This window comes from Swingsia samuiensis, assembly GCF_006542355.1.
GTDB lineage: Bacteria > Pseudomonadota > Alphaproteobacteria > Acetobacterales > Acetobacteraceae > Gluconobacter > Gluconobacter samuiensis.
Map to the genome: position 1 here is coordinate 1,597,739 of NZ_CP038141.1, position 56,651 is coordinate 1,654,389.

Consider the following 56,651-nt stretch of genomic DNA (forward strand, 5'->3'; position numbering starts at 1 on the left):
AAGAGTATTTACGGTTGTCTTTAATTCGATCGCGATGTTTTCAAGTGATAGGCCCTTCTTTCGGAGGGCGTTCACAGCATCAACCCACGCTTGTGTTTCGGAGTATGTCTTTTTCATAACGGCGCTCCTAGAACGGGATTTCATCATCGAGAGGGTCAGCATTACGGCTAGGGGCGGCGTTATTCGCTCCGTAGCGACTGTCCTGATAAGACGTGTTCTGTTGCTGCCTTTGAGGGCTATCCAGCATTACGAGAACGCCGTTGAAACTCTCCAGCGTCACCTCCGTCGTGTAGCGTTCTTGCCCCGACTGATCCGTCCATTTGCGTGTGCGAAGAGCGCCCTCGATGTAAACGTTGCTGCCTTTGCGAAGGAACCGATCCGCCACGTCTGCGAGGCCTTCATTGAAGATCACCACGCGATGCCATTCGGTTTTTTCCCGCTTCTCTCCTGTTTGCTTGTCTTTCCAATTCTCACTCGTGGCGATCGTCAGATTAACAATCTGCTTCCCAGACTGCGTGTTCCGCGTCTCTGGATCACGCCCCAGTCGACCAATGAGCATCACTTTATTGACCGAACCCGCCATTATTCGCCTCCCCAACGTCGAGAGGACACAACAATCGGAGCCAGAACGAGCATTTCAAACAGCAAAATGAGCGCACTAAATGCGAGGAAAGCTTCGAAGGTAGACGATTTAAGCATTGTGATTTCCCCCTTCTTGAGAAGCGGGATTACCCTTCGTGCGAGGGTCGGCTGCAACCGAGTCCTCGCGAGTATGATCAACTGAACAAGAGGATGAAACCGATGACTGATGATTCTCCAACCATGAAAGTAAAACTTCTTTCTTTACGTCGGCAGGGTGAAGATCTTCCCCAAGGCCAAGCAGAAGCGATTTTATCTCTTCACGGACAGTTTGAAGGCGTTGAGTGGTCAGCGCAGCATGTAGTCCGCTTTCCTGAAGCAATACTTCAAGAGCAGCTTCCACACGGGATGAGTAGTCTGACCCGAAGAATTGCTCGACTACAGTTCTTAACGTATCACCGGATGTTCGAATTAAATGTAGGGATTGAGTATTCTTGATAACCCAGCCGTTCGCTAAGGCTACGCAATCAAAGCGTTCTATTAGTTCTTCAGGGCTGGAGATAAACTCAGGAGATGGGGTGTTACGCATGAGCCGCCTCCTTCCGACTGGTAGGGCGGGGGCGGAGAGTATGTGCAATCAGGCTCTCTGACGAAATCTGACGGATGAAATCAAAAACCCTATCACGAGTAGAGCTTCTTAACTCTCTCCCGTTTCTCAAATCAGATACGAGCCTTGGATCGCCAATGGATTTCATTCCGAATGCTGTGGGCGTGATGTTCTCGCGGGCTAAAATAGCCTCCACGATAGGCAACACTGGATCGTGTTTGTGCTCCATAAATAGGAATGTAATAGGAAATATCTTAATTTGCAATAGGATATTTCATATTGGATATTTCCTATTATCTCGGATAAATAGAAAATATGAATTTACTTGATAAGCCGCGTGAAATCCTTTTGAGGCTCATAAAAGAGCATAACACCGATCTAAAAACTGTTTCGGAGCAGGTCGGTAAAAATGCGGCATATCTTCAACAATATATTACGCGTGGTTCACCAAAGACCCTTCATGAGGATACGCGTGATAGGCTTTCTGAAATATTTAACGTCCATCCAGATATATTTAGGTACGGCGAGGAAGGGGAGAGCCTTCCTATTCCATCAAAGCCTTCCAACGTTGGTTCTCTAAACCTACAGATACCGGAACTCGATATTTCTCCCCAAGCAGGCAGCGGCGCTATTATCTCAGATATCGTTGAACACCAGCAGCCAGTTGATCATTGGAGTTTCCCTAAGTCGCTTGTTGGGGCTTTCGTAACTGACCCGTCGAAACTGGCGATTATCCGCGTGGCCGGGGATAGTATGGAGCCAGATTACGTTGCTGGTGACCGAATACTCGTTGATACAGGGCACGTTATTCCATCTCCAGCAGGAGTGTACGTTTTGTGGGATGGGTTAGGCGTTGTCTTAAAGCGCGTTGAAATTGTGATGGGTTCTGATCCTAAAAGAATTAGGATTATGAGCATTAACCCAGCTTACCCTGCTTATGAACTTCTTCTTGATGAAGTGAAAATTAACGGGCGCGTAGTCGGGAAGTGGAATTGGAAGTGAGAATAAACAAATGAGCGATGATAAAGTAAGAATAGGTGGACCTGTTTACGAGCGTAACGCTTATAAAAAAATAGAAATTTTTAATAAGTGGATGGAAATTAAGGGTATTAAGAATGAGTGTCCAGAATGTCGAGGAAAACAATTTAGCCTTATGGGGAAAGATGATGCAAGTACGGTGCTAACTGTAGATAATAAAGTTGAATTTTATGCGACCTATAGCCTAGCGTGTGCTAACTGTGGTTATATAAAAAGTTTTGTGGCTAGCATGATAGAAGAAGGGATTAAGCAGGAAGAGAGCGGCGAACATGAGTGATGAGGTAAAAAATCCATCAAATGTTATACATTTAAATGATTCATTAATTACTACATCTAGGTATAAGGAAAAAGAAACAATTTCAGGTGATGGAGGAGGCGGTGGAATGAGTGACTTACCACGGCGAGTTGGAGTCTTGGAGACTAAGATGGATAAAGTTCAGGAGACACTTTCATCCATCCAGGTGATACTCGCAAAAATAGAGATTAAATTAGAAAATAATGTAGCGACTAAAGATGATTTAATGTCTGTAAGACACGACCTGTCAAAAGATATTTTAGGCACGAAGGCAGATATTTCGTATTTAAAAGGGCGTGTTGAAAGGCTTCCAACTACTGGCACAGTTGTAGGGATAGTCACTATTGTTAGCGCAATATTGGGAGGGCTAATTAAGCTTTTCCATTAAAAATTAGACATGCACGGTGATAAGATAGGAAAAATACAATCAATTATAATTTTCTTATTGACTAGATAGGAATTATCCTATTATATCCTCTCATACCGCACAATGCGGCATGGGAGAAACAAGTGAACGAACTTACAATCCTTAATATAAAAGTCCGTCAAGACGCAGAAGGGCGTTATTGCCTGAATGATTGTCACCGGGCTTCTGGTGTCGAAAATTCCAAACGTCCTAGTTTATGGCTTGAGAATAAGCAGACACAAGAATTAATCGAAGAAATGGCAGGAAAATCCCAAAGCAGGAATTCCTGCTTTGACGGGAAACAGCCAGTTTCTAGGATTAGGGGCGGAAATAACTCGGGTGTGTGGGCATGCAAAGAATTGGTGTACGCCTACGCAATGTGGATCAGCCCAGCTTTCCATTTGCAAGTCATTCGGGCTTTTGATGCGCTTGTGGCCGGAAAGATCACACCACCACAATATGCCATCCCCAAGACCTACGCCGCTGCTCTTCTTGAAGCCGCTCGTCTTGCTGAGGAGAACGAGCAGCACAAAGTGGAAATCGCACTCCAAAAGGCGATGATTGACGAAGCTGCCCCGAAGGTGGTGGCACTCGGCATACTAGCGGCAGCGGAGAGCGACAAAGGCGTGCGCGATGCTGGGCGTGAATTAGAAGTCGGCCAACAATGGGTTTCTGCTTTTGTGCTGGAGCATAAATGGGCGTGCAAAGAAGGACGGAAGTTAAAAGCGGCTCATTATGGGCGGGTGAATGGCTATGTCAGAATGTGTCCTTCTACCTACACGGACAAAGTGACGGGAGAGACGCGGGTAAGAGACGACTTCAAAATCACGCGCAAGGGGATTGATCGTATCGCGCATCACATCGCCAAGCGGAAACTCATGAATGAGCGTCGCAATGAAGAGCGCAGCCTTATGGAGGCGAACTAATGGGCCTTCCCGACAACTTCTCAGACGTTGCCTTTGAGAGTGTCTGGGGGAACGAGCAGACCGATATCATCAATGACATCGAGAGGCTTGAGAAGGAACTTCTGGATCTGAAATGTAAGCTAGAGGATGAAGAGTTAGACGAAGAACCAGACGAAGCTGAAATCGAGAGATTGGAAGCTTTGATTTACAACTGCCAAGAAGAAATCGACGAACTGAAATATTCCCTTGGGTAAGTCCAAGTAAATAGAGGAAATTTTTGAAATGAGTGAAGCAGTCAACGCCCGAAGTGTGTCCAGTGTGTTCGCACAAGACAAAGAATGGCAGCGCATCAAGAATAGGGTTGAGGCGAACAAGAACGGCCTGATCTTTAGCAAGAATATAGGTAATGTTTTTGGCATCAAAACATACTCCCATAATTTGTATGAGGCACAGAACGAACTCCGCGCTCATGAAGCGAAGATTGCCCCAGTCGTAGAAGCACCACAAAGCGGGTTTTTCCATCGCGTTATGGATCGTGTCACGTCCTTTATCGGGTTTGGAGAAGTGGCATGAGCGAGGTCTTAACAAAGGATCTCCGTGATCTGGTGAACATGGAATATGGCAGGATTATTAAACCGGCCATGCAAGTGTTTAACGCAGAGATAACGGCCATTCGATCTGCGAATGATCCAATTTCTGCGGCGGTTAACCTCATCGATGCGTCGGAACGCATTGCAAAACTGATGAAGCACCTCAGCGAAGAATTAAGAACTGCCGTGGCTCAAGAAATGAAAGAGACAGGTCAATTTGAAGTGGAGGGCAAGGGTATTGTTGCATCACTACGCGCTGGGTCAACATCGTCTCAGGTTACGGACGAGAAAGCCTTAAGAGATGCTTACCCCGATCTATTTATTCCACAACCCGACAAGCTGGATAAAGCGCGTTTAACAAAAGCACTGAAAACGATTGGAGCAATACCAGGAGCAGAACTGACAACCTCAAAGGAATTTTCTCTTACTATTCGTAGGGCTTAAAACCATGAGTGCTTTAGCAAAAACCCACCAATCAACAATTCAAATAACAAGCTTTAATGAATTAATGCGTTTTGCTGATGTAGCGGCAAATAGCGGTATGGTTCCGAACAGTTATGCAGGAAAACCGAATGCTGTTTTAATTGCTGTTCAAATGGGGTCTGAATTAGGCTTGGCTCCAATGCAGTCTGTGCAAAATATCGCCGTTATTAATGGCCGTCCGAGTGTGTGGGGCGATGCAATGATTGCGCTGGTTAAAGGATCTTCCGTTTGTGATGATGTTATCGAAACATTTGAGGGAGAAGGCGATCAGTTAACAGCAATATGCGTGGCAAAGCGCAAAGGGAAAGCGCCAGTTGAAGCCCGGTTTAGCATGAAGGATGCGGAAATAGCTGGCCTTAAAAACAAACCGGGGCCATGGAAACAATATCCTAAGCGTATGCTGCAAATGAGAGCGAGAGGCTTTGCGCTAAGGGATGCTTTCCCGGATGTTCTGAAAGGGCTTATTAGTGCTGAGGAGGCTATGGATCTTCCTCAAGATGAAGGCAGAAGCACGGTTATAAATTACTCGGAACCTGCAAGAACCCCTAATAATCTAAAGATCAGTCAAAATAAAGAACAAGACCCTATCCAGTGGTTTAAGGAGAAACTTGCGACCAAGAACACATCCGATGAAGTTCTTAGTTTTGAAGCAGATTGGAAGAAAATAATCCAGAAGCGGGATGAAAAAGGCAATCCGTTCTCTGATGATATCCTAGACGCAGCAAGCGATATGATTGCCGACCGCTATATGGAGTTGAAAAGCAAGGAATCTCAGGAAGTCGAAACCTACGCCCAAGAAGAAATTGAGGAACTCCCAGCATGAGACTTGACGAGCAATTCCGAGATGAGGACGCGCTGTTCTTCCTGCTGCAACAGGTCGCCCGTGACTATGCGGGCAAGCCTTGGGCGAGGGGATTAGAGGCAGATGCAATGGCGCTCCAACGTGAAAGTGGGCGCTTGGTGATGAATAGCTGGGAGTGTGTGCGATGAATGATAGATTAATGGTAATAACTAAAGACCTTCAACCTTCATTTTTTGAAAAAAATGGCGAGGCAGAGCGTGTCGTTAATGAGATTAAAACTTTCGTTTTATCCATTCAGACAGATGCAACAACAGATAAAGGAAGAAAGGAAATTAAATCATTAGCTCATAAAATATCACGCTCCAAAACCTTCTTAGACGATTTAGGAAAAAAACAAAAAGAAGATATTTTAAAACGGTCAAAAATCATTGATTCTGGTCGGAAATATGTGCGCGATAGTTTAGACGTATTGCGTGATGATATTCGCAGGCCAGTTGATGAATACGAAGCAAGAGAAGCAAATCGTGTTGAGCAGCATAGAGACGCAATTAAAGAAATTGAAAGATTGCCAGCCTTTGACAATGAACCAGAAGAGCAACAAGTAAAAAATAGAATTACTAGATTGGGTGAATTAGCGCAGCGTGACTTTGAAGAGTTTTCTACACGCGCTTCTGAGATTTGTGATTCAGTGCGCGATATATTGTTTAAAAATTTGAAAGAGGCAGAACAAAGACGAGTAATCCGAGATGAAGAAAGAAGGGAGCAAGAAGAAAAAGAAAGGATAGAACAAGAACGATTAAAAATAGAGCAAGCAGAAAGAGAAAGGCGTATTGCACAAGAAGCTGAAGAACGTGCTGCTAGTGTTTATAAAATAGAGATAGAAAAAGAGCGCGAAAAAGCAAAACGTGAAATAGAAGAAAGGATACAAAGAGAGAATAGAATAGCAAAAGAAGAGGAGAGGAGAAGGTTAGAAAACATTGAATATAGAAAACAGGTAAACAATGGAATTTTGAATAAGTTCATAAAGTTTGGAATTGCAAATGATAAGGCAAAAGAAATTATCATTGCCATAGCCTCTGGTGAAATTCCAAATGTCAAAATTACTTACTAAGCGGGTGTGCGATGAATACGGATAAGCTGCAAGAACTAAGTTTGGAAAATATGCGTCTCAAGGATGAGGTTAAGGCTCTTAAAGAGAAGCTGCACATGAGCCTTCTCGAAAGCGCTTTGAGAAAAAGTCTTTATAAAAGCGACTTAACCGATGAGTATGAGATGCCTGATGAAGCAGAACTTCGATATTTTATAAGTGAAATGAACAAGGCTGGCTGGTCGTTCGTGCGGGATGAAGTAGCCACAAAGTAATCAAGGAAATTTTTGAAATGATTGAAGCAAACAGCACCCGAAGTGTGTCTGAAGCACGTCTGCACACCGATATTTTAGCCAGCCTGCGCGACTGCCATTTTTACAATGGAGCGCATGAGATTGATGTCGCAGACGTTCTGGAACTCGTGGAAGCGATTAATGATCGTGGGTGGTCATTTATTCGAATGGGAGAGGCGTGATGGGGGAGGTTGTTATCAGGTTAAGTCCAAAAGTATTGGATATTGAAGAAGCTTCCTCTTATTTATCTATTTCTACAGGAGTATTCAGAAAAGAAGTTCTCCCTGAAGTAACGCAAATTAAATTATCTACTCGGCGACGAGGATATCTTGTTTCTGATTTAGATAAATGGCTGGAAAAAAGAACCGGACAGCGCAAAGAAAGCAGTAATCCTTGGGATGATATAATTTGACGACTATTCGCTTACCTTACATCCAAAGGTTTGTAGATAGGCACGGAAAGGTAAGATATTACTTTAGGAAGAAAGGACAAAAACTAATTCCGTTGCCTGATTTAAGATCCCCGGAATTCATGATGGCGTATCAAAATGCGTCATCAGGACAAACCACAGAAAATAATAAAGATGAGACTTTATTACCGAAAGAAAGCCTTCGTGCTGTGATAGAGGATTGGTATAAGACAGCTCACTTTAAGTCTCTCGAAGAAAGCACTAAAGCTGTTTATCGGCGGCTTTTAGAGCGGATGCGAGCAGAGAAATATTCGGAAAATCCTATTGCTCTTATGCAAAGTAAGCATGTTCGTCAGATTATGAATAAATATAATAACTCGCCGACGACAGCAAATCGTATGTTGAGATTGCTATCAATGTTGATGGAGCATGCCATTCATATGGGCGTAGCAGAGAGTAACCCCACAATTGGAGTTCCTCGTATGAGAATAAAGTCCCAGGGTATTCACTCGTGGACAGATATAGAAATTGCTCAATATGAAAAAAAATGGCCCAGTGGGACTAAGGAACGGCTAGCTTTAGCCTTGTTATTATATACCGGCCAAAGACGTAGCGATATTGTGAAGATGGGCAGTCACTCTCTGACTCCACATGGATTATACGTAAAACAGCAGAAGACTAAGACAGAATTATATATTCCTATCCATCCTCTGCTTCAGAAAGAACTTGATTTATGGGAACCCAATAACACAGGAAAATTTTTGGTAACGGATAAAGGGAATCCGATGTCAGTGAATAATTTTTATAATTATTTTATAGAATGGTCTCGTCAGGCAGGTCTGCCACAAGGCTGCAGCCCTCATGGATTGAGAAAAGCCGCCGCCCGTAGATTGGCTGAAGCAGGATGCACAGCCCATCAAATTGCCGCCATTACTGGGCATAAAAGTTTAGCCGAGATAACTCGTTATACTAAAGCGGCAGAGCAGACGGGTTTGGCAAAATTAGCGATGTCAAGGCTTTTAAGTAGTGTCAAACCAGACTGAATAAGTGTCAAACCAAACAAAAAAACGGCGGTAAACTAACGTTTTTAAAAACCTTGGTGGACCCGACGCGATTCGAACGCGTGACCTTTGCCTTCGGAGGGCAACGCTCTATCCAGCTGAGCTACGGGTCCTGCTGCGCATTCAATAAACGGTTCATGAGGCGTTTGCCAAGTCTTTTTTTAATTTGGTTGTGCTGTGGCATTCCAAACAGCAGCCGCAATATCCCCACCAGAGGGTAAAGGTTTTTGAGGAGTGAAAATCCAAGAGATAATATCTTGTGGGATTCGACGCTTATCGCGGCTGAGTAAATGATGCGCCGTAGGAAACTCATCAATACGTGTGCTGGTGGGAAGTCGGTTGATTAAACGTTTGGTATATTGAGGTGTAACAAATTGATCTTGCCCGCCAAAAATCATCAAAACAGGGGGCTTTACATGTGGTGCTTTTTGAAAAGCATTTTTCATTAGTTCGGTTAGGCCATACAGTGGATGGATCGTAGAATTATGCTGGGTCAGTGGGTCGAAATACATGCGACGCATGGCCTTCATATTATCACTGGCGATGCGGTGTCCGGGAACAGATGATCCATCCAGTTTCCAATGAGGGGCGAGGGCATCAATCAGGCTTAAAATCATGCGCCATGGTTGGCCGATATCCAACGCTGCGGGAGCGAGAAGAATTGTGCCAGATAGGAACGGCGGAGGTTGTGTGTCTGTCATCAGTGCAACAGCGCCTCCCATGCTTTCCCCCATGAGATAGAGTGGAAGCGGGGGGTATTGGTTATGTGCCCAGATTAATTCTTCCTGTGTGTCTTTGACCATGCGGTCTGTCGTGCTCCAGTCCTGACTTTTCATGGTTGCGCCAAATCCTCGTTGGTCTGGCGAAACAACGATGATGCCGGCTTGTGAAAGCGGAGGAGCAAAAAACTCCCAAGCATCACGGCTATCTCCAAACCCATGGAGAGCGAGAATAACTGCTTTAGGGGGTACAGACGCTTGATAAATTCGCAAAGGAATAGGCACACCATCAGACATGGTTAGTAATGCATCTGGAGGGATAAGCGCTGTTTCTTCCGATGTAGGATGAAGGTCAATTTTATGCGGTGGCGTACAGGCGCTTAACCACCATAAAAGCGAGAAGAGAGAGGAAAGACGTATCAGGTGGTTTGAAAAGGTGAAGAATGTGCTTATCATAATGAGACTTGAAAAATATCTGCCCCTAGAGGGTGAGAAGGAAGATGTCTGTGCCGTCTGAAACACCGCATTTGGTTTTAGTTGATGGGTCTGGTTTTATATTCAGAGCTTTTCATGCTTTGCCTCCCATGACTAGCCCAGATGGTGTTCCAGTGAATGCCGTATATGGTTTTACGAATATGTTAATGCGTCTGTTGCGTGATCGCGTTGGGACGCATTTAGCCGTTATTTTTGATGCAGGCCGGCAGACGTTTAGGAATGATATTTATCCTCAATATAAGGCGCATCGTCCTGAACCACCAGAGGAGTTGCGCCCACAATTTAGTTTAATACGGGATGCCACGGCGGCATTTAATGTTGCCTCGATTGAAAGCCCCGGTTGGGAAGCCGATGATTTAATTGCGAGTTATGCAAAAGACGTAGTGGAAAAGGGTGGCCGCTGTACGATTGTTTCATCAGATAAGGATTTAATGCAGCTTATTCGACCGGGTGTAGAGTTGCTTGACCCAATGAAGCAAAAGCCCATTCGTGAAGCTGAAGTCGAGGCTAAGTTTGGTGTTAAGCCTGAGAAGGTTGTCGACGTTCAGGCTCTTATGGGAGATTCCACGGATAATGTTCCGGGTGTTCCGGGAATTGGCCCCAAAGGTGCAGCTCAGCTTGTGCAAGAATATGGCAGTTTAGAAGATATTCTGAGTGCAGCACCAAGCATGAAAACATCTAAAAGAAAGCAAAACCTTATCGAGTACGCAGATGCTGCGCGTATGTCTTATAAGTTGGTTTTGTTGGCAGACCATGTTCCTCTTCCTCAAACATTGGAGGACCTGTCTTATCGTGAGCCTGATAAGGATGTTTTGGGCAGTTGGTTAGAAAAGATGGGCTTTTTCTCCACCATTCAGCGTATGGGGCTAGGGGCCGTTGCGCAAGCAAAAGGCAAAACATCTTCTCCTGCTGTTTCGGTCACATCAGAAGATGCAGACCAAGGACAGGTACAACTTTCCGAAGCGCCTTATGGGCCGTATGAGACAGTTACAACTTTTGAGGCTTTGGATCAGTGGATTGCCGCAGCGTTTAAAGTTGGAATTGTTGCAGTTGATACGGAAACAGATAGCTTAAATGCCCGTCAGGCGAACATGGTCGGTCTATCTTTGTCTACCGAGGCGGGGAAGGCGTGTTATGTCCCCTTCCTTCATGAAGGAACGTTGGACCAACCAACGGGGCATCAATTGGATCGGGCAGAAGTGCTTCAGCGGCTAGAACCTCTTTTTGAGGCTGAAAGTGTGTTGAAGATCTTTCAAAATGCGAAATACGACCTTACGGTTTTTAGAAAAGCCGGGGTAAAAAGAATCACTCCTATAGATGATACAATGCTGATCTCATATGCGCAGTCAGCAGGAGAACATGGGCAAGGCCTGGATGAGCTGTCAGAGCTTCATCTTGGGCATACGCCCATTAAATATGATGAGGTGACGGGAACGGGACGTAAGCGTATTCCTTTTGCGCAAGTGCCGTTAGAGCGTGCTACGGAATATGCCGCTGAGGATGCTGATGTCACATTGCGTTTATGGCAGGTTCTGCGCCCTCAATTGCGTGTTAGAAAATCACTCGCCTTATATGAAGAGCTTGAACGGCCTTTAATTCAGGTTCTGACCGATATGGAAGATGTTGGTATTAAAGTCGATGCGACGGAGCTGCGCCGTATGTCAGCAGACTTTGCACAACGCATGGAAGAGATTGAAGGGAATATTCACGCCGAGGTTGGGAGGAGTTTTAACGTAGGGTCTCCCAAACAGCTTGGTGAAATTCTGTTTGATGAGATGCAGCTTCCCGGCGGCAAGAGAACCAAAAGTGGTTCTTGGGGAACGGATTCCTCCGTGTTGGAGCAATTGGCGGAGCAAGGCCATGAGCTACCACAGAAAATTCTGTCTTGGCGGCAGTTGGCCAAGCTGAAATCAACATATGCTGATGCGCTGGTTCAGCAGATGGACCAAGGGACGGAACGTGTTCATACGTCGTTCCAAATGGCGGTTACAACGACGGGGCGTCTATCTTCCAATGAGCCGAATTTGCAGAATATTCCGATCCGCACAGAAGAAGGCGGGCGTATTAGAAAGGCTTTTGTGGCTGCCCCAGGGTGCGTTTTAGTTTCTGCTGATTACAGCCAGATTGAATTACGCCTGTTAGCGCATGTCGCAAAAATTGAACCTCTTTTAGAAGCATTTCGATTAGGGCAAGACATTCACGCACGAACCGCATCCGAAGTGTTTGGTATTCCCTTGGAAGGGATGGATGCTTTAACCAGACGCCGGGCTAAGGCTATTAATTTTGGTATTATTTATGGCATTTCAGCCTATGGCTTAGCGCGTCAGCTTCAGATATCTCCCGGGGAGGCGCGTTCTTATATTGATGCTTATTTTGCACGTTATCCCGGTATTCGGGATTATATGGAACGGACAAAAGAAGAAGCGAAAGAGCATGGATATGTTCTAACCCCATTTGGGCGGCGTTGTTATGTCCCGGGGATTAGAGACAAAAATGGTGCGCGCAGAAGCTATGCAGAGCGCCAAGCAATTAATGCACCTCTGCAAGGAGGTGCGGCTGATATCATTAAACGTGCCATGGTGCGTCTGTCGCACTCGTTACCGAAAACAGATTTAGAAGCACAAATGCTCTTGCAAGTGCATGATGAACTTCTTTTTGAAGTGAAAGAGAAAGATGCAGAAATGCTTTCTTCCTTTGTTAAGAAAGAGATGGAAGCGGCTGCTCATTTGGATGTTGAGCTGAAAGTTGAAACCGGTATTGGTTCAAGCTGGGCAGACGCGCATTAAAATTAGAAAATGAGGTCATGAAAAGCATATGAAAACAGATAATAAGAGAAATATTAAACCGCTTATTGGCTTAATTTTTGCGATTGCTCTCATGTTGGGAGGTATTGTCTTTTATGCCACATCTCACGGTGGGCGAGGCTTATTGGTTCAGTCCAATGGGAATGAAGTAGGAGGGAGCTTTCGCATCGTTTCTTTAGGCGAAAGCGTGGTGACAGAAGGTGACTTCCGTGGCTCATGGATGCTGGTTTGGTTTTTTGATACGAATTGCCCAGATAGCCGTTGTCAGCCCGTTCTTAAGAGTATGGAGCAAGCCTATCAAGTTTTGCATCATCAAGGGGTTAAAGTATCGCCTATTGTCGTTTCGTTTAATCCTTTTGAGGAGGCAGATACGTTGAAAGATTATGTTTTAACCATTGCTCCACACGTTATGCCTTATACCGCAACACCGGATATGACAAAAGCAATGGCGGATGAATTCCATGTGCCATATAAAAAAGAAGGTGACTATTACGAGCCTGCCCCTCGGGTTATAATTATGGACCCTCAAGGACATTATGCAGGGACAGTTGATGCCACAGGAGATGCGCAAGCATTAATTGCACGGCTGCAGCAAATAACTCATAAATAAATGATGTTGAAATATGCTTTCGTATCGCTTGCAATATTATTAGGGACAACGGCTTCCGTTTATGCAGCGGACGTTACCCCGCCGGATTGGAACGGTGTTACACAGGGAAGCGTACATCGAGGTGGAACATTACGTTTGACGTCTGATGGGCCAGGAGGAACGTTGGACCCACAGATTAATTACGGCACGCAATATATGCAGGTGTTCGTTAATGTGTATGACCCTCTTTTGACCTTTCGTCAGGCAGAGGGAGTAGCAGGGCTACAAGTTGTGCCAGATCTGGCTGAGAGTATGCCTTCTGTCAGTGATGACGGTCTAACATGGACGCTGCATCTGCGGCATAATATAAAATTTTCAGATGGATCTTTAGTAACCGTTAAAGATGTTCTCGCTTCTTTTCGGCGTATCTATCTGGCGGGGAGCCCAACGGCAGATTCATTCTACGGTGGTATCGTAGGCGCGCATGACTGCTTAAAAGATGCAATGCATTGTACGTTGCCAGGCGTGCAAGTGGATGCAAAAACAAATACAATTGTTTTTCGATTGGTTCATCCCGATGGTGAGTTTTTATATAAATTAGCATTCCCACATGCAGTTATCTTGCCTGCCCACACGCCTGTTCATGATGTTGGAAATGGGATTATCGCAGGAACAGGTCCATATCGGATTACCGCATATAGCCCTGAACATGGAATGGTTCTTGAGAGGAACCCGTTTTTTCATGTTTGGAATCCACAAGCGCAAACCGATGGTTTTGTTGATAAAATTGAATATCATTTTGGCCTGTCGGATGAAGCGCAGATCTCTGCTGTTGAGCAAGGCCAGTATGATTGGATGTTCGATACAAAACCAGCAGATCGACTGGGGGAAATCGGAGGGAAATATACCTCTCAAGTGCATATAGAGCCATTGAATGGTCTTTATTATTTGGCTCTTAATGTGCATGAAAAACCGTTTTCAGATTTACGTGTGCGTCAAGCCGTCAATTTGGCGGTAAGCCGTCATGCTATGGCTATTTTATTTGGTGGAGATGCAATAGCCGAGCCGTTGTGTCAGATGGTTCCGCATGGGATTGCCGGTGCTGATTTGGGAGAGGTGTGTTCCTCCTCTTCAGATATGAAGCACGCAAAAGAGCTTATTCATGAAGCCGGAGTAGAAGGGGCAGAGGTAACGCTGATTGTCCCTAACCGTGCGGTAGAGTTAGGTATGGGAACATATTTAAGAAATATTTTGCAGCAACTAGGATTTAAAGCAAATTTACGGCCAATAACAGCGGGGTTGGTTGATTCGTACGAGCAAAATACAAACAATCATGTGCAGGCTGCTTTAGCAGCATGGTATGCTGATTATCCATCTGCATCAACATTTCTAGATGATCTGTTTGGATGTGATAATTATCATCCTCAAACATCTGTATCCCCTAATATTACAGGGTTTTGTGATGCACATATTCAACGTTTGTTTGAACAAGCCAAATCCAGCTTAGATTTAGAGAAAGCAGCTGTTTTGTGGAAAGAAGCAGGCCAAGGTATCATGAAGCAATTACCGGGCGTGCCATTAATTCAGATCAGAATGGTTGATTTTGTTTCAAAGAGATTGGGGAATTATTACTCAACAGAGTTAAATCATATGTCTTTTTCACATGTGTGGGTTCAATAAGGAAAAGCGGGATTTCTCCCGCTTTTGTTTTTAAAGACCGATATCAGAACGAAAGATTTTATCGTCCCATTCAATGATCTCAGCCCCTTGGTAGGCTAGATTGCGTGCTTCATGTAAGTTTGGCGCGATGGCGCAAACAGTTAACACTCGGCCGCCATTGGCAAGAATGTCATTATTGACTTTCTTCGTTCCTGCATGAAAAACATGAACGTTAGGAAGTGCTTCGGCTTTTTCGATGTCGCGAATAATACCACCTTTTCGAGGTTCATCAGGGTATCCTTTGGCCGCAAGAACCAAGGATATAGCAACATCATCAGAAAATTCGGCATGTGCGTTATCAAGGTTGCCTTCTGCTACTCCAGCGAGAATAGGCAGTAAGTCTGATTTTAAACGCAGCAGTAAAGCTTGTGCTTCTGGGTCTCCAAAACGCACGTTGTACTCAATGAGTTTAGGGCCTTCTTCGGTCAGCATTAACCCTGCGAAAATGACACCACGGAAAGGCGTTCCCCTGCGAGCCATTTCTGCGAGCATAGGGCGAACGGTTAGGTCTAATGCTTTTTCTTGAGCGGTTTTATCAAAGTTAGGTGGTGGAGAGATCGCCCCCATCCCGCCCGTATTGGGGCCTTTGTCGCCATCGCTTAGACGTTTATGATCACGGGCAGCACCAATGAGAACTGCTTTTTCATCAGAGCAGAAAGCAAAAAGAGAGACTTCTTCCCCGACTAAACATTCTTCAATAACGAGGGGCATCCCCAGGTGTCGAATAGCGGTTTCAGCCTCTTCAACGCTTTGAGCAACAACCACTCCTTTTCCTGCGGCCAAACCATCAGCTTTTACAACGATTGGTGCCCCACGGCGGCGCACAAATTCTAAAGCTGCGTCTTCATCTTCAAAACGTTCCCAACGAGCAGTCGGTATTTTGGCAGCATCTGCAACTTCTTTGGTAAACGCTTTGCTTCCTTCCAAAAGGGCTGCGGCTTTTGTCGGTCCTGCGCATGGAATGCCGTGGGCTATGCAGGCATCGGCTAACCCTGCCACGAGTGGAGCTTCTGGACCGGGAACGATCAGGTCAATATGATTTTCTGATGCGAAAGAAACCAGCCCCTGCACATCATCGGCCTGAAGAGGAACAAGAGTTGCGATGTTTTCAATCCCCGGATTGCCGGGAGCAACATAGAGCTTGGAAAGCTGAGGGGATTTGGCAAGGCTTGCTGCTAAAGCGTGTTCACGCCCTCCAGAGCCGACAAGTAAAACACGCATGGGGTTCATTCCTTCTTCATAAATGTGATTTCCTGCTTAAGCAGGGTTTCCTGATGAATGTGCCTAGCATACACTGAACGGATGATGGAGAGAGAAGACGTGTCAATCCGTGCAAATGTACCGCAATATTCTGTTTCTGAGATTTCTGGGGCGATTAAAAGAACGCTTGAAAGTGGTTTTGGTCGCGTTCGTGTGCGTGGAGAAATAACAGAACTTAAGAAATATCCGTCAGGGCATGTGTATCTCTCTCTGAAAGATGAAGGCGGGAAAATTTCAGGTGTTATTTGGCGAGGAAGTGTTTCCCGTCTTGGAATGGTACCGGAAAATGGAAATGAAGTAATCGCCACTGGGAAGGTATCTTCTTATGGTGAAAGATCAAGTTATCAGCTGATTATAGATCGGATGGAGTTTGCTGGTGAAGGCGCTTTGCTGGCTAAAATTGAGCAGCTTAGACGTAAATTATTGGAAGAAGGACTTTTCGCACCTGAGTTAAAGAAGCCTATTCCTTTTTTACCATCATTGGTGGGGGTCATTACATCACGTGCTGGTGCCGTTTTGCATGATATTCAAACCACAATTGCAAGACGCTTTCCAAGGAATGTGTTGCTCTGGCCTGTGGCCGTGCAGGGAGAGGGGGCGGCCGCTCAGATTGTGGCTGCAATTGAGGGCATCACACGCGTAAAGCCGCAGCCTGATGTTATTATTGTGGCGCGTGGTGGTGGCTCTTTAGAAGATTTGATGGCGTTTAATGATGAACGCGTTATTCGTGCGGTTGCGCAATGTCCCATTCCGATTATCTCTGCGGTGGGGCATGAAACGGATACAACGTTGATAGACCTTGTGTCGGATCGAAGGGCACCAACACCAACAGCTGCGGCTGAAATGGCTGTGCCTTTGCGTTCTGAACTGGTCGCTGATTTGGCGCATCGGAATGCACGCTTAGCGGGTGGGTTAAGTCGAGTAGTTCAAGTTGCAAAAGGAAGACTTGAGCAAGCTGGGGCTGGTCTGCCTGATCTCCCGTCGTTGTTGGAAACAGCGCGCATGCGTTTGGATGATCGAAGCCAACGTCTGGAGCTGGCGTTGCCAAGCTTTGTGTTGCGCATGCGCAATCAACTTGAGGCCCCTAACAAAAGGTTACCTGTATTTGACTTAATACTTTCTCGTCGGCAGCATCATTTAAATACGTTGAGTGTCGCTTTCGATACATCATGGCAGCGCTTATTTCAGAAATATTCATTAATAGTTGAACGCCAGCGCTTGTCTCCTGATGTATTAAAATCAGCCATTTATTTGCAAAAAGTACGCGTTGAAGGAGTAAGCAAACATTTAGAGGCCGTTTCGCCATTAGCTATTTTAAGCCGAGGATATGTTCTCGTGCAGGATAGTAAAGGCCAGCCGATGACGAGTTCTCATGCACAACCCGTGAATGGGCGCGTAATTTTGTCTTTTTCTGATGGTAAACGTGGTGCAAAGTTGGATAATGTTACACATCAAGAAGATCTTGGATTATAGTTTTTACTGAGAAATAAAGATCTGAAAGAAGCATGGAGTTGATATGCGTTCACGTGGCTTAGGGGTGATGATTCTTTCTCTATCGTTATTAGCAGCTTGCTCGGGAGAGCCTCCTGTGACAGCACCTGTCGTCAATCAAGGAGCCCACCCTAAAATACCAGTGCAAAACTTTGCGCCAGGTTTGGCCGATGAGGTTGCAACTACTGCTCCGCAGCAGCCTTTGAATGATCCATCCGCTCCATTAACAACACCTCTTTGTGGTACAGCTTTACATGAAGTTAATCAGGTTGGGGCGATCATTTATCCCCAAGGTTTAGCAACAACAACATCTTCTTGTGCTCAAAATGCGTGTTTTGAACCTTTGACAGGTACTTTTATAGCCGCTGATGGCAATAGAAGCGTCTGCCGATAAGTTTCTTTTAAAGAGCATATAAGAAAAAACCCGGGATTTACCCGGGTTTTTTTGTTTTATCGTTTCCACCAGCCGACGCGTCTTTTGGTCGGAGCCTGCTCGTCTATATTCACAGGTTGTAAGTTATTGTTGTCATCGACAGGCAAAGTATCACTTGCTTTTGTACGAGATGATTTTGCAGGGCGCCGTGGGCGTTTAGTCTTTGCAGGTGTGGTTTCTGCCCCTTGGTGCTCTGCGGTGGTGTCGCCGTACGATGACGAAACATGAGTGGCACCATCATCGTGATGGGATTTTTGACGTGAGTTCCGCCGGCGTGATGGGCGCTTAGGTGCGGGTTCGGCTCTTTCTAAGAAAGGCTGTTCTTGTTCAGAATCAAAGTAAGACGAGCCGTAATTTACATCATCTGAATTCGTATCGTGATGTGGTGCTTCAGAAGAGGCATTGAAGTGTTGAGAAGAAACAGGGGTTTTTGCTTGTTCTGTTTCTGCTTGTTCAATTACTTCAAAGATATCGAAGCTACCTCCAAAGGGATCCGCAGGGGTTGGCCCATTGTAGTTGCGTTGTTCAGACCGATAGTTGTCTCGATCACGAGAGAAGCGGTCGTTGCGATCACGCCTGTTAGTGTTGTTATTATTATAGCGAGCAGGTTGAGGTGCTTGTCTATTTTCCGTCGGCTCTCTGTGATCGGTAGAGGCATGTGCTTGATTATCAGGTTGGGAACGTTTGAAACGTGTCCGCCTACGACCGGGCACTAAGCCTGTTTCCTCATTATGTCGAACGTCAGAAATGGCTTCTTGCTGAGGGGCAGAACGTTCATTGTTTATCAATTTTTGCTCAAAATGTTCGTCTTGCTGATTGTCATAATCGCGACGGTTATTGGGGCGACGGCGTCTGCGTCTACGGCGATTATTATCGTAATTATCATCATCCATTTGTCGATGATCCTCATGTTGAGATGATATGTCCGCCGGGTGAGAGGTGGTTTCGTCTGTGGCGGTAGGCAAAGGTGCTGGAGGCGCAACATTTTCAATAATTTCAATGTTACGCACATGATGTGGTGCAGGGGCTTCTATTTGAGGTGCTGAATTTTGAGGTTTTAAGCGTTCAATTTTCATTTCAGATGCGGGAAGGTCTGAATCTGTTTTGAAGATAACATGCATCCGATGGCGTTGTTCTATGTCAGACAACCAACTACGCTTATAGTTGAGGATATAAAGGGCAATATTGGAGCTGATATGAACCTCAATTTCAGAGGCACGCTGACGGTTGCCCTCTTCATCAATGGCTCTAAGAACATGTAAAGCAGAACTCTCTGTGCCTCGAATGAAGCCTGTTCCCTGACAATGAGGGCAAGCACTTAGCAACGCTTCAGTGATGGAAGGGCGTAGTCTTTGACGAGACATTTCGAGCAAGCCAAAATGTGATATACGTCCAATTTGGATACGCGCACGGTCACATTTAAGCGCTTCTTTAAGGCGTTTTTCGACTTGAGAGTTATGGCGCCGGCTTTCCATGTCAATAAAGTCAATGACAATCAAACCCGCAAGGTCACGCAGACGCAATTGACGCGCTACTTCATCTGCTGCTTCTAGGTTTGTACGAAGAGCCGTTTCCTCGATATTGCGTTGAGATGTTGATTTACCTGAGTTGACATCAATCGAAACGAGCGCTTCAGTTTGATTGATAACCAAGTATCCGCCCGAACTTAACCGTGCTGTTGGAGAGAACATCGCATCCAGATGCCCTTCAACATTGTAACGGGCAAAAAGACTTTGCCCCCGGTTTTGCCAAAGCTTCACTTTACCCGTGTTGTGCGGCATTAAAAGGCGCATAAACTCACGCGCACTTTTCCAAGCATTTTCACCATCTACATAGATGTCATCAATGTCTTTGGAGAAAAGGTCCCGAATAGCACGCTTAATCAGATTGGCTTCTTCATAAACGAGTGCAGGGGCAACAGAGGATAGCGCATGTGAGCGGATATCATCCCAGAGCTGAAGCAGATATTCACAATCTCGGATAATTTCAGGGCTTGGGTGGCCAGCGCCTGCCGTGCGAACAATCATGGCCATTGTTTTGGGGAGTTCTAACTCGGCAATGAGGTCCCGTAAGCGCCGGCGATCAGCATCAGATGTAATTTTGCGAGAGACACCACCGCCGCGCAGGGCATTCGGCATCAGGACGCAATAACGCCCTGCTAGTGAAATATAGGTTGTAAGGGCTGCGCCTTTATTACCGCGTTCTTCTTTGACAACTTGAACTAAAAGAACCTGTCGACGGCGGATCACTTCCTGAATTTTGTAGTTGCGTAGAAAGCGTGCGGTCCGGCGGGACGTAAAATTGTCCTCTCCCGTATCATGCTCACCACCTACGGTTTCAGGAGGCTGATGATCGTCCTGATTTTCATCGTCAGCTTCTAGAGTGGGGGACGCCTCGTCCTCTTCCGCTGCGGCACGCTCATTGCGTCGTTCGACTGCAAGTTCTTCTTCTTCCTGCTGTAAGGCGAGCAGTTTTTCGCGATCGGCGATAGGGATCTGAAAATAGTCTGGGTGAATTTCGCTGAAAGCAAGAAACCCGTGCCTATTCCCACCATATTCAACGAAAGCCGCCTGTAAGCTCGGCTCTACACGAATTACTTTTGCAAGGTAAATATTACCTTTGAGTTGTTTGCGTGTTGATGTCTCAACATCGTAATCTTCAACACGGTCACCGTCCATGACCACAACGCGGGTTTCTTCCGCGTGTGTGGTATCGATAAGCATACGCTTGTTCATGGAAAATTGATCTCCACGATGTTCCTAAACAGCTCATTTGGCCAGAGGAATCATCTTTTTTCATTTTGTATAAGGGTGATGGGGGGAATAAAAACCAAGCTTTCGCGATAGTGGAAAAATGGGCTCCACTTATCGTTACGCGTTTGGTTGTAATCACGTGTTGTGACATTCGACCCCTGAGTAATATTCTGGCCCAATATAAATGAGGCGCCAGATAAACGCATTTCAGCCAGATGAACTGAGGCTGAATTGAAAATAGCTTCGTTGAACCACACGATCAGGACGTGGCGATATGAAAATTTAAGCTCACGTCAAACAATGATGCAGGACAACTGGATATGAACGCGATGGACTGTCAGAACGTTCCTTTTCTTCTGACAATAAGCCAACACTCATTAATCCTTACTTTAATAAAATGACTTAAAGATGACAGGATGGCAAGCAAGACTTGCACAGTTTAAAAAGATAAAGATTCAACGAGCCTTTGACAGGTTGGTGCGTTTAAGGTTCAGTCTTTGTAAAAGTAAGGGGCCGGAAGGGAAATAAATGCTGACGAGACGCAAGATAATAGGAGGGTTAGCGGGCTGTTCTGTAATTTCTCCGGTAGATGTATTGGCTCGTCCCAAGTCGCATATTTTACACGCTCCTGCCGTACATCGGAATACGCCTGCGCCCAAACCTCTGATCATGCTTGACCCCGGGCATGGTGGAAAAGATCCGGGAGCTATTGGTGTTTCTGGAACGTATGAGAAACATATTTCAGAAGCAGCAGCGACAGAATTATATCGTCAATTAATGGCGTCAGGAAAATATCGTGTTGCCATGACGCGTTCGGAAGACCGGTTTATTCCACTTGAAGGCCGAGTGGAGTTAGCGCAAAAACATCAGGCTCAGCTATTTATTTCGATGCATGCGGATGCGCTACATGACTCTGCGGTAAGGGGAGCGAGTGTTTACACGCTATCCAGTGGCGCATCCGATGCTCAAACCGCGGCTTTGGCTCAACGTGAAAATAGTGCGGATCGTTTTGAAGGTCCTGCCTTTCATGGAATGTCACCAGACGTACAACAAATTCTGGCTAGTCTTGTGTCAGAAGAAACGCGACGGGGCTCGGCGCATATGGCAGCGAGCGTTGTTGGGGCATTTAAAAATCGGATTGGCTTGTTGAATCATCCATCGCGGCATGCTGCTTTTGTTGTTTTAAAATCTGCCGAAATTCCATCTGTGTTGGTTGAAATGGGCTTTATGTCCAATCATTTGGATGAAGAGGCTTTAAGGCGGGCAGAGCATCGAGGGCATGTTGTCACTGCGATGCAATTGGCGATTGATCGTTACTTTGCAACGCAGCCAAGGGTGGTTTCTGGTTAGATTTAAAGATTGTTTGTAAGGTTTTTTCTCTTTTGGGTTGCGTTCAAGATGAAAATCAGACATTTTCCTGACATATGAATTTCTTTTCGATCCTCCTCCTCCTTCGACTTACAGGCCCCTGAACGCCATTATTAGGCGGCAGTGTTCCGTTGCGTTCAGGGGGCAGACAATAAAAATATCCCTGAATTTATGAGTGATCGAAAAATGGCGTTTCAGCATCCTTCTTTTGGTAATATTTCTGACGATCGTGTCATTATCTTTGACACAACGTTGCGTGATGGTGAGCAATCTCCTGGTTTTTCCATGAATTTGGAAGAGAAATTGCGTATGGCCCATGCCTTGAGCAATTTGGGCGTTGACGTAATTGAAGCAGGATTTCCTGTTGCATCAAAAGATGATTTTGAGAGTGTGCGTCGGATTGCGGAAGAGGTCAGAGGTTCTGTTATTTGTGGTTTGGCGCGCAGTGGTGGAAAGCGCGATATTGAATCATGTGGAGAAGCCTTGAAAGGCGCCGAAAGAGCGCGGATTCATAACTTTATTTCAACGTCTCCATTGCATATGAAATATAAGTTGCGGATGGAGCCGGAAACGGTTTTGGAGATTATCGCATCGGGAAACCAAAAGGCGCGTCAATATACAGACGATGTTGAATGGTCCGCGGAAGATGGCTCCCGCACAGAACCCGATTTTTTGTGTCGTTGCGTTGAAATTGCGATTAAAAATGGTGCAACAACCATTAATATCCCAGACACAGTTGGTTTTGCGACGCCCGAAGAAATGCGTCGTATTTTTGCGATGCTTATTGAGCGTGTGCCGGGCGCAGATCAGGTTATTTTTTCGTCACACAACCATAATGACTTAGGTTTGGCTGTTGCGAATACGCTTGCTTCTGTTGAAGGGGGCGCGCGTCAAATTGAATGCACGATCAATGGCATTGGTGAGCGTGCAGGTAATGCGGCTCTAGAAGAAATTACAATGGCGCTGCGCACCCGTCATGACCAATATGGCAAGGTAACAGGGATCGATACACCGAAGCTTTTAAGTGTTTCGAGAATGTTGGCGACCATCACAGGGTTTGATGTTCAGCCGAATAAAGCGATTGTTGGTCGGAATGCTTTTGCGCATGAAAGTGGCATTCACCAAGACGGTATTTTAAAGAATGCGGCGACGTATGAAATTATGACGCCAGAGAGTGTCGGTTGGAATAAAACCTCCCTTGTGATGGGTAAACACTCTGGCCGTGCAGCCTTTAAAGATAAATTAGCACAATTAGGTTATCCGCCACTTGAAGATGAAGCGTTAAATGCTGCTTTTGCTCGTTTCAAAGATTTGGCTGATAGTAAAAAAATCGTCTTTGATGAAGATATTCGCGCCCTTGTGGATGATGAAAGTCGGGATCATGATCGCATTCATCTGATTGGCATGGAGGTTGCCTCTGGGACGAAGCAAAAATCTCAGGTGAAATTAGAATTAAGTGTTGATGGGGCGACGCAATATGCTGCTGTCAATGGGAATGGCCCAGTTGATGCTGCTTTTAAGGCAATTGGGCAAGCATTCCCTCATACAGCAGAGTTAGCACTATTCTCGGTTGCTAATGTGACATCAGGTACGGATGCGCAGGCTCGAACGACTGTTCGTTTGCAAGAAAATGGAAAACTTGTAGATGGGCAAGGAGCCGATGCTGATACTGTTGTTTCAGCCGTTAGAGCTTATATTCATGCCTTAAATAAGTTGCTGGTGAAGCGCGAGCGGACAGAGCCAGAAGATTGAAACTAACTAATCACTAAGATATAAGTGATTAGTTAGTTGTAGACAAAATATCACGATTAATATTGTATGTCTCTTGATTTTGAAAAGGGACATACAATGCCGCACGAATGGCTTTATTCGTTATCTGGATTAATTGTGGGGTTCCTTGTTGGAATGACGGGAGTGGGTGGGGGCTCTTTAATGACGCCACTGCTCATTTTGTTGTTTGGAACTAAGCCACAATCAGCGGTTGGCACAGACTTACTTTATGCTGCCATTACAAAGATAGCTGGAACAAGTGTTAATAGACATTTAAACATAGTGAATTGGCGAATTGTTGCCTTGCAAATGGCAGGAAGCTTGCCGGCAGGGTTAATTTGTTTAGTTTTTTTGCATCATCAAGGAATGTCTGCGGATACATCCCATTTGATAAAAGTGGTTTTGGGGGTAGCGCTTTTATTAACAGCGCCAGCTATTTTATTAAAACCTAAATTACGGCAATGGGCTGAGGGCCGAAAATCACTTTCTGTCCAAGGAGAGGTTTTCTTAACGGTTCTGTTGGGCGCTTTTTTGGGGACGTTAGTTACGCTGTCATCTGTAGGTGCTGGTGCCGTAGGAATGGCAGCTTTGACGCTCCTTTATCCTCGTTTCCCTACGAGAGTTCTCGTTGCGACAGATGTAGCTCATGCGGTTCCATTAACTTTGCTTGCAGGCAGCGGTCACTGGATTGAGGGTTCTGTCGACACATTTATACTTATGTGGCTTTTGGTAGGGTCTATCCCCGGAATAATTTTAGGAACGTTATTTGCTGGGAAATTGAATGAGAATGCCCAAAGGTGGTTTTTGGGCATTCTCTTAGCTCTTATCGGCTTACGAATGATATAAAATCATACGATATTAGTAGCCTGATATTCCGGGCTGATTTGTGTATTGGTGTTGACATGCTGCATTCTGACAGCGGGGAGTGTTATTGTATTGGGGAGAGGGGTAGCCGTTTTCATACCCTCCTTGAGAGGATGGGCGGTTAGGCGTAGTAACGGCACCGGTTGCGGCTCCAAGTAAGCCACCGCTTAGTGCGCCGATTGCTGCACCACGGCCACCGCCTGCAAGAGCACCAATGGCTGCTCCTGCACCGCCGCCAATCAATCCTCCATCAACGGCGCGGCCGCCGGAGCTGTAGGTGTCCTGGCAACCAGCTAGAAGAATAAGTGCCGAAAAAGCCCCAACGAGAGAGGCTTTTGTCTTATAAGAAGAAAAAATATTCATAACACCACGAACATTGAGAAATAGAGATTAATATCCGTTGCGTGGGTGCGGACGGTTCGGAGTCGTTGCTGCTCCGACAGCTGCACCTGTTGCACCACCAGCGAGAGCGCCGATTGCTGCACCACGACCACCGCCTGCGAGAGCGCCAATGGCTGCCCCTGTACCGCCGCCGATTAAAGCGCTGGAACCTGCGCGAGCGCCACTATCATAAGGGCTGCCACAGCCTGTCAAAGCGACCGCTGAAAGAGCAAAAACGGCGAGCATACGTGGCATTTTTATGTTAAGCATAGATTCAAACCTAAGAACTGTTTGTCCACTAATACGTGATTGTTTTAAATGAGTCAGGAGAATTTTAACATCGGCATGTTATCATTCTGCATAACTTACTCAAAAATCTGTATGTTCGTGGCTGAATTGTGGCGTGAGTTATTCTTTTCGTTACTATGTTTTTAAATAATTGTTAAAGATAATAAGAAAATAGTAAGAATATCTTAATCATGGCCTTGCTGAATGAAGGCTGCAACGTTAATTCCTCTCCATACGGAGAGTTCCTCCATACTTATTTTAATTTATCCGTCGCATACATTGCGCCAGGAGTTGTTGATGTTATCTCGTTTGCTGGGTCTTATGTCTGCTGATATGGCGATCGACCTCGGCACAGCCAACACGCTTGTTTACGTTAAAGGGCGTGGGATCGTGCTGAATGAGCCGTCTGTTGTTGCTATTGCTGATGTAAGAGGCAAAAAGCAGGTCTTAGCGGTTGGAAATGAAGCTAAGCAGATGGTCGGCCGGACTCCTGGAAATATTACAGCTATCCGTCCATTGCGTGATGGGGTTATTGCAGATTTTGAAGTCGCTGAGGAAATGATTAAGCATTTTATCCGGAAAGTGCATAATCGTAGAGCTTTTGCGAGTCCTCAAATTATTATTTGTGTTCCATCGGGGGCTACTGCCGTGGAACGTCGTGCTATTCAGGAAAGTGCGGAAAGCGCTGGCGCACGGAAAGTGTTTCTTATTGAAGAGCCAATGGCCGCTGCTATCGGAGCTGGTTTGCCAGTCACAGAGCCTTCTGGAAGTATGATCGTTGATATTGGCGGTGGTACAACAGAGGTAGCCGTGATCTCCTTGGGTGGAATCGTGTATGCACGCTCTGCTCGTGTAGGAGGGGACAAGATGGATGAGGCGATTATTTCGTACATCAGAAAAACGTATAATCTTCTTGTCGGTGAAAGTTCTGCTGAGCGCATCAAGATGGAATTGGGTTCAGCGATGATGCCAGATGATGCAGCGAACCCAGCTGGTCCGATTACGGAAATTAAAGGACGCGATTTAATTAATGGCGTCCCGCGTGAAGTGATGATTAGTCAGGCACAAATTGCCGAGAGCTTATCAGAGCCTGTCATGCAAATTGTTGATGCTGTAACAACAGCTTTAGAGAATACCCCTCCAGAGTTGGCAGCTGATATCGTTGATAAGGGGATTGTTTTATCGGGAGGCGGTGCTTTGTTGCATCGACTGGATGAAATAATTCGATATTATACTGGTTTACCCGTTGTTGTTGCAGAGAATGCTTTATCATGTGTAGCACTTGGAACAGGAAGGGCTTTGGAAGAAATGCATCGTTTAAGAAGTGTCTTAAGCAGTATGTATTAAGCTGAGCGATTGGATGTTTTCCATCCATTCCAAGCAGTTACTGGCAAAGATGGTTTTACCATTGCTGGTTTTTCTGGCTGTTGGTCTCATTTTGTTGGGTTTGATGAAGCGTCCCTTGGTGGATGATGTGCGTTTGCGGGTAGCCGATTGGTTAGCTCCTGCTTATCGTGTTTTGGTTTTCCCGCAGCAGCAGATCAATATTTGGTTGACGGATTTACATGGCGCAACAAATTTAACGAAAGAGAATGCTCGGCTAAGAGAAGAGAATCATAATTTACGCCATTGGTATGATGTTGCTGTCGCCTTGGCTGCTGAAAACGCACGTTTAAAAAATAACTTACATTGGATTCCAGAAGCTGCTCCGCAATATGTAACGGGGCGTGTTGCACGTGATGATGGGGGGCCATATTCCCGTGCTGTTTTGCTGGATGTTGGTACGGGGCATAACTTGCACGCAGGTGATATTGCACTTGATGCATCTGGTCTGTTGGGACGTGTGACAGAAATTGGTCCTCATACGGTTCGTATTTTGTTAATTGATGATGATGCGAGCCGCATTCCTGTTACCTTGTCTGCATCCCATGCTGATGCCATTATGGCTGGAGATGATACGATGTCTCCTCGCTTGATTTATTACCCACAAGATCACCATCCTATAGAAGGTGAACGGGTCGAGACGCGTGGACAAAACAGCTTGCCCGCGGGTTTACCAATCGGGACGGTTCATTATCTTGCTCCTAATCGTCCTGTGGTTATCCCAGATGCTAATTTGGAGCGGCTTGATATTGTGAGGGTCTTTGATTATGGGGCCTTGGATATGCAAGCACCGGATGCTCCTGGACGGGTAAAAGTGCATCACGTGTCCCCTCAGATGTTGCCTGGTTTATTCCCTTCATCGAAAGAGGGAGTTGTGCCATCCGGTATGACAGGAGGGGGAGGCCAATAAAATGGTTGCAGAAAAATCCGCTCCTCATTTACATTCTGCTGTAGAGCCTAAGCAAACTGTTAAACAGCGTGTTGATACCGCATTTCGGACGGCAATGCCGTCTTTGTTTGTAATTTTATCAGCCATTATGTTGGCAGCACCCTTTGGTGTTCCAGGACAGTCTGCATTGCAGATTGGAATAGCAATGTGCACTGTTTGGTTCTGGGCATTTAATCGACCCACCTCTATGCCAGCTATCGCCGTATTTATTATTGGCTTTATTATTGAACTTGTGAGCTTTGGTCCTCCAGGCGCAATGTTATTATCTTTGTTAATTATTTATGGCGTTGCGCACCACTGGAGATACGGTTTGTCTCGGTTGGGTTTTTTAATGTGTTGGATAATATTTAGTATATTTGTTATTATAACAACCATCATGCAATGGATCCTTGTATGTTTACATGCGTTTGCTCTATTGCCATTAACGCCTGCTCTTTTTCAGATAGCCTTAACAATTGGCATTTATCCCAGTTTGTTTGCGCTTTTTGTTTGGGGACGTCGTGTTTTTGCCCATCCTAGTATAGGTTGATAGTGTGCTTTTCCTCATGAGTAAAAAGCTATTTCTTCGCCGGATGTGAACGTTCTTTCTGATGTTTTTAAAAAAACGCTCTTTTAGGGATATGCGGCGCGCACAGCGCCAAGACGTTCCAGTACGTTCTGGGCGAGGGGTCTTTACGCGCCGTGCTTTGCTGGTGATGGCTGCACAGGTAGGCATTTTAAGCGTTCTAGGGCGTAGATTATATAATATTCAAGTTGTGGACGGGCCTCACCTGAAGCAATTGGCGGAGAGGAACCGGACGAGTAAACGTTTACTGGCTCCAGCTCGTGGACCTATCTATGATCGTTTTGGTACGGAGTTGGCTGGCAATAAAGTGAGTTGGCGTGCTTTATTAATGCCTGAAGAAACGACAGATATTGCCGCTGTTATAGACCGTTTTTCACAAATTATTGCATTAGATGAACATGATCATGCCCGGATAGAGCGGGATTTACGCCATCTACGCAAATATGTTCCCGTCACGTTGCATGAGTTCCTTTCATGGGATGATATGGCAAAGATTGAGTTGAATGCTCCTTCCTTGCCAGGAGTGCTTATCGATGTTGGGTCAACACGTTTGTATCCATATAAAGATTTAACAGCACATCTTGTTGGGTATGTTGCACCTCCGAATGAAGATGATGTTACCCAAAATCCAACATTGTCTTTACCCGGCATACGTGTCGGTAGGGCGGGTATAGAACAAACACAGGAAGGTAAGTTACGTGGCCAACCTGGTTCAGTGGAAATGGAGGTTAACGCACGGGGGCGTGTGATAGGTGAAATAGACCGTGTTGAAGGGCAGCAGGGTGATAATGTCCGCTTAACGTTGGATGTTGGTTTGCAGCAGCAGGTCTTAAATCGTCTTGGGGATCGGGTTGCGAGTTCTGTTGTGATGGATTGTCGCAATGGGGAGGTGTTGGCTATGGTGAGCACTCCCTCTTTTGATCCGTCTTTGTTTGATTCTGGAATTAGCCATACGCAGTGGGATATCTGGGCTAAAGATCCGCGGACACCTCTTCTGAACAAAGCTGCCTCAGGATTGTACCCGCCCGGTTCCACATTTAAGCCAGCTGTGGCGATGGCGGCTCTTAAATCTGGTGCGGTGACGCCACAGGATCGTTTTAACTGCCCTGGATATTTTGATATGGGAGGTGTGCGTTTCCACTGTTGGAATAAGTGGGGGCATGGCTCATTGAATATGCGCAATGCGCTAAAATATTCCTGTGATGTATATTTCTATGAAGTTGCACGTCGGTGCGGTATGGATCCAATCAAGGATGTGGGGAATGGGCTTGGGCTAGGCGTTAAGCTTGATATCGAACTGCCTCATGTTCGCGCGGGGGTTATTCCAACCCCTGAGTGGCGTCAAAAGCATGGCCACCATTGGAATGGGGGCGATACGGTCAATGCTGGTATTGGGCAAGGGTTTGTTCAAGTGACACCATTGGCATTGGCCACCTATGTTTCGCGTATTGCTTCTGGAAAAGAGATACAGCCGCATTTAGTGCGTTCTGTGAATGACCAGCTTTCGGGTTTAACAGGGCTGGATGTAGCTTCTGTTTTGAATATCCCGACAGAACATTTGAATGTTGTGCGTGACGGTATGTTTGCTGTTGTGAATGAGGAGCATGGAACGGCTCCTAAAGCACGCCTTGATTTGCCGGGTATTCAAATGGCAGGAAAAACGGGCTCTGCGCAGGTGCGGCGTGTTTCGAGAGCATTACGTGAATCAGGTCATTTTAATTCGATGAATTTGCCATGGGAATATCGCCCTCATGCATTGTTTATCTGCTTTGCGCCATATAATGACCCGCGATATGCCGTGTCTGTTGTGGTGGAGCACGGTAATGCAGGTGCGGCAGAAGCAGCGCCGCTTGCGAAAAGTATCATGACAGATACGTTGTTACGTGATCCCGTTAATCGCTCCAAACCGCCTGGACAAGCTGTTGCTCAAGCCGAGCCAGACCGTGGATGAGGAATAGGAATATGAACAAGTTTGGCTTTCTAAAACCGAATAAAAGGTTATTGAGAGCCGAGCCTGATTTCCGACCCATGGCTCGTCTTTTACAGATTAACTGGATTTATGTTCTTTTAGTCTGTGTCATGGCAGGCGTGGGCTATGTAGCGCTCATCTCTGCAGGTGGTGGGTCTGCTAAGGCTTTTGCTGCACCACAAATGACGCGTTTTGGCTTTGGTATTGTGATGATGATCGCGGTGGCCTTAATTAGCCCACGCGTTTTAAGACTCCTATCCGTTCCGATATATATGGTCTCGATTCTTTTGCTCGGGTTGGTCTTGAAAATAGGTCATGTCGGGAAAGGAGCGGAGCGGTGGATTAATTTGGCTGGAATGCAGTTTCAGCCATCAGAGTTTGCTAAAATTGCACTCGTTTTGGTTCTGGCAACATGGTTCCATCGCATAGGGAATGAGCGGATGGGGAACCCGTTACGATTGATCCCCCCAGCGATTTTAACATTAGTTCCCGTGGTTCTGGTTTTAAAAGAACCCAATTTGGGAACGGCCACGATTATTGGTCTTATTGGCGCAACGATGTTTTTTGCTGCTGGAATGCGGCTATGGCAAATTGCGATCTTGGTGGCTCCTATCCCTTTTCTCGGTAATTTTGTTTATTCTCACTTACATGACTATCAGAAAGCCCGGATTGATACCTTTTTACATCCAGAGCATGATCCTTTAGGTGCAGGATATAATATTATTCAGTCCAAGATTGCATTGGGGTCAGGCGGCATGTGGGGAGAAGGGTATCTGCACGGCAGTCAGGGGCAGTTAAACTTTCTTCCTGAAAAACAAACAGACTTCATTTTCACGATGATTGGTGAGGAGTGGGGGTTTGTCGGCGGGATTACCGTTATTTCTCTTTTGGGAGTTATGACGCTGGGGGGAATGCTCATTGCGCTACGGAGCAGAAATCAATTTGGCCGTTTACTCGGCATCGGTATAGCCATGGATTTCTTTCTGTACTGCGCGGTTAACCTCTCCATGGTTATGGGGGCTATACCTGTGGGAGGGGTGCCTTTACCGCTTATTTCTTACGGCGGGTCAGCCATGCTGACGATGATGTTTGGTTTTGGTCTGCTCTTATCTTCCTGGGTACACAGGAATGAGCGTGACCCGGGTTTTGAAGAAGAGAAGCAGATTTAAATAGTTTATTGATCGGGGGTAAAGTCAACATGAACCTTATGGTTGTACTCTGTAATAGGTATTCCGTTTTTTACAGCAGGCCTATAATGATTGTGCTTTAAAAATTTAATGGCTATGTTTTGAAATTCTGGATTTGTAGCATACAGAGTTCTGATATTAGTTGCTCGTCCTTGGGGTGTTATGTCTGCTATAAGGTCAACATGCCCTAAACTGTTGTTTTTGTCTTCTCGACTTGGAGATGAGTGATAAGCACAACCTGAGCAAAATAACACAGAACAGATTACCAAAAGAGAGAGTTTATTCACATTTAAAACCTGTATTTAAAAAGGCACAGGACAAACTCCTGTGCCGTTTATGATTACCCTTCGATCTGCGCGAAATCAGCTAAAAGAGCCGTTGTGTCGCGGAAAGTCGCGAGAAGCTTCAAGCGATTAGTTCTGACGGCACTATCATCGGCATTGACGGTGACTTTATCAAAGAAGCGATCCAATTTTGGACGTAGGGCTGCGATAGCCTGCATCGCATCTGTAAAACGTTCCTCTTTGAGGGCGTTTTGTATGGCAGGAATAGCTTGGGTTAGGCCATCAGCTAAATCGCGCTCTTCATCTTGCGTATAGAGAGTAGCATTTGGCTTACCCGTATGAGGGCCATCTTTTTTATCTTCAATACGAAGGATATTGGCGGCACGTTTTGCAGCAGCAAGTAAATTGCGCCCATCTTCTGTCTGGATCATGTCAGAAAGGGCAGATGTGCGGGCTAACAGACGGCTAAGATCTCCGTCTAAGCCACCCGCCAAAATGGCCGCAAGAACATCATGCCGTTCCCCTTCGCTCCGAAGCTGAACACGCAAACGTTCTGCAATGAAGTTTGGTAAGCTATTGAGCTCTCCAGTTGTTTGGTTTTTTGCTGCTTTCTGGAACAGTTCATTCACATTCAGGCGCAGGTTATTATCACGAATAATACGGATAATTCCTAAAGCTGCACGACGTAAACTATAAGGATCTCCAGAACCAGTTGGCGTTTCACCAATAGCAAAGAAACTGGTTAAGAGGTGAAAACGGTCAGCAAGGGCTACGGCAATGGAAACAGGAGATTTGGGAGTATCATCCGATTGTCCACGCGGCATATAATGCTCTGCGACGGCACGTGAAACGGCTTGAGGCTCTCCATCGTGTGCGGCGTAATACCCTCCCATAATGCCTTGAAGCTCTGGGAATTCACCGACCATACCTGTCGTTAAGTCAGCTTTTGCGAGCAAACCTGCGCGCTTTGCTTGGGTAATTTCCTCTGGGCTTAATCCCATTTCATGAGCAATAATTTCGGCTAGCTCAGAAATGCGTTCTGCCCGTTCCTTTTGTGTGCCAATCTTCGCGTGGAAGGTAACGGCATTAAGCGCTTCAACCCGATCAATGAGTTTTGTTTTTCGGTCCAGATCCCAGAAATGGCGGGCATCTGAAAAGCGCGCACGTAAAACGCGTTCATTTCCAGCAATGGTAAGCTTGCCTTCGTCTTTAAAACGCATATTCGCAATAAAAGCAAAATAAGGGGCCGCGTTACCCTCTTTGGTTTTTAACGCGAAATAGCGCTGATTAACGCGCATGGAAACCTGCATGACTTCAGCGGGGAGATCCATAAACGCATCATCAATGCGGCCCATATAGGCAACGGGGCATTCAACGAGGCCTGATACTTCATCAACCAAGCCGTTATCTTGAACTAAAATGATGTCATGCTGTGCAGCGAGGCGGCTAATCTCTGTTTGGATCAGATCTTTGCGCTTGAAGTCATCAATAAAGACGGCGCGTTGTTCAAGTTCTTCAACCCAGTCATCCACAGAGCGGACGATAAAATCACCCGGTGCAAGGAAGCGATGCCCTTCTGAAAGGTTGGAAGACTTTAAGCCGTGGGCTTGGTCGTTTTCACGTGCAAGAGAGAAGGGGACGACATGCCCATCCAGAATGCAGGTAATTTTGCGAAGAGGGCGCACCCACGTGAAGTTTGACTCAACACCCCACCGCATGGATTTTGGCCATGGAAATTTCCATAATAGTTCTGGAACGGCTTCACTGATGCGGCTCTCAGCACTGATGGGAGGGAGGTCTTTGTGTAAAATCCAGAACCCATCTTCCAGTTTTAACTGATCACGTGTGGCACTATGTTTGCGCATAAAGCCTTCAAGGGCTTTTTCTGGCGCATTTTCACGAGGGCCACGTTCTGATAGCGTTCGTGCAGGAACTTCTGCATCAATATTCATTGCCGCTGCGATGCGGCGAGCGCCATAAAAGGTCTGGATATTTGTAGGGTTTAACCCCTCAAGCGCTTTTGCAAGTAGGGAGCCGAGATCTTCCGCCGCTTTGGCTTGCATGCCGGCTGGAATTTCTTCACAGAATAATTCGAGTAATAATTCAGCCATTGGACGTCTCCTCTTCACCAGCCAACCATGCTTCACAAGCCGCTTTTGCCAATGCACGAACGCGCCCAATATAGGAAGCACGTTCAGACACTGAAATGACGCCTCGCGCATCAAGAAGGTTAAAAAGGTGAGAAGCTTTGAGGCATTGATCGTAAGCAGGTTGGGCAACGCCTGCTTCCGATAGCTTCATTGATTCTTTTTCTGCATCATTAAAATGCGTTAGCAGCATTTGAGTATCTGCGAGTTCAAAATTATAGCGTGAATAATCTTGCTCGGCCCGTAAGAATACATCCCTATATTTTAAACCTTGCCCATTGAAGTCGAGGTCATAAACGTTTTCAACGCCTTGCACATACATAGCCAAGCGCTCTAGCCCATAGGTTAACTCGACAGAAGGCATGACGGTTGGGATGCCGCCTACTTGTTGGAAGTATGTAAATTGTGTGACTTCCATTCCGTCACACCATACTTCCCACCCTAAGCCCCATGCGCCGATGGTTGGATTTTCCCAGTCATCCTCCACGAATCGAATATCATGTTTTTCTGGATCGATGCCAATGGCCCGATAGCTTTCTAAAAGGAGGCGTTGGCTGTCCTCTGGGGTAGGTTTTAAGAGAACCTGATATTGATAATAGTGCTGTAAACGGTTGGGATTATTTCCATAACGTCCGTCAGATGGGCGTCGAGAAGGCTGTACGTAAGCGGCAGCCCAAGGTGTTTTACCCAGTGCACGTAAGGTTGTGTGCGGTGAAAGTGTACCTGCACCAACTTCAAGGTCATAAGGCTGCAAAATAGCACACCCTTTTTGAGACCAGAATTGATGAAGGCGTAAAATCAAATCCTGAAAGCTAAGAGGCCGGTTCTCAGACAATTCGATAAGCTCCGATTGGCAAAAAGGTAAGCTACCTTACAAGGTTCAGCGATCAATCGGAAGTGAGAGAAAAGAAAAGGAAAAAGTTGATCTTGAGAATAAGATATGTCTCTCTCATATGAGTAATGTATAAATTTCTTCCTCTGGAAGGATAGAGAGACGATGAATAACGAAGAGCGCGACCTTATCTCCCGTTTTATTGCTCGTGTCGGTGGGGCACAGAATGGGCAGGGTGGATTTGGCTCCTATGGCCAACAAGCCCCAGCGTTACCACCGATTGATCCAGAAGCGGATCGCTTTATTGGCGAGAACTTTCAGAAATATCCAGAAGCCCGATATCGTGTGACGCAGATGGCCGTTGTGCAGGAAGCGGCTCTTGCACAAGCTCAAAATCGTATTCGTCAACTAGAATTCCAACTCCAGCAAGCGCAACAACAGTTGCAACAAAGCCAGCAGAATCGTTCAACAGGAGGCGGTGGCCTCTTTGGTGGTCTTTTTGGTGGTGCTAATCGCCAACAAACCGCATCTGCTCCTCCTCCAGGCTGGGGGCCTCAACAGCCTCAACAAAGTGCTTATCCTCCTGGGTATCAGGCAGGGATGTTCCAACGTGGTGGTTCTGGCTTTATAGGTTCGGCTCTGTCCACAGCAGCTGGCGTTGCTGGGGGTATGATGGCCGCAAACGCGTTGGAAGATTTGTTTAGCGGGCATCATGAAGGTGGCGGCTTTGGTAATGGAGGTGAAACCATAATTAATAATAATTATGGTGATACATCAGATCCATTTGGGGGAGCTGGCACAGATGCTGGTGGTGGTTTCTCAGACAGTGATTTTGGTGGAGGTGATGGTGGCTTCGATGATGGGAACTTATTCTAAGTCCTTTTCGTCCACCATTGTTTTTTAAGAAAAGAGGAAACCCGTTTGGCTAAGCCAGCGGGTTTCTCTGTTTTTGAGTGAGATTTTTTATAACTTCAGTGTTATAATTTCTATGTCCCATGAGATGACCGTAGATATTTAAGGATTATATCGATGCCGGAAAGTGATTTTCGAGATCTTGTTGCTTTTGACGAGCTGGAAGATGGCAAAATTACTACTTTTTCGGTGAAGGATAAGTCGATCATTCTTATACGGGATGGTGAAAATGTTTATGCACTTGATGGAAAATGCCCTCATAAACATGCGCCAATGGGACAAGGTGTATTTTGTAAAAATGATCGAGAGCACGGTGTTGTAGTATGTCCGTGGCATAAAGCTGTTTTTCGTGTGCAAGATGGAGGGTTGGAAGAGCCGGTCGCTTTGGAAGGGCTTGCATCATATTCTGTGGATGTAAGAGATGGACGGGTGTTTGTTAGTGATCATGCTCAAGAGAAACCTTCTCCTCAACCGAAGCAAGAGAACGAATCTGTTCTTATTTTAGGAGGGGGAGCCGCAGGGGTGACCGCGGCAACAACATTAAGAGAAGAAGGCTTTGCCGGAAAGATAACGCTGGTTTTGGATGAGAAATATCCGCCTTATGACCGGACTGCGTTAAGTAAAACTGTTTTACTCAGTACTTCTGATAAAGCGCATGCTCCCAAGCTTTTACCGCAGGCTTTTTATACACAGCATAATATAGAGATCGAATATGGAACGGTGGTTTCGTTTGATCCAGAAAATAAGTGCGTTGTTTTAGAAGACGCAAAAGAATTAACAGCGGATCATATTATTATTGCAACCGGTTCTAAACCTAAAACACTGGATATTCCGGGAGGGGATTTAAAAGGGGTCTTTAGTTTGCATCGAGAGGTTGATGCAGAAACAATTGTTGCTGGGTTAGCGCCTGCTCAAGCTGTGACGATTATAGGTTCTGGATTTATTGGTTTGGAGGTTGCGTCCTGTTTGCGTCAACGCGGCTTGGGCGTGACGATTATTTCTGACGTTGAAATTCCGATGGAAAAGCAATTTGGTCGTGAAGTAGGCATGCAGTTAAGGCAAATGCAGGAAGAGAATAGTGTTGCCTTTATCAGTGATGCACGGGTGGTTAAGATTTATGGAGAGAAGTCGGCAGAAGGGGTTGAACTCGATGATGGTATGCGTTTGCCGTCCGCTTTTGTGTTGGCAAGCGTTGGGGTGAAGCCATCGACTGAATATGTTCAAGGTTTAGAGCGTGATGCTGATGGTGCCATTATTGTAGATGGAGCAATGCGTGCTGCACCAAATGTATACGCGGTTGGAGATGCTTCTGCGGTTTGGCATGCAGGGGAGGCGCGTCGAGTCGAGCATTGGCGGCATGCACAGGTTCAAGGACGAATAGCGGCCTTTGCTATCATGGGGCGAGAAGGTGTTTCTATGCCAACACCATGGTTCTGGACGCAGCAGTTTGGAAAGAAATTAGAGTATTTAGGCTGGGGTGAAAGCTTTAATGCGGTAAATCTGGAAGGGGATATAAGAGCGTTTAACTTCCTTGCTACGTATATGAATGATGGGAAAGTAGTGGGGATTGCGGCTTCTGGATATCCGCAAGCTATGGCAAAAGCAGCTATAGATTTTCAGTGTTTTGCAGATGATCAGGCATGATCTCTCGTTTGAGTGCTTGACATCAGAGGCTTAGAACGGCTTCCTGCGCGAACTTATACGTCAAAAAGTTGATGAAAGAACAGGTTTATGCATCCATATCGCACTCATACATGTAATGACCTTCGTGAGCAGGACGCAGGAAAGACTGTTCGTCTGTCGGGCTGGATTCATAGTAAGCGTGACCATGGTGGCTTACTCTTTATTGATTTGCGGGATCACTATGGCATTACGCAGATTGTTATTCCTGATGGGACTGAGTTACTTAAAAAAACTGAGCGTCTTCGTGTTGAGAGTGTGATTACCGTCACTGGAGAAGTGGTTGTACGTGAAGAAGGGCAACGGAATGCCCATCATCCAACGGGTGCGGTTGAAGTTAAAGCAGAAGATATTGAAGTGCGCTCAAGCGCTACGGTGTTACCATTTCAGGTATCTGGACAAGAAAACTACCCTGAAGATTTGCGCTTGAAATATCGTTATATTGATCTGCGCCGTGAAAAAATGCACCAAAATATCATGTTGCGTAGCAAGGTTATTACGAGCTTGCGTCGCCGGATGATTGAGCAGGGCTTTACGGAGTTCCAAACCCCAATTCTTACAGCATCTTCTCCAGAAGGTGCGCGTGACTTCTTGGTCCCTGCGCGTCTACATCCCGGTAAGTTCTATGCGTTGCCTCAGGCACCTCAGCAGTTCAAACAGCTTGCGATGGTGGCCGGGTTTGATCGTTATTTCCAGATTGCACCTTGCTTTCGCGATGAGGCCTCTCGTGCTGATCGTAGCCCGGGTGAGTTTTATCAGCTCGATTTTGAAATGTCTTTTGCAACGCAAGAAGATGTTTTTTCAATACTAGAGCCTGTGCTTGCCGGTGTGTTTGATGAGTTCACACCAGAAGGGTGGAAAGTAACGGAAGGTGCTTTCCCACGTATTCCATATGCGGATGCGATGCGTGATTATGGGTCAGATAAGCCTGATTTGCGTAATCCATTGATTATTAAGGATGTAACAGAAGCATACCGTGATTCAGGCTTTGGCTTGTTTGCGAAAATTGTTGCATCTGGTGGGCAGGTTCGCGCAATTCCGGCTCCGGGGGCGGGAGATCGTCCGCGCGGGTTCTTTGATAAGCTGAACTCTTGGGCTCGTGAAAATGGAGCTGGAGGACTAGGTTACATTATTTTTACGGATGATGGGGCAAAAGGCCCGATTGCGAAAAACCTAGAAGAGAGCCGTGTAGAGAGCATCCGGGAAACATGTGGTTTGAAAGCAGGGGATGCTGTTTTCTTTGCCGCAGGTAAGGGCGATGAAGTTGCTAAATTCTCTGGGCTTGTCAGAACCAAAGTAGCAACAGAACTTGATCTGATTGAGAAGAATGCGTTCCGTTTCTGCTGGGTTGTCGATTTCCCAATGTATGAGCTGAACGAAGAAACAGGAAAGATTGATTTTTCCCATAATCCATTCTCAATGCCGCAAGGTGGGTTAGAGGCGCTTAATACTCAAGATCCACTTACAATTAACGCGTATCAATATGATATCGTATGTAACGGTGTTGAGCTGTCTTCTGGGGCTATTCGTAACCATCTGCCAGAAGTTATGCTGCGTGCTTTTGAGATTGCCGGGTATGGCCCCGAAGTGGTGGAAGAACGCTTTGGTGGAATGTTGAATGCGTTCCGTTATGGTGCGCCTCCTCATGGTGGTGCCGCGCCGGGCGTTGATCGTATTGTTATGCTTTTGGCGGATGAGCCTAATATTCGTGAAGTTATTCTGTTCCCGCTCAACCAAAGTGGTGAAGACTTGATGATGGAAGCGCCAGCAACTGTTGAGGCGTCACGTTTGAAAGAACTTCATTTGGCATTGGATTTACCAAAGCCAAAGCCCACAGTGACGAAGTAAAAATAAAAAAAGATTAAAGTTAAGAACCTGACCTTGATTGGTCAGGTTTTTTTATGGTTATTTCTAAAAGAAATACTTGGTATTAAAAGGTAATCAAACATCTTTTTTCTGCCATCTTGCAGCCGAAGCGGTGCCTTTTATCAAAGTTAGATAATAATTATTCGCTTTGTTTTGAATTGGGGCTATGTGCTAAAATATTTTCTAGGTTTAGGGGTTGTGATATCGTTCTTTGCGGGAGTAATGGCGCTCCCCTCTGCTAATCATCCAGCCGAAACGCACGCCCAATTCGTGCCTTATCATGGCCCTTATGGGACTAGGCCGCCGGCACCAACGCATGCACCCGATGGAACATTGTTAAGTCAGGCACCTAAACAAGGAAAATATGCGGCGATTGGGCACTGGCGGTGGGTTGGCAGTGGTTATAAATGGATTGATCGGCCACATCACTTTGAGAAAAATCATAAGGCATTTTCATTCTCTTAAGGTGATGTTATTTAATTATTCAAGCGTAACGACAACAGGAACATGGTCAGACGCTTTTTCTTTGCTGCGTTCATCTTTGTCGATGGTAAAGCTGATGAGTTTTTCCGCAATACGTGGGGGAAGAAGAGCGTGGTCTATGCGTAGACCTGCATCCCGTTGGAATGAAGCGGCCGTATAGTCCCAAAAAGTATAATGTTGGCCTGTTGGGTGAAGGGCTCTTAGAGCATCCGTCAGCCCAAGCCATTTTAGGCGATTGAACGCGGCTCTACTTTCAGGGCGAATAAGAGCATCTGTAGGTGGTAAAGATTTTGGAGCGAAATCTTCATTGGTGGGGCAAACATTATAATCACCAATAAAGACAAAGGGAGTATTTTCTGTAAGGAAATCTTTGGCTCTTTGTGTCAGTGCATCAAAAAAATTTAATTTTTTTTGAAAGCCTTCCTCTCCACCTGAATTACCATTCGGTAAGTAAAGATTGCCAATAATAGTATCTTTCATCTTCGTTTCTATGAAACGCGCGGAAGGATCATTAAAATCTGGCAAATGAGACGTAGTAATATCGAGAGGGTGCCGGCTAATGAATGCGACGCCATTATAAGCTTTTTGCCCGGCAATGGCGACATGAAACCCAGATTTTTGGAACACATCTGGAAATTGGTGCGATTCACATTTGATTTCTTGTAAGCACAGTAAGTCACATTCAGGATGGCGCTCTAGCCAGTCCTGAACTAAGTGTGCACGGGCGCGGATGGAATTAATGTTCCAACTGGCAAAAGTAAGAGACATATCAGAAATCAAGCGAGAGAAAAGCTGGTGCCACAACCGCAGGATGAGGCGGCGTTGGGGTTTTTGACAGAGAAATGTGCTCCCATGAGCTTATCTTCAAAATCGAGTTCTGCATTTTGTAGAAGATCTAGACTGACATCATCTACAAAAACTTTAGCACCATCGCGTTCGATAATAATATCATCGGCATTCTGAGACCGATCCAGCTTGAATTGATATTGGAAGCCGTTGCACCCTCCGGCGAGAACAGCAACACGCAAGGCTAATCCTTCTGGTTGCGGCTGAGCCGAAATAATTTCTTTAATACGCGCAGCGGCACTCGCAGAAACGCTAAAAGATGAAGCTGAAGTCATATACCGATCTCAATGGAGTGATGTGGCAGAGAAAGCTTTCCCTAATATGGACAGATATGCTCTTATTATAAAGAGGAAAGATGTATTTTGTAGGAGTTGTTAATGGTTGCTGCCTATGCCGTTCAGGAAAAAGGTGCTCGTGGACGGTTTTATCCTGAGGAGGAAAGTTCAACACGTTCTCCGTGGCAGCGGGACCGAGATCGCGTCCTTCATTCAACTGGCTTTCGAACCCTACAGTATAAAACGCAGGTTTTTATCAATCATGAAGGTGATTTTTTCCGTACGCGATTGACGCACTCTCTAGAAGTTGCCCAGATTGCACGCTCTATTGCGCGTAGCCTTGGGCTGAATGAAGATTTAACAGAAGCTTTGGCGCTGGCGCACGATCTGGGGCATACCCCTTTTGGGCATGCCGGGGAGGATGCATTAGCCAAAGCCATGAAAGATTGGGATGGATTTGACCATAACACTCAATCTTTACGTTTGGTAACAGCGCTTGAGACACGCTATCATTCATTTGATGGCTTGAATTTGACGTGGGAAACCCTGGAGGGGCTGGCAAAGCATAATGGCCCTATAAAACGTCCCACACCCTATATGATTGAATGTAATGAACGGTATCACCTTGATTTGACAAGTTATGCTTCTGCGGAAGCGCAGGTTGCTGCGATGTCTGATGATATTGCGTATCATGGGCATGATCTGGATGATGGATTAAGAGCTGGATTGCTCACATTTGATGATATTGAAGATCTGCCAATCGTTGGGGATGCTTTGAAAATATCGCGGGATCTGGAGCGCAAAACCGGGCATACAGCCGGTGATCAGGCGCAACGAGCCCGGCACGAAACTGTGCGATTGGTGATCAATGCTTTAGCGACCGATCTTACAGAGCAGACACGCCGTAATTTGGAAAAGCTGAACCCACAAAGTGCAGATGATATACGTCAGGCGGCCTACCCAGTTGTGGCTTTTAGCCCTGAAATGGGAACAAAAAATAAAGCAATTCGTAAATTTCTTTACGCAAGGATGTATCGGCACTGGCGCGTAAACCGTATGTCCCGTAAAGCAAAGCTTGTTTTGACAGAGATTTTTAACATTCTTTCAGATGATATTGGGCTTTTGCCAGATTTATGGCGTGAAAAAGCTCAAATTGCGGATAAAAAGAAGCGTTATCGTCTGGTTGCAGATTATATTGCAGGAATGAGCGATCGTTTTGCAATGGAAGAGCATCGACGCTTGACGGATCTCTCTGTTCTCGGTTGATAGTTTTATTTTGAAGATGCCCACAGGAAACGACCTGATATGCCCGCTGTAACACCTTCTCCAACAACAGATTGTCTTTTTGCTCGTACACGTATTCAGGTGTGTGATGCGTTGCGTTCCGTTGTGCCCGGCATCCCGGAAGAGATTGTTCAGCGTGTTGAAGTGACCCCTCCACGGGATGCAGCGCATGGTGATATGGCCACAAACGCTGCGTTGTTGGCGGCAAAGCCTGCCCGCCGTAAGCCTGCCGATATTGCTGCAGAGTTGGTTCAGAAACTCAGTGAACTTCCCGGAATTGAAAAAGCAGAAGCTGCGGGCCCCGGGTTTGTTAACCTCACCTTGAAGCCAGATGTTCTACAAAGTGTGGCTAAGCTTGTATTGATGACGGGAGAGGTATTTGGCCGTTCCCAGATTGGTCAAGGAACGCGCGTTAATGTGGAATATGTTTCTGCTAATCCAACAGGGCCAATGCATGTGGGGCATTGTCGCGGAGCTGTTGTTGGAGATGCGTTAGCAAATTTGCTTGATGCGGCCGGTTATGGCGTAACGCGTGAATATTATATTAACGATGCTGGAGCGCAGGTAAATGCGCTGACATGGGCAACCTATTGGCGCTATCTGCAAGAAATTGGCACTCATATTAATGCTGAAGTTTTCGGGAAAGAAACCCCGACAGGTTTGCAGTATCAAGGGGAATATTTAATTCCTGTGGCTCAAGCGATTGTTCAAAAACATGGTCGTTCTTTAGCTGACAAAGATGGCGGAATAGCTGACCCTTCTGTGTGGTTTGAACTCGTTCGGCGGGAGGCGCTGGATCAGATGATGGAAATGATCCGTCATGATCTGGAAGCTTTGGGTATTTCCCATGAGGTTTTTTCGAGTGAGGCTGAGACGCTAGCGAGTGGGCGTGTGGATGCCGCAATTAATCAGTTGCAAAGCAAAGGGCTACTGTATGAGGGGGTATTAGAGCCTCCTAAAGGAAAAATGCCAGAAGATTGGGAGCCTCGCCCGCAAACATTGTTCCGATCAACAGAATTTGGGGATGATACAGACCGCGCGCTTCGAAAATCAGATGGATCGAATACTTATTTTGCGAATGATATTGGATATCACGCGCAGAAGGCATCAACGTCCGATGTATTGATTGATGTGCTCGGGGCTGATCATGGTGGCTATGTTTCTCGGATGCGGGCAGCTATCTCTGCACTGACAGACAAAAAAACTGCCTTTGAGGTGGTGATGTGCCAGATTGTACGGGTCGTTAAAAATGGTGAACCTGTCCGGATGTCCAAGCGGGCGGGTACCTTTGTAACTCTACGTGATCTGTTGGATGAAGTTGGAAAAGACGCGGTGCGCTTTACAATGTTGACCCGTAAAGCAGATGCTCAGATGGAGTTTGATCTGGATGCCGTTGTCGCACAGACGCGGGATAACCCCGTTTTCTATGTGCAATACGCCCATGCGCGCTGCCGCTCTGTTTTGCGGGCGGCGGAAGAGATGTTTGGGAAAGATGCAGTTCAAACAGAAACATTAGCGCAGGTTGATCTGACTGGTTTGTCATCGGATGTGGAGCTTGCGGTGTTGCGGCGTATAGCTTCTTTCCCACGCACGGTAGAAGGCGCGGCTATTGCACGTGAACCGCACCGGATTGTGACCTATTGTATTGAGCTTGCATCTGATTTCCATGCGTTATGGAACCGTGGGCGTGAAGACACTACTTTACGCTTTTTGCAAGAAAATGATCGAGTGACTAGCTTGTCAAAATTGGCCCTTGTTGCAGCTATTGCCATGACATTGCGTTGTGCTCTGGCAATAGTCGGTGTTGAGCCGGTGGAGGAAATGCGATGATATCAGACGATAATAAACGACGGAGTAGTCGTGATCCTGGTGATTATGCAGAACATGGCGCGTCTGCTCCTCCACCATCATCTCGGCTTTTGCGTGAGCGCATGAGCGGCGATTATGACCCGGAGCCCCCACCACGTCGTCGCGTGGCAGCGAATGAGAGAAAAGCTGGCTTTTCCTCAGTTTTGGGGAATGATCCTGCAACGCGGAAACTTGTTGGCGGGGCAATAGGAATTGGTGCGGTTTTGGTCGCAGCGGTTGGTGGGTGGTCGCTGATGGGAGGTCACCATGGTGGTATTCCTATCATTGGCCCGCCTCCTGGGCCTGTGAGAGATATACCAGCTGATCCAGGTGGTATGCAGATTATGAGTGATGATGGTGGTGTCACAGACATGACTGGGAATGGTGTTGCTCATTTAGCTCCTGCGCCTGAACAACCTGATACGAAAGGGTTGGCGCGTCAGTATGGTGTGTCTCCTCAAAGTGCAGCTACAGTTACACAGTCGGCTGGTGATAGTGCGCAAAAACAAACTGTAGCGTCTTCTCAGCAAGAGGCGATGGGGGCAAGTGGAGCGCAACAAGAAAATGTGAAAACGTCTAAGGAGAATGTTTCTCCAGAAGGGGCGGTGGGAAATGGAAGCGTTGCGGCTCAGAACCCGGCTCAGTCTGATGGTGTAAAGACGGCTTCTGAGCATGATCAAAGTTTAGCAAAGACGGATACGGTAGACGTGCAGAAGAAAACGCCGAATGTGTCTCAAACGGATGATAATGGTGGAGATGCAATATCGGATGATAATGCGGATCAAAAACAGTCCGTCAGTTCACCTAAAGCTGTAGTATCTGCACCCGTAGCACCGCAGCGACCTGCGCCAAGAGTGGCTCCGCAGAAAGCAGCTCCAGTTATAGAAAAATCCAAAGATATATCTGCACCCAAAAATGCAGGAAAGCATGAGGTGCAGCTGGCGGCGCTCGATAGCGAAGCTGGCGCTAAAAAAGAATGGGAAACGTTGCGCCACCAAAGCCCCGCTTTGTTTGCAGGCCATACCCCCTTGTTTGAAAAGACCACGAGAGGTGACAAGACGTTTATTCGTTTGAGAATTGGCGGGTTTGAAGATCTTAAAGCGGCGAGAGGGTATTGTATCAAGCTCCATGCTCAATCGATTTCGTGTACGCCTGCTCAGTTTTAAGAGATTACATTGAGCGAGGTTTTGCATTTAACGCTAGAAGGGTTTGAGGGGCCGTTGGATTTGCTCCTTGACCTTGCTCGTAAGCAAAAGGTTGATCTGGCGCAGATTTCTATTTTGCAGTTGGTTGAGCAATATTTGACGGTCGTTGAAAAAGCACGAGCGGAGGCTCGGTCTTTACGACTTGAACTCGCAGCAGATTGGTTGGTTATGGCCGCGTGGCTGGCTTGGTTAAAATCACGGCTGTTACTCCCTGCTGAAAATAACGCACAAGAAGAGGCAGAAGACGCTGTTGAGCAACTGCAAGAGCGTTTGTTTGAACTTGAGCGGATGCGTCTAGCGGCACAATGGTTACAAGAGCGTCCACGTTTGGGTGTTGATGTTTTTCGACGTGGGCAAGGGGAAGAGTATATTGAGATTGATCGCTCTGGGTTGAGGGTGGATCTGTCCGCGTTAATTACTGCGTATCTTGCAGCGAAGCGCCGGAGCGGAAAGAAGCGTGTTTATACGCCTAAGGTTAGGCAATACTGGAGCGTACAAGACGCGCTAGAGCGTTTGAAGCGTCTTTTGGGGGTAGAGAAAGTATCCGGGTGGCAAACTTTAGGATCTCTTTTACCAGATCATTTATTATTAGATGAAAATCCATTGGATCGGTCTGCTGCTTTTGCGGGAACGCTCTTAGCCAGCTTGGAGATGGCTAAAAGTGGCGTTTTGGAGTTTCAACAGGAAGAAGCTTTTGCTGAAATTAGGTGGCGCGCAGTTTCATGATAGAAGTAGAAGTTCAACGCGCGTGTTTGCTGGCTGAAGCTTTGATTTTTGCAAGTTCAGAGCCTGTTAAAAGTGAAGTTTTGATTGATTTATTACAAAGTCAGAACTTAAAGAGCGATATTCATTTGATTATAGATGTATTACGCGAAAAATACACGCACCACGCTATTGAGCTTATTGAGGTAGCAGGCGGGTGGCAGTTTCGAACAAAAGCAGAATATGCACAAATTTTAACAAAGGTTGTTGAAAAACCCAGAAGGTTAAGCCGCGGTGCAATGGAAACTCTGGCGATCATCGCGTATCATCAACCGTGCACACGTACAGAAATAGAAACCATTCGGGGTGTTTCCCTCGGGCAGGCAATTTTGGACGCATTGTTAGAAGATCAATTGATAACCCCTAAAGGACGTAAAGAAATTCCTGGTCGGCCTGTTTTATGGGGTACAACGCCTGCTTTTTTAGAAAGCTTTGGGCTAGAGGGGCTTAATTCTCTACCTAAAAGAGAGGATTTTCTTTTGGAGAGAGCTGCAACGGAAATGCAGCAAGATGCGCCAGCCGATCAGGAAAAAGGCTAGAATTGTCAGATGTTTGACTTTAGTTTTTCAGAGATTGCCTTATTCGTTATCGTGGCTATGGTCTTTATTCGTCCTAAAGATCTACCCGTTGCTATTCGTACCATTTCCAATGGATTAAAAGCCATGCGGCGTATGGCTGGAGAATTTCAAAGCCATATTGATGAAATGGTTCGAGATGCTGATCTGACAGAAACACGCGATCAGCTGCGAGACTTAAAGAATTTCAATTTTCGTGATCATGTGACGAAGACGATTGATAAAGACAACTCAATTCGTAAGAGTTTGGATTTTCAACCTTCTGGCCTTGATGCTTTGCCTAAAGTGCCTTCGCCACCACCGCCACCGATTGAGGCGTCGTCTAATCCATCAAAACCCTATAATGCATTGCAACGAGAGCAGGAAAATCAGCAGGATGATCTTGAGGGTGTTCCTGTTATTCTTCCTCCGACAACGGCGCGGCGTTTAAAGCATGAGCAAGAACGCTGGAAGGGGCCCACAATCGTACCGCCTATTCGTGTTATTCATCATGGCAAGCGTGTTGCTATTTCAAGCATGGAGAAAGGCTCATGAAAGAGTCGGATGCAATTGACGATACCCCCATGCCGTTGCTTGAGCATATCGTTGAACTGCGTAAAAGGCTGATCTGGTCTATTGCGACATTTATCGTCGCATTTATGATTTGTTATCATTATGCGGGGGATATTTATCGATTTTTGGCTGCACCCCTCGAACACATCATGAGGCAGAATGGAGAGCAGCCTCATTTAATATATACGGCCTTATACGAAGCCTTTTTTACTTATATTCGTGTCGCTATCTTTGGGGCAACGTGTTTATCATTTCCGATGATAGCGATTCAGGCGTGGATTTTTATTGCTCCTGGTTTGTACCGGAGTGAAAAACGTGCATTTGCTCCTTTCCTAATAGCAACACCTCTGATGTTTTTGATGGGGGCTGCCTTAGCTTATTATGTTGTGTTTCCTTTTGCATGGAAGTTTTTCCTCTCCTTTCAAACGGCTGGTAATGGAGGGATGGATATTGAGCTTCAAGCTAAGGTTTCAGAGTATTTAAGCCTTGTAACAAAAATGATTTTAGCATTCGGTATCTGCTTTGAGTTGCCTGTTGTTTTAACTTTGCTTGTGCGTGTTGGATTAGTCGGGACTGCACAACTCAAGAAACTAAGACGTTATGCTATTGTTGCTTCATTCGCTGTGGCGGCTGTGCTGGCTCCTCCTGATGCAATTACAATGTTGAGTCTCGCTATTCCGCTTGTCGCGTTATATGAAATATCTATTTTTGTGGCCCGATTAGTAGAACCCAAACCTGTCACAGATGATGAAGAGTAATGGAGCCTTATAAATGCACGATTTAAAAGCTTTACGCGCCGATCCAACGGCATTTGATGCGGCTTTAGAGCGTAGAGGCCTTGCCCCTGTCGGCCACAAGCTCGTTACGGATGATGAAGAACGCCGTGCTGCTTTAGCTGCCTTGCAGGATGCTCAAGGTGCACGTAAGGTTTTGGCTAAAGAGATTGGACAAGGGAAAAAATCTGGGGAAGATACCTCCGATCTTGAGGCGCGTGCTGTTGAGCTTCGTGATGAAATTACACGTTTGGAAGTTCATGCATCGACGATTGAAAAAAATATTAATGATATACTGATGTCACTTCCTAATCGGTTAGATCCTTCTGTACCGGACGGGAAAAGTGAAGAAGATAATGTGATTGTGCATTATCGGGGGGAAAAAAGAGATTTTCCTTTCGCACCGAAACAACATTTTGAGCTGGGAGAGGCGCTGGGATTGATGGATTTCCCAACGGCTGCCAAATTATCTGGTACTCGGTTTGTTGTTTTGCGTGGTGCCTTAGCGCGCTTGGAGCGTGCTTTAGGGCAGTTTATGCTTGATACACATACGTCTGAATTTGGATATCATGAGACAAGTGTTCCTCTGCTTGTTAATGACGAGGCAATGTATGGAACGGATAAGCTCCCAAAATTTGCAGAGGATTCATTTAGAACAGAAGATGGGCGTTGGTTAATTCCTACAGCAGAAGTTCCGTTAACGGCCACTGTGATGGGCGAGATTTTGCCTGAAAAAGCATTGCCAATTCGTTTAACAGCTTTATCTCAGTGTTTTCGTTCAGAGGCTGGATCGGCTGGGCGAGATGTCCGTGGTATGTTGCGTCAGCATCAATTTACGAAATGTGAGCTGGTTTCTATTGTTGCTCCAGAAGAGAGCGAAGCTGAGCATGAACGGATGACCCATGCCGCAGAAACTATTTTGGAGCGCCTAGGGATTGCCTTTCGCCGTGTCTTGTTATGCGCTGGAGATACAGGGTTTGGGGCTGCAAAGACCTTTGATTTAGAGGCTTGGCTACCCGGGCAGCAGGCGTGGAGAGAGATTTCCTCATGCTCTAATACGCGAGATTTCCAAGCGCGTCGTATGAAAGCACGTTATCGCTCAGAAAATGGTCCTGCTTTTGTGAATACATTAAATGGTTCTGGCTTAGCTGTTGGGCGGACGCTCATTGCGTTGATGGAAACGTACCAAAATGAGGACGGCAGCATTGATGTGCCAGAGGTTTTACAACCCTATATGGGGCATATTAAGAAAATATCTTAACGCTAGTGATTAAAAGATAAGTAGATTAAGAGCCGTCTTAATATAAACCTAAGACGGCTTTTTATATGTGTGCGTATGCAAATATATTTTATTTTATATTAACATTTTAAAGAAAAATTAAATCGAAGTTCTGCTTTTCTCCCGTTTATGATTAAAATTTGTGTAACAATGTTTAACTATATAAAACAAATCCAGAATAGTTGATGTGAAAAATGGCCTATCCTTAGTATAAAAGGAACATTCATTGTTTTTTTTAGGGTAAATGAGATATTTAAAAAAAATATACATTGTTTTATTTTGGTTTATATATAAACATGAATTGCTATTATGAGAAAGTTTTTGTAGGTTTTACTAGCGTACGCATGCAATTGTGCTGCAAACTATTCTGAGACAATCTCGGGAAACAAAAATGATTTATATAAAGTAAGTCGGGATAGGCAAATGAGTGGATCTAAGGATAATTTGTCATCAAAAAAAAATTCCCCTGGTTTAGAATTAGGCCGGCGTATAAGGCTATTGCGAGAAATGGCAGGTCTTAGTCAGCAACAACTTGCAGAAAAAATAGGTATTTCACGCTCAGCCGTGGCTTTTTGGGAAACAGGGCGTTCCGGCCATGTTGGGAAGCATCTGGGACAGTTTGCCGCAGTTCTTGGTGTGGAGCCAGAGGTTTTGCTGACAGGAATGGCTTATAAAGATATCCAAGCAACTTTGACGCCTGATGAAGACGTCTTTCTTAGCCTTTATAGAAAACTCCCTCCTCTTATCAAAGTACAAGCACAAAAATGGATTGAAAGAAGGGTTCGGCAGATTGAAGAAGATGCAAGTAAACCCGTTTTAAATAATACTTTGATGGCAGAACCACCAAGGGAAGGACTGGAATAAAAAGGGAGATAATCTCCCTTTTTATTTTTTATTTACGCTTGTTTTTTCTAGGTTTGCTGGATGATTTTTTAGAGAAATTATTTTTCTCCTTTGTATGACGACCTCCAGTATTTGCGTGTTTTTGGCTTCCCCTCATACGGCTTTGTGTTCGTAGAACTTGTTCAATCCAATCGTTAAGAATAGTGGTGTTTATTTCAGCCGTTTGTTGTGCCGGATAAGATTCTGGGAAGCGCAGCGCAAGCCAACGCCATGCAACGAGCCTTTTGTGGCGTTTTTCAGCACGTTCAAGTTCTTCCCGACTGGCTTTTTCTGGGTGAGGGAGACGTCCTGTTCCAGGTGGCGGAACAGGCCTGCCCGCAGAGTGATCCGCTGCCCATGTTACCAAACGTTGAATACCATTGTCTCGCTCATCAATCGGGCACATGGCATAGGTCCACCGTGTGGTGAGGTTGAGGTTTTCAACACCTTCCAATGCAGCGGCAATCTCTAACGACTGATCCATATCGGCTAAGCGATAGTTTGGGTCGTCCGGCCGTAAAACAGCACGTTTGATGCGTGTAAGAACCCCATACAGGCTATCACTATCAATTTCTTCTGCAACGGCTCTTACGATGTCTGAATCAGGTTGAACAAGAGGGCGGAGTTCTGTGCTGATTTCAGGCGGGGCAATGAGCATATTGCGAATAAAAGAGGGGCTGCCAGCGCCTGCAAGGACACAGACCAAGCCTTCCTCGTGCTTACCAAAACGTCCGGCTCTTCCTCCAATTTGTTTGACTTCTTGTGAAAGAAGATCCCGTGTTTGGCGTCCATCAAATTTACGTAAAGCACTAAAGACAACACGTTTGATCGACAGGTTAAGCCCCATGCCAATGGCATCCGTGGCGATAAGAATATCTGCTGAGCCATTATTAAAACGTGCCGCTTCAGCACGGCGTACTTCTGGGCTTAGCGCACCATACACCACAGCCACTCTGCGTCCACGTGCCATCAACTCTGCACGTAAATCCAACACTTCACGGCGTGAAAAAGCAATAACGGCATCGCCCGTTTCAAGCTCATTTAAGTGTAGGGCGTGGCCTGCTTTTAGAGGGCTTTTTCGTTCTAGGTGGATTTCGTCAACCGGATCATCGCATAGTTCTGCAATGCGTTTCACGAGCGGGATACAATCAGGCGCGCCCAGAATAAACACATGCCGCGCTGGAACACCCATGATGGCGGCTGTCCATGCTGCCCCGCGATCTGGATCGGCGAGCATTTGGGCTTCATCAATAATAGCAACGTCAACTGGGTTATTAAAAGGGCACATTTCAACCGTAGCTGCCAGATGCCTTGCCCCTGGCATTTCGATGCGCTCTTCACCCGTGGATAAAGAGGCAGGCACGCCTCGGTTGAGAAGGGCCTCTCTAAATTCGTGTGCAAGAAGACGCAAAGGTGCGAGGGCGAAACCACTTTCGGCGTTTGCTAAGGCATCAAGAGCTGTATGGGATTTTCCTGAGTTGGTTGGCCCTGTGACTAATGTAATACGACGCTTGAGTGCGCGAGCCGTACGAAAATGAGCCGCAAAACGATCAAGCGCTGCTACACGGGCGATTGCTGCATTCCCAATCTTGGAGCCACGTTCAAGAACTTCTGGTCGTGCAGGTGTTTTGCCGCGCCATTCAGGGAGAGATGAGCGTAACTTTTTGAGTTCAACAGGGTCAAAGAAGAAAACTTCCAGGCCATCAGCTTTTGTTTCACGCTTGGCAATGGGAATGCGGTTTTCTGCGATCCAGCGAAAGGCTTCCCGGCGGGAACATCTTAAAATATCGGGAACATCATCGAATCCGATAAGTGTCGATTCCCATTCTTTCAGGCGGTCAAGTTCGCGTGCTCTTTTACGTTCTGCTCTGGCTTGAATATCTGCTTGTTCACGAGCACGGCGTTCTTCAGCCAGAAGTAATTCATCTTCAAAGCCTAGGTCGATATTGCCAAAAGCAGAGGCAATGCTTTGGGATAGCTTTTCAAGCTGACCGCTTGAAAGGGTTAAACCAGCATCAGCTAAATCAGCGCGGACTTCTTCAAGGACCTTACGTGGGGAGTCCCCTAATTCTTGCCACCGTTCAATAAGAACTTCTTCAAGTGCACGGCGCAGATCGTGTTCGCTGGCTTGGGGGTCATGAATTTTTTGGGCTGCATCTTGTGTGTCTGCTTTGCTAACCCACACTTCCCCCGCACGGCGGGCTACATTCATGAGTTGGGAGGCCCATGTTTTCCGCCGTACAGTGCATAGGGCGTCTACAAATGCATCCGGCGTGATGGAAGCATCGTTGCTTTCCAACCGTCGAGCTATTTGCCGTAGAAGAGCAGGGCGCTCTCGAGGGGTAACGTCTATAGACGTACCGAAGGCAGATAAGGCCTGCTCTAAAGCACGTTCAGCTGGAGAAAGAGGGATGTCACTCATGGAGTCTTCAGTCATAAAAAGACTTTTGCGCTATTATGCTCAACTGTTCAACGCAGATGGGTTCCTGCAATCAAATCTTTAAGGTAAAAGAATTTAATTCTCATGATTTGGGACTAAACCTTTTGTCCGTCTAAAGCCGGAGATAATACTAAAGATGTCCACACCAATTGTTTCTGCTCCAATGCCGACCATTGATGAGCCCCTGACAGGCCTTACACCTTATGAAGGTCATCCTAAACAATATCGTTTAGCTGAGCCAAGCAAGGAATATGGGCATCTCTATCCTGCCAAGGTTTTGACGGTTCATCATTGGACAGACCGTCTTTTCACTTTTACGACAACACGTGATCCTGGCCTTCGCTTTGAGAATGGTCAGTTTACGATGATCGGAATTGAAGTGGACGGTAAGCCTCTTTTACGCGCTTATTCGATCGCTTCTGCCAATTATGAAGATCATTTGGAGTTTTTATCCATTGCTGTGGAAGATGGACCTCTGACATCTCGTTTACGGCACGTGAAAGTGGGTGATACGGTTTTGATCGGCCGTAAACCAGTGGGAACACTGCTTCTTGATAACTTAAAGCCTGGGCGTAACCTATATTTCCTATCAACAGGAACAGGTCTGGCTCCGTTTATGAGCTTGATTAAAGACCCAGAAGCTTACGAGCGGTATGAGAATGTTATTTTGAGCCATACAGTTCGTATTTCTGGTGAATTGGCTTATGAAAATCATATCCGTCACGAACTACCAAAGCATGAATTCTTAGGCGAATTGATTGAGGGTAAACTGCGTTATTATCCCGCGGTAACTCGAGAAGATTACGCCGTGACGGATCGTATTACAAAGTTGATTGAAAGCGGAAAAATCTTTCAAGATCTTAACATTGATGAACTCGACCCAGAGCATGATCGTGTCATGATCTGTGGATCCCCTGAGATGTTAGCTGATACAGAAAAGTTGCTTGAAAGCCGTGGCTTTGAAGAAGGCAACATGAACAAGCAAGGGTCTTACGTTGTCGAGAAAGCTTTTGCGGAGCGTTAAAATTTAAAAAGTAAAGTATTTTATAAAAAGGCCGAGATATGCAGGAATTTGATTTATTTGTCATTGGTGCGGGCTCTGGCGGTGTACGTTGTGCTCGTATCGCCGCTCAAAATGGTGCACGTGTTGCAATTGCAGAACGGCGCCATTGGGGTGGTACCTGCGTTAATCTCGGCTGCGTTCCCAAAAAGTTAATGGTTTATGCCTCAGAATATGGCCGCGAGGCAGAAGATGCTCCGGCTTATGGTTGGGATATTGCAGCTAAAGGGTATGACTGGCAGCATCTGATTAAAGCTAAAGACCGTGAAATTGAGCGTTTAAACGGTATTTATGTTTCCATGTTGGAGAAAGCGGGTGTTCAGCTTTTTACAGGGAATGCCAGTTTTGTAGATGCGAACACCCTCGAAATAAGTTCGTCTGATTTAGCTCCTAATGCAGAAAAGCAAATTGTTCGCGCTAAGAATATTGTGATTGCAACGGGCTCGTCTCCAACGAGATTATCTATTCCCGGTGCAGAGCATGCGATCGTTTCTGATGATATTTTTCATTTAGCTGAGCAGCCAAAACGCATTTCCATTATTGGAAGTGGTTATATTGGCGTTGAGTTTGCAGGAATTTTTTCTGGGCTTGGTTCCAAAGTGGATTGGGTCTATCGGCAAGATCTTCCGTTGCGTGGCTTTGATGAAGAGTTACGCAAGCATTTTACCGAAGTCGTTTCTCATAGTGAGATTAACGTTCATGCTTCAACCCACCCGCAAAAAATCGAAAAAATTGAAAATGGATATGAGCTGTTTTTAGAAAATGGAAAGGTTATAGAAACGGATTGTGTGTTGATGGCAACGGGGCGCCACCCTAACGTTCAATCACTGCATGTAGAGCGTGCAGGCATAGCGCTTAAAGATGGGTATGTTCCCACATGTTTAGAAGATGCCAAAACGAGCGTTAAGGGTATTTATGCAATTGGTGATGTGACAGATAACCTTTTTAACCTTACACCCACAGCCATTGCAGAAGGGCATCTGTTAGCGGAGCGTCTGTTGGGAGAAGAGGGAAGAGAGTGGTCTTTTGAGACAACGCCCAAAGCGGTTTTCTTCACTCCACCTGTTGCATCTGTCGGAATGTCCGAAGAAGAAGCAATAAAACACCATCATAATCTCGATATTTATACATCAAGCTTTACGCCGTTACGCCAAACTCTTTCAGGCCGTAAAGGGAAGGCCTTTATGAAGCTGGTTGTCGATACGCAAAGTCAAGTTGTACTAGGCGTACATATGATTGGCACGGATGCGGCTGAGATTATTCAAGGATTTGCTGTAGCCGTAACGGCTGGTTTAACCAAGCGTGATTTTGACCGCACGATTGGCTTGCATCCAACAAGCGCTGAAGAGTTTGTCACAATGAGGACATTGACCCGCCAACGCAACGCGTAGATTAAAGCACGATAAATTATGATACTTGAGAGAAGTATTTCATAATTTATCGTGTATATTGGGCATCGGTTACATGCTCCAGCCAAATCAACGGGGAAGCTATTTACTTTTTCTTGAATGGCAATGTGGCTCATGGCTGTAGTGGGGGATGCGCCATGCCAGTGTTTTTCTTCTGGATGGAAGTAAACGACATCTCCAGACCTTACTTCTTCGATCGATCTGCCTTCACGTTGGATCCAGCCTAAGCCTGATGTAATAATTAATGTTTGCCCCAGTGGATGTGTGTGCCACGCTGTACGTGCTCCAGGCTCAAAAGTAACATGCGCTGTTGTTAACTGAGAAGGTTCTGGTGGATTGATCAGGGGATCAATACGGACTGTTCCTGTAAACCAATCAGCAGATCCTTTGACAGAAGCTTGTGAGCCAACTCATTTGATATCCATATATCTTAGCCTTTAAAAACTATGCAGATAGGAATTCAATTAAGTCTTCATTTACTTGGTCAGCATGTGTGAAAAAGAGGCCGTGTGCGGCACCTTTATATTCTTTATAAATGGCACCTGGGATGAGTTCAGCTGCTTTTTTGCTAGAAAATTCAGGTGGAACATTGGCGTCCGCTGAGCCGTGGAGAATGAGAGTAGGAAGAGTAAACGCTTGAAGATCTGGTCGAAGGTCCGTCTTGCCCCATGTATCGACACAATCAATCGTCGCCATTGGGCTTGCCATACAAGCAAGAGAAAAGGACCAGTTCAGCACACCTTTACTAACAGAACGGAGAAGGCTGGAATCGCCATAAAAGCTGGGAATAAAATTTTCCAGAAAATCAAATCGATCTGCCCGAATGCTTTGTTTTATGCCGTCTAAGACACTTTCAGGTACGCCGTCTGGATTGTCAGATGTTTTTAAAAGGAAAGGCACAATTGAGGCCAAGAGAACAGCTTTAGCAATACGTTTTGTGCCATAACGGCTTAAATAACGTGCAACTTCGCCTCCGCCCATAGAGAAGCCAACAAGCGTTGCATCATACAGATCAAGTGAGTTTATAAGAGTGGCAAGATCATCCGTGAGGGTATCATAGCTGTAACAATGGATTGGATGCCCTGATAAACCAAACCCTCGACGGTCATAAGTAATGACACGATATCCCGCGTCAACAAGGGCAATGACTTGCTTTTCCCACATATCGCCAGTGAGAGGCCAACCGTGAATAAGCACAACAGGCCGTCCTTTCCCCACATCTTTGAAGTGTAAATGGACTCCATCAGAGGTGGTGATATATGACATAATAAATCTCGTTAGAAAAAAGAATGGCTAAGGGAGAGGGGTGGAATTACCACCCATTCCCACGAGCTGGGAGCCAACCATTTCCTGATGCATCGCCCAACTGCCCAGATTGGACTGGATTACTGCTTCCGTAAGCAGAGCCAAATTTGGTGAGGTTCGCTCCCGTGACGCTATCACGTTCAACATGGGATAAGTGATCTGGGTCGGGGCCGTGTTGAAAGTCTGTGCTTGGTGTATCTTGATATCCGGGAGGAAGAGATCTGCGGCCATGAACGTGGTAATGTTCTCCACCATGGGTTTCATTACTGCTAGCTGCTTTTGATGATGATTTTTGTTGTTGGGAAGCCGCATCATAAGGCTGCCCAAATACAGCGCTCTGAGCATGCGCTACCCCTCCAAGGAGGGTGGCTGCCAATATGGCTCGGCAGAAAAAACGGGAAGAGGGTAGC

The 56,651-nt window shown here is 46.0% G+C and carries 58 protein-coding genes, 1 tRNA gene and 1 pseudogene (2 of these 60 running past the window's edge); 41 read left to right on the forward strand and 19 right to left on the reverse strand.

Going from position 1 to position 56,651, the window contains the following annotated elements:
- From E3D00_RS07555 to E3D00_RS10590, 4 genes are all read right to left on the reverse strand, one after another.
- Positions 1-117, reverse strand: the 5' end (the start) of a protein-coding gene (locus E3D00_RS07555; protein ID WP_141461380.1) for a helix-turn-helix domain-containing protein. Its footprint begins 360 nt before the window's first position; the window shows 117 of its 477 coding nt (coding positions 1-117); the start codon lies at positions 115-117; the stop codon falls past the left edge of the window.
- Between the two features lie 10 nt (positions 118-127).
- Positions 128-583 (reverse strand): single-stranded DNA-binding protein, encoded by a 456-nt coding sequence (gene ssb, locus E3D00_RS07560; RefSeq protein WP_141462425.1) that lies wholly within the window; start codon positions 581-583, stop codon positions 128-130.
- A gap of 108 nt (positions 584-691) precedes the next feature.
- On the reverse strand, positions 692-1,168 hold the full coding sequence (locus E3D00_RS07565) for a hypothetical protein (RefSeq protein ID WP_141461381.1): 477 nt from the start codon (positions 1,166-1,168) through the stop codon (positions 692-694).
- Positions 1,161-1,415 carry a hypothetical protein gene (locus tag E3D00_RS10590; protein WP_141461383.1) on the reverse strand — a complete coding sequence of 85 codons (255 nt, stop codon included), beginning with the start codon at positions 1,413-1,415 and terminating at the stop codon, positions 1,161-1,163. Before E3D00_RS10590 ends, E3D00_RS07565 begins: the two co-directional genes overlap by 8 nt.
- A gap of 86 nt (positions 1,416-1,501) precedes the next feature.
- Between E3D00_RS10590 and E3D00_RS07575 the strand changes: the two genes are divergently transcribed.
- From E3D00_RS07575 to E3D00_RS07635, 13 genes are all read left to right on the forward strand, one after another.
- Positions 1,502-2,188, forward strand: coding sequence for a S24 family peptidase (locus tag E3D00_RS07575; protein WP_141461385.1), 687 nt, complete (start codon positions 1,502-1,504; stop codon positions 2,186-2,188).
- Positions 2,189-2,198: 10 nt separating this feature from the next.
- Positions 2,199-2,501, forward strand: a complete 303-nt coding sequence (locus E3D00_RS07580) for a hypothetical protein (RefSeq protein ID WP_141461387.1) — start codon at positions 2,199-2,201, stop codon at positions 2,499-2,501.
- Positions 2,494-2,907, forward strand: a complete 414-nt coding sequence (locus E3D00_RS07585) for a hypothetical protein (RefSeq protein ID WP_141461389.1) — start codon at positions 2,494-2,496, stop codon at positions 2,905-2,907. The genes E3D00_RS07580 and E3D00_RS07585 overlap by 8 nt, the downstream gene beginning before the upstream one ends.
- Before the next feature lie 122 nt (positions 2,908-3,029).
- Complete coding sequence (locus E3D00_RS10550; RefSeq protein WP_181441949.1) at positions 3,030-3,851, forward strand: KilA-N domain-containing protein; 822 nt, start codon at positions 3,030-3,032, stop codon at positions 3,849-3,851.
- Positions 3,851-4,084 carry a hypothetical protein gene (locus E3D00_RS07595; protein ID WP_141461391.1) on the forward strand — a complete coding sequence of 78 codons (234 nt, stop codon included), beginning with the start codon at positions 3,851-3,853 and terminating at the stop codon, positions 4,082-4,084. Before E3D00_RS10550 ends, E3D00_RS07595 begins: the two co-directional genes overlap by 1 nt.
- Before the next feature lie 28 nt (positions 4,085-4,112).
- Positions 4,113-4,403, forward strand: a complete 291-nt coding sequence (locus E3D00_RS07600) for a hypothetical protein (RefSeq protein ID WP_141461393.1) — start codon at positions 4,113-4,115, stop codon at positions 4,401-4,403.
- Entirely contained in the window at positions 4,400-4,864 is a 465-nt protein-coding gene (locus tag E3D00_RS07605) for a siphovirus Gp157 family protein (RefSeq protein WP_141461395.1), read from the forward strand. Before E3D00_RS07600 ends, E3D00_RS07605 begins: the two co-directional genes overlap by 4 nt.
- A gap of 4 nt (positions 4,865-4,868) precedes the next feature.
- The gene (locus tag E3D00_RS07610) at positions 4,869-5,726 is read left to right on the forward strand and encodes a recombinase RecT (RefSeq protein ID WP_141461397.1); all 858 of its coding nucleotides are present in this window, start codon (positions 4,869-4,871) and stop codon (positions 5,724-5,726) included.
- A gap of 163 nt (positions 5,727-5,889) precedes the next feature.
- The gene (locus E3D00_RS07615; RefSeq protein ID WP_141461399.1) at positions 5,890-6,816 is read left to right on the forward strand and encodes a hypothetical protein; all 927 of its coding nucleotides are present in this window, start codon (positions 5,890-5,892) and stop codon (positions 6,814-6,816) included.
- An 11-nt stretch (positions 6,817-6,827) separates the two neighbouring features.
- Entirely contained in the window at positions 6,828-7,067 is a 240-nt protein-coding gene (locus E3D00_RS07620; protein ID WP_141461401.1) for a hypothetical protein, read from the forward strand.
- Positions 7,068-7,084: 17 nt separating this feature from the next.
- Positions 7,085-7,267, forward strand: a complete 183-nt coding sequence (locus E3D00_RS07625; RefSeq protein ID WP_141461403.1) for a hypothetical protein — start codon at positions 7,085-7,087, stop codon at positions 7,265-7,267.
- Positions 7,267-7,497 (forward strand): helix-turn-helix transcriptional regulator, encoded by a 231-nt coding sequence (locus E3D00_RS07630; protein WP_141461405.1) that lies wholly within the window; start codon positions 7,267-7,269, stop codon positions 7,495-7,497. The genes E3D00_RS07625 and E3D00_RS07630 overlap by 1 nt, the downstream gene beginning before the upstream one ends.
- A 119-nt stretch (positions 7,498-7,616) precedes the next feature.
- On the forward strand, positions 7,617-8,537 hold the full coding sequence (locus E3D00_RS07635) for a tyrosine-type recombinase/integrase (RefSeq protein WP_246091398.1): 921 nt from the start codon (positions 7,617-7,619) through the stop codon (positions 8,535-8,537).
- A gap of 54 nt (positions 8,538-8,591) precedes the next feature.
- Here E3D00_RS07635 and E3D00_RS07640 read toward each other — a convergent pair.
- A tRNA-Arg gene (locus tag E3D00_RS07640) sits at positions 8,592-8,668 on the reverse strand.
- A gap of 48 nt (positions 8,669-8,716) precedes the next feature.
- Entirely contained in the window at positions 8,717-9,730 is a 1,014-nt protein-coding gene (locus tag E3D00_RS07645; RefSeq protein ID WP_141461407.1) for an alpha/beta hydrolase, read from the reverse strand.
- A gap of 44 nt (positions 9,731-9,774) precedes the next feature.
- On the opposite strand from E3D00_RS07645, the gene polA reads away from it, so the two are divergent.
- From polA to E3D00_RS07660, 3 genes are read left to right on the forward strand one after another with little or no spacing between them, the layout of a single operon-like run.
- Entirely contained in the window at positions 9,775-12,555 is a 2,781-nt protein-coding gene (gene polA, locus E3D00_RS07650) for a DNA polymerase I (protein ID WP_181441950.1), read from the forward strand.
- 28 nt (positions 12,556-12,583) lie between these two features.
- Positions 12,584-13,183: an SCO family protein gene (locus E3D00_RS07655; RefSeq protein WP_141461409.1), complete on the forward strand. Its 600-nt coding sequence runs from the start codon at positions 12,584-12,586 to the stop codon at positions 13,181-13,183.
- Positions 13,184-14,842 carry an ABC transporter substrate-binding protein gene (locus E3D00_RS07660; RefSeq protein ID WP_141461411.1) on the forward strand — a complete coding sequence of 553 codons (1,659 nt, stop codon included), beginning with the start codon at positions 13,184-13,186 and terminating at the stop codon, positions 14,840-14,842.
- A 30-nt stretch (positions 14,843-14,872) separates the two neighbouring features.
- Here the strand turns inward: E3D00_RS07660 and purD are convergent, their stop codons facing one another.
- Positions 14,873-16,102 (reverse strand): phosphoribosylamine--glycine ligase, encoded by a 1,230-nt coding sequence (gene purD, locus E3D00_RS07665; RefSeq protein ID WP_141461413.1) that lies wholly within the window; start codon positions 16,100-16,102, stop codon positions 14,873-14,875.
- Between the two features lie 81 nt (positions 16,103-16,183).
- On the opposite strand from purD, the gene xseA reads away from it, so the two are divergent.
- Together xseA and E3D00_RS07675 are read left to right on the forward strand one after the other, a co-directional pair.
- On the forward strand, positions 16,184-17,614 hold the full coding sequence (gene xseA / locus E3D00_RS07670) for an exodeoxyribonuclease VII large subunit (protein WP_141462428.1): 1,431 nt from the start codon (positions 16,184-16,186) through the stop codon (positions 17,612-17,614).
- Between the two features lie 43 nt (positions 17,615-17,657).
- Positions 17,658-18,026, forward strand: a complete 369-nt coding sequence (locus E3D00_RS07675) for a hypothetical protein (protein WP_141461415.1) — start codon at positions 17,658-17,660, stop codon at positions 18,024-18,026.
- 56 nt (positions 18,027-18,082) lie between these two features.
- Here E3D00_RS07675 and E3D00_RS07680 read toward each other — a convergent pair whose 3' ends face one another.
- Complete coding sequence (locus E3D00_RS07680) at positions 18,083-20,800, reverse strand: Rne/Rng family ribonuclease (RefSeq protein ID WP_141461417.1); 2,718 nt, start codon at positions 20,798-20,800, stop codon at positions 18,083-18,085.
- A 546-nt stretch (positions 20,801-21,346) separates the two neighbouring features.
- On the opposite strand from E3D00_RS07680, the gene E3D00_RS07685 reads away from it, so the two are divergent.
- The 3 genes from E3D00_RS07685 to E3D00_RS07695 all read left to right on the forward strand — a co-directional run bounded on the left by E3D00_RS07685 (position 21,347) and on the right by E3D00_RS07695 (position 24,802).
- Positions 21,347-22,168 carry an N-acetylmuramoyl-L-alanine amidase family protein gene (locus E3D00_RS07685; RefSeq protein ID WP_141461419.1) on the forward strand — a complete coding sequence of 274 codons (822 nt, stop codon included), beginning with the start codon at positions 21,347-21,349 and terminating at the stop codon, positions 22,166-22,168.
- A 204-nt stretch (positions 22,169-22,372) separates the two neighbouring features.
- Positions 22,373-23,938, forward strand: a complete 1,566-nt coding sequence (locus E3D00_RS07690) for a 2-isopropylmalate synthase (protein WP_141462429.1) — start codon at positions 22,373-22,375, stop codon at positions 23,936-23,938.
- 96 nt (positions 23,939-24,034) lie between these two features.
- Positions 24,035-24,802: a sulfite exporter TauE/SafE family protein gene (locus E3D00_RS07695; protein ID WP_141462430.1), complete on the forward strand. Its 768-nt coding sequence runs from the start codon at positions 24,035-24,037 to the stop codon at positions 24,800-24,802.
- Positions 24,803-24,814: 12 nt separating this feature from the next.
- Here the strand turns inward: E3D00_RS07695 and E3D00_RS07700 are convergent, their stop codons facing one another.
- Both E3D00_RS07700 and E3D00_RS07705 read right to left on the reverse strand, forming a co-directional pair.
- Positions 24,815-25,183, reverse strand: a complete 369-nt coding sequence (locus tag E3D00_RS07700; RefSeq protein WP_246091399.1) for a YMGG-like glycine zipper-containing protein — start codon at positions 25,181-25,183, stop codon at positions 24,815-24,817.
- Between the two features lie 27 nt (positions 25,184-25,210).
- Positions 25,211-25,471: a hypothetical protein gene (locus tag E3D00_RS07705; RefSeq protein ID WP_141461421.1), complete on the reverse strand. Its 261-nt coding sequence runs from the start codon at positions 25,469-25,471 to the stop codon at positions 25,211-25,213.
- A 315-nt stretch (positions 25,472-25,786) separates the two neighbouring features.
- On the opposite strand from E3D00_RS07705, the gene E3D00_RS07710 reads away from it, so the two are divergent.
- The 5 genes from E3D00_RS07710 (at position 25,787) to rodA (ending at position 31,524) form a co-directional block, all read left to right on the forward strand.
- Positions 25,787-26,836 carry a rod shape-determining protein gene (locus E3D00_RS07710; RefSeq protein WP_141461423.1) on the forward strand — a complete coding sequence of 350 codons (1,050 nt, stop codon included), beginning with the start codon at positions 25,787-25,789 and terminating at the stop codon, positions 26,834-26,836.
- Between the two features lie 13 nt (positions 26,837-26,849).
- Positions 26,850-27,782 (forward strand): rod shape-determining protein MreC, encoded by a 933-nt coding sequence (gene mreC / locus E3D00_RS07715; protein ID WP_141461425.1) that lies wholly within the window; start codon positions 26,850-26,852, stop codon positions 27,780-27,782.
- Between the two features lies 1 nt (position 27,783).
- Entirely contained in the window at positions 27,784-28,350 is a 567-nt protein-coding gene (locus E3D00_RS07720; protein ID WP_141461427.1) for a hypothetical protein, read from the forward strand.
- Between the two features lie 61 nt (positions 28,351-28,411).
- Positions 28,412-30,337 carry a penicillin-binding protein 2 gene (mrdA, locus tag E3D00_RS07725; RefSeq protein WP_141461429.1) on the forward strand — a complete coding sequence of 642 codons (1,926 nt, stop codon included), beginning with the start codon at positions 28,412-28,414 and terminating at the stop codon, positions 30,335-30,337.
- Between the two features lie 11 nt (positions 30,338-30,348).
- Positions 30,349-31,524 (forward strand): rod shape-determining protein RodA, encoded by a 1,176-nt coding sequence (gene rodA / locus E3D00_RS07730; RefSeq protein WP_246091400.1) that lies wholly within the window; start codon positions 30,349-30,351, stop codon positions 31,522-31,524.
- A gap of 5 nt (positions 31,525-31,529) precedes the next feature.
- On the opposite strand, the gene E3D00_RS10730 is transcribed toward rodA, so the two are convergent.
- The 3 genes from E3D00_RS10730 to E3D00_RS07745 are packed head-to-tail and all read right to left on the reverse strand — an operon-like array spanning position 31,530 to position 34,808.
- Positions 31,530-31,829 carry an energy transducer TonB gene (locus tag E3D00_RS10730; protein WP_181441951.1) on the reverse strand — a complete coding sequence of 100 codons (300 nt, stop codon included), beginning with the start codon at positions 31,827-31,829 and terminating at the stop codon, positions 31,530-31,532.
- A gap of 53 nt (positions 31,830-31,882) precedes the next feature.
- A complete protein-coding gene (glyS, locus tag E3D00_RS07740) occupies positions 31,883-33,937 on the reverse strand; it encodes a glycine--tRNA ligase subunit beta (RefSeq protein WP_141461432.1) in 2,055 nt (684 codons plus the stop codon).
- Positions 33,930-34,808, reverse strand: coding sequence for a glycine--tRNA ligase subunit alpha (locus E3D00_RS07745; RefSeq protein WP_141461434.1), 879 nt, complete (start codon positions 34,806-34,808; stop codon positions 33,930-33,932). The genes glyS and E3D00_RS07745 overlap by 8 nt, the downstream gene beginning before the upstream one ends.
- Before the next feature lie 162 nt (positions 34,809-34,970).
- Between E3D00_RS07745 and E3D00_RS07750 the strand changes: the two genes are divergently transcribed.
- The 4 genes from E3D00_RS07750 (at position 34,971) to E3D00_RS07765 (ending at position 39,728) form a co-directional block, all read left to right on the forward strand.
- Positions 34,971-35,681 (forward strand): DUF2076 domain-containing protein, encoded by a 711-nt coding sequence (locus tag E3D00_RS07750; RefSeq protein ID WP_141461436.1) that lies wholly within the window; start codon positions 34,971-34,973, stop codon positions 35,679-35,681.
- A 153-nt stretch (positions 35,682-35,834) separates the two neighbouring features.
- On the forward strand, positions 35,835-37,361 hold the full coding sequence (locus E3D00_RS07755; protein WP_141461438.1) for an FAD-dependent oxidoreductase: 1,527 nt from the start codon (positions 35,835-35,837) through the stop codon (positions 37,359-37,361).
- 87 nt (positions 37,362-37,448) lie between these two features.
- Positions 37,449-39,245 carry an aspartate--tRNA ligase gene (aspS, locus tag E3D00_RS07760; protein WP_141461440.1) on the forward strand — a complete coding sequence of 599 codons (1,797 nt, stop codon included), beginning with the start codon at positions 37,449-37,451 and terminating at the stop codon, positions 39,243-39,245.
- A 240-nt stretch (positions 39,246-39,485) separates the two neighbouring features.
- Positions 39,486-39,728: a hypothetical protein gene (locus E3D00_RS07765; protein ID WP_141461441.1), complete on the forward strand. Its 243-nt coding sequence runs from the start codon at positions 39,486-39,488 to the stop codon at positions 39,726-39,728.
- 15 nt (positions 39,729-39,743) lie between these two features.
- On the opposite strand, the gene xth is transcribed toward E3D00_RS07765, so the two are convergent.
- Both xth and erpA read right to left on the reverse strand, forming a co-directional pair.
- Positions 39,744-40,514 carry an exodeoxyribonuclease III gene (xth, locus tag E3D00_RS07770; protein WP_141461443.1) on the reverse strand — a complete coding sequence of 257 codons (771 nt, stop codon included), beginning with the start codon at positions 40,512-40,514 and terminating at the stop codon, positions 39,744-39,746.
- A gap of 8 nt (positions 40,515-40,522) precedes the next feature.
- The gene (gene erpA, locus E3D00_RS07775; RefSeq protein WP_141461445.1) at positions 40,523-40,867 is read right to left on the reverse strand and encodes an iron-sulfur cluster insertion protein ErpA; all 345 of its coding nucleotides are present in this window, start codon (positions 40,865-40,867) and stop codon (positions 40,523-40,525) included.
- Between the two features lie 102 nt (positions 40,868-40,969).
- On the opposite strand from erpA, the gene E3D00_RS07780 reads away from it, so the two are divergent.
- The 9 genes from E3D00_RS07780 to E3D00_RS07820 all read left to right on the forward strand — a co-directional run bounded on the left by E3D00_RS07780 (position 40,970) and on the right by E3D00_RS07820 (position 50,009).
- Entirely contained in the window at positions 40,970-42,133 is a 1,164-nt protein-coding gene (locus E3D00_RS07780; protein ID WP_141461447.1) for a deoxyguanosinetriphosphate triphosphohydrolase, read from the forward strand.
- Positions 42,134-42,172: 39 nt separating this feature from the next.
- Positions 42,173-43,981 carry an arginine--tRNA ligase gene (gene argS, locus E3D00_RS07785; RefSeq protein ID WP_141461449.1) on the forward strand — a complete coding sequence of 603 codons (1,809 nt, stop codon included), beginning with the start codon at positions 42,173-42,175 and terminating at the stop codon, positions 43,979-43,981.
- Entirely contained in the window at positions 43,978-45,165 is a 1,188-nt protein-coding gene (locus tag E3D00_RS07790) for an SPOR domain-containing protein (RefSeq protein ID WP_141461451.1), read from the forward strand. The genes argS and E3D00_RS07790 overlap by 4 nt, the downstream gene beginning before the upstream one ends.
- Positions 45,166-45,174: 9 nt before the next feature.
- Positions 45,175-45,930 (forward strand): segregation and condensation protein A, encoded by a 756-nt coding sequence (locus tag E3D00_RS07795; RefSeq protein WP_141461453.1) that lies wholly within the window; start codon positions 45,175-45,177, stop codon positions 45,928-45,930.
- Positions 45,927-46,505 (forward strand): SMC-Scp complex subunit ScpB, encoded by a 579-nt coding sequence (scpB, locus tag E3D00_RS07800; RefSeq protein ID WP_246091401.1) that lies wholly within the window; start codon positions 45,927-45,929, stop codon positions 46,503-46,505. The genes E3D00_RS07795 and scpB overlap by 4 nt, the downstream gene beginning before the upstream one ends.
- 9 nt (positions 46,506-46,514) lie before the next feature.
- Positions 46,515-47,075: a Sec-independent protein translocase protein TatB gene (gene tatB, locus E3D00_RS07805; RefSeq protein WP_141461457.1), complete on the forward strand. Its 561-nt coding sequence runs from the start codon at positions 46,515-46,517 to the stop codon at positions 47,073-47,075.
- Entirely contained in the window at positions 47,072-47,851 is a 780-nt protein-coding gene (gene tatC, locus E3D00_RS07810; protein ID WP_141461459.1) for a twin-arginine translocase subunit TatC, read from the forward strand. Before tatB ends, tatC begins: the two co-directional genes overlap by 4 nt.
- Before the next feature lie 13 nt (positions 47,852-47,864).
- A complete protein-coding gene (gene serS / locus E3D00_RS07815) occupies positions 47,865-49,127 on the forward strand; it encodes a serine--tRNA ligase (RefSeq protein WP_141461461.1) in 1,263 nt (420 codons plus the stop codon).
- Positions 49,128-49,568: 441 nt separating this feature from the next.
- Positions 49,569-50,009, forward strand: coding sequence for a helix-turn-helix domain-containing protein (locus tag E3D00_RS07820; RefSeq protein ID WP_141461463.1), 441 nt, complete (start codon positions 49,569-49,571; stop codon positions 50,007-50,009).
- 28 nt (positions 50,010-50,037) lie between these two features.
- Here the strand turns inward: E3D00_RS07820 and E3D00_RS07825 are convergent, their stop codons facing one another.
- Positions 50,038-52,464 (reverse strand): helicase-related protein, encoded by a 2,427-nt coding sequence (locus E3D00_RS07825; protein ID WP_246091402.1) that lies wholly within the window; start codon positions 52,462-52,464, stop codon positions 50,038-50,040.
- 139 nt (positions 52,465-52,603) lie between these two features.
- Between E3D00_RS07825 and E3D00_RS07830 the strand changes: the two genes are divergently transcribed.
- Together E3D00_RS07830 and gorA are read left to right on the forward strand one after the other, a co-directional pair.
- Positions 52,604-53,491, forward strand: a complete 888-nt coding sequence (locus E3D00_RS07830) for a ferredoxin--NADP reductase (protein ID WP_141461465.1) — start codon at positions 52,604-52,606, stop codon at positions 53,489-53,491.
- Between the two features lie 38 nt (positions 53,492-53,529).
- Positions 53,530-54,918 (forward strand): glutathione-disulfide reductase, encoded by a 1,389-nt coding sequence (gorA, locus tag E3D00_RS07835; RefSeq protein WP_141461467.1) that lies wholly within the window; start codon positions 53,530-53,532, stop codon positions 54,916-54,918.
- A gap of 164 nt (positions 54,919-55,082) precedes the next feature.
- On the opposite strand, the pseudogene E3D00_RS10700 reads toward gorA, so the two are convergent.
- From E3D00_RS10700 to E3D00_RS07850, 3 genes and pseudogenes are all read right to left on the reverse strand, one after another.
- Positions 55,083-55,289: pseudogene (locus E3D00_RS10700) on the reverse strand (cupin domain-containing protein); the annotation flags it as partial.
- Between the two features lie 91 nt (positions 55,290-55,380).
- Positions 55,381-56,202: an alpha/beta fold hydrolase gene (locus E3D00_RS07845; RefSeq protein ID WP_141461469.1), complete on the reverse strand. Its 822-nt coding sequence runs from the start codon at positions 56,200-56,202 to the stop codon at positions 55,381-55,383.
- Positions 56,203-56,248: 46 nt separating this feature from the next.
- A protein-coding gene (locus tag E3D00_RS07850) for a hypothetical protein (RefSeq protein ID WP_141461471.1) crosses the window boundary here: on the reverse strand, positions 56,249-56,651 show its 3' portion. Its footprint extends 2 nt past the window's final position; the window shows 403 of its 405 coding nt (coding positions 3-405); the start codon is cut by the window's right edge — 1 of its three bases falls inside, at position 56,651; the stop codon is at positions 56,249-56,251.

Bases quoted from the DNA above. Each gene is read 5' to 3' on its own strand.
- E3D00_RS07630 (WP_141461405.1), top strand. From the start codon at position 7,267: ATGGGGGAGGTTGTTATCAGGTTAAGTCCAAAAGTATTGGATATTGAA.
- mrdA (WP_141461429.1), top strand. From the start codon at position 28,412: ATGTTTTTAAAAAAACGCTCTTTTAGGGATATGCGGCGCGCACAGCGC.
- argS (WP_141461449.1), top strand. From the start codon at position 42,173: ATGCCCGCTGTAACACCTTCTCCAACAACAGATTGTCTTTTTGCTCGT.
- E3D00_RS07820 (WP_141461463.1), top strand. From the start codon at position 49,569: ATGAGTGGATCTAAGGATAATTTGTCATCAAAAAAAAATTCCCCTGGT.
- purD (WP_141461413.1), bottom strand. From the start codon at position 16,102: ATGCGTGTTTTACTTGTCGGCTCTGGAGGGCGTGAACACGCTTTAGCA.
- E3D00_RS07600 (WP_141461393.1), top strand. From the start codon at position 4,113: ATGAGTGAAGCAGTCAACGCCCGAAGTGTGTCCAGTGTGTTCGCACAA.
- E3D00_RS07580 (WP_141461387.1), top strand. From the start codon at position 2,199: ATGAGCGATGATAAAGTAAGAATAGGTGGACCTGTTTACGAGCGTAAC.
- E3D00_RS10590 (WP_141461383.1), bottom strand. From the start codon at position 1,415: ATGGAGCACAAACACGATCCAGTGTTGCCTATCGTGGAGGCTATTTTA.
- E3D00_RS07700 (WP_246091399.1), bottom strand. From the start codon at position 25,183: ATGAATATTTTTTCTTCTTATAAGACAAAAGCCTCTCTCGTTGGGGCT.
- E3D00_RS07780 (WP_141461447.1), top strand. From the start codon at position 40,970: ATGGTTGCTGCCTATGCCGTTCAGGAAAAAGGTGCTCGTGGACGGTTT.
- ssb (WP_141462425.1), bottom strand. From the start codon at position 583: ATGGCGGGTTCGGTCAATAAAGTGATGCTCATTGGTCGACTGGGGCGT.
- E3D00_RS07695 (WP_141462430.1), top strand. From the start codon at position 24,035: ATGCCGCACGAATGGCTTTATTCGTTATCTGGATTAATTGTGGGGTTC.
- rodA (WP_246091400.1), top strand. From the start codon at position 30,349: ATGAACAAGTTTGGCTTTCTAAAACCGAATAAAAGGTTATTGAGAGCC.
- aspS (WP_141461440.1), top strand. From the start codon at position 37,449: ATGCATCCATATCGCACTCATACATGTAATGACCTTCGTGAGCAGGAC.
- E3D00_RS07680 (WP_141461417.1), bottom strand. From the start codon at position 20,800: ATGAACAAGCGTATGCTTATCGATACCACACACGCGGAAGAAACCCGC.
- mreC (WP_141461425.1), top strand. From the start codon at position 26,850: ATGTTTTCCATCCATTCCAAGCAGTTACTGGCAAAGATGGTTTTACCA.
- E3D00_RS07620 (WP_141461401.1), top strand. From the start codon at position 6,828: ATGAATACGGATAAGCTGCAAGAACTAAGTTTGGAAAATATGCGTCTC.
- xth (WP_141461443.1), bottom strand. From the start codon at position 40,514: ATGTCTCTTACTTTTGCCAGTTGGAACATTAATTCCATCCGCGCCCGT.
- E3D00_RS07655 (WP_141461409.1), top strand. From the start codon at position 12,584: ATGAAAACAGATAATAAGAGAAATATTAAACCGCTTATTGGCTTAATT.
- glyS (WP_141461432.1), bottom strand. From the start codon at position 33,937: ATGGCTGAATTATTACTCGAATTATTCTGTGAAGAAATTCCAGCCGGC.
- E3D00_RS07765 (WP_141461441.1), top strand. From the start codon at position 39,486: ATGGCGCTCCCCTCTGCTAATCATCCAGCCGAAACGCACGCCCAATTC.
- E3D00_RS07595 (WP_141461391.1), top strand. From the start codon at position 3,851: ATGGGCCTTCCCGACAACTTCTCAGACGTTGCCTTTGAGAGTGTCTGG.
- E3D00_RS07720 (WP_141461427.1), top strand. From the start codon at position 27,784: ATGGTTGCAGAAAAATCCGCTCCTCATTTACATTCTGCTGTAGAGCCT.
- E3D00_RS07585 (WP_141461389.1), top strand. From the start codon at position 2,494: ATGAGTGATGAGGTAAAAAATCCATCAAATGTTATACATTTAAATGAT.
- E3D00_RS07845 (WP_141461469.1), bottom strand. From the start codon at position 56,202: ATGTCATATATCACCACCTCTGATGGAGTCCATTTACACTTCAAAGAT.
- xseA (WP_141462428.1), top strand. From the start codon at position 16,184: ATGATGGAGAGAGAAGACGTGTCAATCCGTGCAAATGTACCGCAATAT.
- tatC (WP_141461459.1), top strand. From the start codon at position 47,072: ATGAAAGAGTCGGATGCAATTGACGATACCCCCATGCCGTTGCTTGAG.
- E3D00_RS07790 (WP_141461451.1), top strand. From the start codon at position 43,978: ATGATATCAGACGATAATAAACGACGGAGTAGTCGTGATCCTGGTGAT.
- E3D00_RS07675 (WP_141461415.1), top strand. From the start codon at position 17,658: ATGCGTTCACGTGGCTTAGGGGTGATGATTCTTTCTCTATCGTTATTA.
- E3D00_RS07830 (WP_141461465.1), top strand. From the start codon at position 52,604: ATGTCCACACCAATTGTTTCTGCTCCAATGCCGACCATTGATGAGCCC.
- E3D00_RS07705 (WP_141461421.1), bottom strand. From the start codon at position 25,471: ATGCTTAACATAAAAATGCCACGTATGCTCGCCGTTTTTGCTCTTTCA.
- E3D00_RS07635 (WP_246091398.1), top strand. From the start codon at position 7,617: ATGATGGCGTATCAAAATGCGTCATCAGGACAAACCACAGAAAATAAT.
- E3D00_RS07685 (WP_141461419.1), top strand. From the start codon at position 21,347: ATGCTGACGAGACGCAAGATAATAGGAGGGTTAGCGGGCTGTTCTGTA.
- E3D00_RS07825 (WP_246091402.1), bottom strand. From the start codon at position 52,464: ATGACTGAAGACTCCATGAGTGACATCCCTCTTTCTCCAGCTGAACGT.
- E3D00_RS07575 (WP_141461385.1), top strand. From the start codon at position 1,502: ATGAATTTACTTGATAAGCCGCGTGAAATCCTTTTGAGGCTCATAAAA.
- E3D00_RS07610 (WP_141461397.1), top strand. From the start codon at position 4,869: ATGAGTGCTTTAGCAAAAACCCACCAATCAACAATTCAAATAACAAGC.
- E3D00_RS07710 (WP_141461423.1), top strand. From the start codon at position 25,787: ATGTTATCTCGTTTGCTGGGTCTTATGTCTGCTGATATGGCGATCGAC.
- gorA (WP_141461467.1), top strand. From the start codon at position 53,530: ATGCAGGAATTTGATTTATTTGTCATTGGTGCGGGCTCTGGCGGTGTA.
- serS (WP_141461461.1), top strand. From the start codon at position 47,865: ATGCACGATTTAAAAGCTTTACGCGCCGATCCAACGGCATTTGATGCG.
- E3D00_RS07625 (WP_141461403.1), top strand. From the start codon at position 7,085: ATGATTGAAGCAAACAGCACCCGAAGTGTGTCTGAAGCACGTCTGCAC.
- E3D00_RS07660 (WP_141461411.1), top strand. From the start codon at position 13,184: ATGATGTTGAAATATGCTTTCGTATCGCTTGCAATATTATTAGGGACA.
- E3D00_RS07690 (WP_141462429.1), top strand. From the start codon at position 22,373: ATGGCGTTTCAGCATCCTTCTTTTGGTAATATTTCTGACGATCGTGTC.
- polA (WP_181441950.1), top strand. From the start codon at position 9,775: ATGTCTGTGCCGTCTGAAACACCGCATTTGGTTTTAGTTGATGGGTCT.
- E3D00_RS07565 (WP_141461381.1), bottom strand. From the start codon at position 1,168: ATGCGTAACACCCCATCTCCTGAGTTTATCTCCAGCCCTGAAGAACTA.
- E3D00_RS07605 (WP_141461395.1), top strand. From the start codon at position 4,400: ATGAGCGAGGTCTTAACAAAGGATCTCCGTGATCTGGTGAACATGGAA.
- E3D00_RS07645 (WP_141461407.1), bottom strand. From the start codon at position 9,730: ATGATAAGCACATTCTTCACCTTTTCAAACCACCTGATACGTCTTTCC.
- scpB (WP_246091401.1), top strand. From the start codon at position 45,927: ATGATAGAAGTAGAAGTTCAACGCGCGTGTTTGCTGGCTGAAGCTTTG.
- E3D00_RS07615 (WP_141461399.1), top strand. From the start codon at position 5,890: ATGAATGATAGATTAATGGTAATAACTAAAGACCTTCAACCTTCATTT.
- E3D00_RS07755 (WP_141461438.1), top strand. From the start codon at position 35,835: ATGCCGGAAAGTGATTTTCGAGATCTTGTTGCTTTTGACGAGCTGGAA.
- E3D00_RS07750 (WP_141461436.1), top strand. From the start codon at position 34,971: ATGAATAACGAAGAGCGCGACCTTATCTCCCGTTTTATTGCTCGTGTC.
- erpA (WP_141461445.1), bottom strand. From the start codon at position 40,867: ATGACTTCAGCTTCATCTTTTAGCGTTTCTGCGAGTGCCGCTGCGCGT.
- tatB (WP_141461457.1), top strand. From the start codon at position 46,515: ATGTTTGACTTTAGTTTTTCAGAGATTGCCTTATTCGTTATCGTGGCT.